The organism is Hamadaea sp. (assembly GCF_013362815.1).
Taxonomy (GTDB): Bacteria; Actinomycetota; Actinomycetes; order Mycobacteriales; family Micromonosporaceae; genus Hamadaea.
Map to the genome: position 1 here is coordinate 1 of NZ_JABFVK010000076.1, position 57,671 is coordinate 57,671.

A 57,671-nucleotide genomic window follows, 5' to 3' on the forward strand; every position below is an offset into this window, starting at 1 on the left:
AGTTTGTCGCCGAACTTGGCGAACCACTCGGTGATCTGCGGAATCTCGGCCTTCCACTCCTCGGGGTCCACCGCCAGGGCGGCGGCCAGATCAGCCGGGTCGAGGTCGAGGCCCGAGACGTCGAGCGCCTCCGGCGTCGGGACGTACCCGACCGGCGTCTCGACGGCGTCCGCCCGGCCTTCCAGCCGCTCGACGACCCACTTCAGCACGCGGGAGTTCTCGCCGTATCCCGGCCAGAGGAACTGACCCTCGTCCCCCCGGCGGAACCAGTTGACGTAGAAGATCTTCGGGAGCTTGGCCGCGTCCGGCGTCTCGCCGCCGCCCTTGCCCATCGCGATCCAGTGCCGGAAGTAGTCACCGGCGTTGTAGCCGATGAAGGGCAGCATCGCCATCGGGTCACGGCGGACGACGCCGACCTGGCCGACCGCGGCCGCGGTCGTCTCGGACGACAGCGTCGCGCCCTGGAACACGCCGTGCACCCAGTCACGGGCCTCGCTGACCAGCGGAATCGTGGTCTTCCGGCGGCCACCGAACAGGATGGCGTCGATCGGCACGCCCATCGGGTCCTCATAGGAGTCTGCCAGGATGGGGCACTGCTTGATCGGGGTGCAGAACCGCGAGTTCGGGTGGCTCGACAGCTCGCCGGACTCCGGCGTCCAGTCGTTGCCGTGCCAGTCGATCAGGTGCGCGGGCGGCTCGCCCATGCCCTCCCACCAGATGTCACCGTCGTCGGTCAGGGCGACGTTGGTGAACAGCGAATTGCCCTTGGCGATGGTACGCATCGCGTTCGGGTTGGTCTTGTAATCCGTTCCCGGCGCGACTCCGAACAGGCCGTACTCGGGGTTGACGGCGTACAGCCGGCCGTCGGCGCCGAACCGCATCCAGGCGATGTCGTCGCCGAGCGTCTCGACCTTCCAGCCCGGGATGGTCGGCTCCAGCATCGCGAGATTGGTCTTGCCACAGGCACTCGGGAACGCCCCGGTGACGTGGTAGACCTTCCCCTCCGGGCTGGTCAGCCGCATGATCAGCATGTGCTCGGCGAGCCAGCCCTCGTCCCGGCCCATGACCGAGCCGATCCGCAGCGAGTAGCACTTCTTGCCCAGCAAGGAGTTGCCGCCGTAGCCGGAGCCGTAGCTCCAGATCAGCCGCTCCTCGGGGAACTGGGTGATGTACTTCGTCTGGCTGCACGGCCACGGGACGTCTTCCTGGCCGGGCTGCAGCGGAGCGCCGACGGAGTGCAGCGCGTGCACGAACTCGGCGTCGTCGCCCATCGCCTCCAGCACGTGCGCACCCATCCGGGTCATCACGCGCATCGAGGCCACCACGTACGCCGAGTCGGTCAGCTCGACGCCGAACATCGGCTTCTCCGCCGTCAGCGGGCCCATGCAGAACGGGATGACGTAGAGCGTGCGGCCGGTCATGCAGCCCCGGTAGAGCTCGGTCATGATCTGCTTCATCTCAGCCGGCGCCATCCAGTTGTTGGTGGGGCCGGCGTCCGCCTCGTCGACGGAGCAGATGAAGGTGCGCTCCTCGACCCGGGCGACGTCCGTCGGGTCGGTGCGGGTCCAGAACGAGTTGGGCTTGATCTCCGGGTTGAGCCGGACCATGGTGCCCGCCTCGACGAGCTCGTCGGTCAGCCGCGTCCACTCCGCGTCCGAACCGTCGCACCAGACGATCCGGTCGGGGGTGGTCAACTCGGCGACCTCGCGTACCCAGGCGAGCAGCTTCGGATGGGCGGTCGGGGCGTTCTCCAGCCCCAAGCTGACGGTCGCAGCGGTCATGGCTCTCTCCTATGTGGTCGACTCTGACCGGGAAGGAAGTCGTGGGGACGGCGCCGAAACCCGGCGGGTGCGACGGGATGGCGCGTTCACCTGAACGTGCCCTCAGCGTAAGCCCTGCTACGCCGGTTGAGCCCTTGCCGTCTTGTGAAGAACTGCACAAGCTGCGGCGTTTGTGCGCACGGACGCTCGTTTCTCCATCCCCGCGCGCGTCCGTGCGCAAACCTTGTCGTCGCGCACTGTTGATCATGAGGTTGAGGGGTGCGACGCGCCGTCAGTTGGGACCTTGGGTTCATGATCAACGCGAGAGGTTACGGGGAAATTGGGGGGTTCCCCTGGACGGGGGACGAAGGTTAGGGTTCTGGGGCATATCGGACAACCTGCACTAAGGCTCCCCCCGGAGGCAGCGGTGACCGTTCAGATCGACTGTGCCCTGAATTCGGACGCGGAGCTGCTGACCCGCGTTCGCGGCGGCGACTCCGACGCGTACGGCGAGCTCTATCGCCGTCATGCGGACGCGGCGAAGCGCCTCGCCGTCGTCCTCGCCCGGGATCGCGGCGAAGCGGAAGATCTCGCGGCCGAGGCGTTCGCCCGCGTACTCGGCACACTTCGCGCCGGTGGCGGGCCACAGACTTCGTTTCGGCCCTATTTGCTGACCGTCGTACGCAACGCGTTCTACGACCGCGTACGGCGGAATCAGAAGGTCGAGCCGACGGATGTGATCGAGGAGTACGAACGGCCCGAGCCGTACGAGGATCCCTCGATCGCCGCCCTCGAGCGTTCCTACGCCGCCCGTGCGTTCGCCCGGTTGCCCGAACGATGGCGGGCGGTGCTGTGGCATACGGAGGTCGAAGGCGAGTCGCCGACACAGATCGCGCCGCTGTTCGGGCTCACCGCGAACGCCGTCGCCGTGCTCGCCTTCCGGGCGCGGGAACGGCTTCGGCAGGGGTACCTCGCCGAGCACATCACGCTGACCGGTTCTCCGCGCTGCCACTGGACCGGTGAGCACCTGCCCGGCTACGTCCGCGCCGGGCTGGCCGGCCGGGAGCGCACCAAGGTCGAGGACCACCTCGCCGAGTGCGCCGAGTGCCGCCGCCTGCACCGCGAGCTGACCGAGGCGAACGTGAGCTTACGGGTGGCGCTCGCGCCGCTGCTCCTAGGCGCGGCGGCGCCTGGCTACCTCGCCTCGCTGGCCGCCAAGGGCGGGCTCGCCGGGGCGTGGGCGTCGCTGACGGCCGTCGTGGCGGCCTGGTGGCACGGGCTGATCGGCGGCCTCGCCCGGATCGCCGGCGACGCCTGGTGGTGGCTGACGACCCTGCCGAAACGGCTGGCCCGGCGGTACGGCGGTCCCAACGTCGCGGCGGCGGGCGGGCTCCTCCTCGCGGCCGTCCTCGGCGTGGCCGTCTTCGTCGTCAGCGTCGTCGCCCACCCGGGACTGCCGCAGTCCAACGGTTCGACCGCCGCCGAGCTGCCCGTCCCGGCTCCGGCCGAGCCGCCGTTGCTGGCGACGACCGCGCCCCAGCCGACGCTGAACACGAGCCCGTCGCCGCTTCCGGCGCTCTCCCCGACGACGAGTCCGACGGCGAAGCCGCACGCGTCACCCGTCGGCGCGCCGGAGGACGTCTCGATCACACCGGATCCGGCCGGCTCCTCGTACGTCGCGGGGGCGAAGACGAAACTGCCGCTGGTGTTCAGCCGCACGGAATCCGGTACGCGCACCGAGGCCTTGACGCTGGCCGACCGCTCCTTTACGCGTACCACCGAGAAGAGCTGGACGTTCGAGCTGGCCTTGCCCACCGGCGTGACCCTCGCGGGCAGTGACGCGGGCGACGGCTGGCGCTGTCGCGGCGGCTCGGCCGTGACCTGTACGCGAGCCGAGCCGGGCGCGCGGACGGTGGCGAAAGTGCCGATCCAGATCGGGCCGCAGGTGACCGGATTCCAGTCGGTCGTGCTGCGCTTCGGCGGCCGGTCGATGCTGTTCCGGCTGCCCATCGCGCCGAAGGACATGTTGACCGCGTTCGCGGGCACCGGGCGGCTGCGCACCGCGCTCGGCGGCAACGCGCTGCTCAGCTGCCTGCCCCGGCCGGCCTGCCTGAGCTCGGACAACAACGCGCTGACGATGGTGCCGCTGCTGCCCTCGGCGACCGAACCCGGCCCGCCGTACGGCCTTTTCGCACCCGGCGGGCCGACCACCCCGGACGGGCAGCTGGCCGAACTGGCCGGTGACAAGGTGGCGAGCGGGGCGCTCGTGGCGGTGCCCCGAGGCGCTCGCGTGCGCTGGGCGGGGCTGATCGTCGGCGGCTCGAAGGCGGTGCCCGACCTGGTGGTCCTGCACGGACCGGACAGCGGCTGGCACCCCGTCCGGCTGGTGCGGTTCGACGGTCAGGCGTACGCGGACGTGACCCGGCTGCTCCAGGGCGACGACGGCGGCGCGTGGTGGGTGGCCGCAGCCGCCGCCGCACTGCCCGGCGGGGTGGGGGCGTACGCGGGCTGGAGCATCTCGGTCGTCTACGAGCAGGCCGGTGCGCCCCTGAGCGAAGTGGCGGTCCAGCTCGGCCCGACCGCGCTGAACCGGCCGGACTCCGAGGTGACCGTACGCGTCCGCGACCGCGCCCGCGTCGAGGTGGGCCTCGCGCTGTGGGAAGGCGATCGGGGGCTGACCGGAGACCGCCTCCTCATCGGCAAACACGTGGTCGCCGACAACCTCGCGCGCGGCGAAAGCGCTAGCGCTCGTGCGGTGGCCTGCGCCTCCGGCGGTTCCTGCGACTGGCGTACGCCGGGCGTCGACGTGCTGCACTTCGAGGGCCGGGCCGACGGGGGAGGCATCTCGTTGCGCTCCGGCGGCGATCCGCTCGTGCTCGGCCTCCTCGCGTACTCGCAAGAAGTCGACTCCCGGTAGTCTGGGCCTCGTGTTCCGATCGCTCTACAACCGCTTCCAGCATCTGATCCACGAACTGGGCAAGTTCGGGGTGGTCGGCGGGTTGGCGTTCGTCATCGACACGGCGGTCTACAGCGGGCTGCTGGCGATGGACGTCGAGACCACGGTCGCGAAGATCATCGCCACCGTGATCGCGGCGACCTGCGCCTTCATCGGCAACCGCTTCTGGACCTGGCGGGACCGCCCGCGATCGGCCCTGCACCGGGAGTACGTCCTCTACTTCACGTTCAACCTGATCGGGCTGGGCATCACGCTGGCCGTCCTCGGCTTCAGCCACTACGTGCTGGGCTCGGTGTGGCCGGCCTTCCAGACCGACCTGGCCGACCTGATCTCCGCTCAGATCGTCGGGAACGCTGTCGCCACCGTTTTCCGGTTCTGGACCTACCGGCGGTTCGTCTTCGCCTGAGCCCGCCGCTTCGCCTGAGCCCGCCGCGCGGGCGGCCGCCGCGCTTGCGGGGCGCGGGCGCTGCGGACCGTGCACACCACGCTACAAATCGATGATGTTGGCTGTGTTTCCGCTGTGTGTTGTGTAACGATCCCGGTGATTTGCCCCGCACCCGGGGCCGATCGGTCGGCGGTTCGGGCAGCCATCCCCTAAGGTAGGTGGGGTGCGTCTTGTCCGCTTCCTGCCTGAGCGATTCCACCAGCTAGCCCACGAGGCCCTCAAGTTCGGCCTGGTCGGCGTACTCAACACGCTGATCAACCTGGCCGTCTTCAACGCCCTTCTGGTCGGCATCCACGACGTCGGGCGCGTCAAGGCCAACGTCGTCGCCACCGTCGTCGCGACGGTGTTCGCGTACATGATGAGCCGCTACTGGACGTTTCGGGACCGGCCCAGCGACCACTCGACGTCGCGCGAGTTCGTCCTATTCGTGATCTTCAACCTGATCGGGCTCGGCATCGAGTCGGCGCTCATCGGCACGACCGTGTACATCCTCGGCACCAACAGCATCCTCGCGGTCAACATCGCCAAGGTACTGGGTCTGGGGATCGGCACCGTCTTCCGGTTCTGGGCATACCGGACGTTCGTCTTCCGGGGCACCCCGGCGACCTCCGAGTCCGAGGCGCTGGCCGCCGCGGCGGCCACCACCGGCACTCTCGGCGTGGAGGCCACGCTGGAGGAGATCGAGGCGGCGTACTCCGACGGGCTGCTCACCGAGGAGCAGTTCACCGAGCTCACCGCAGCACAACGCTGAACGCTTCCGACGGCTTTCAACAAGATCGGCTTTCAACAAGATCAGCGGAGTTTTCGTGGGGTCATGACCCCGCAAAAACTCCGCTGATCTTCGTCTGGATCGGTTTACTTGGTGGGGGCGGCGGGGCGCTCGTCATCGTCGTACGTGTGCGAGTCCCGGTCCGCCTCGACGATCTCGTACAGCGCGGTCTGAACCCGCTCGACGTGCGGGATGTCCGACAGAACCGACTGGCCGCGTTCACCGGCCGACTCGATGGTCAGCGTCCCGCAGCCGAGCAGCCGCTCGATGAAGGTCTGGCCCATGGAGTGGTCGTTGATCCGGTTGACCGGGATGTCGCGCCGGTTGCGCGAGAAGACGCCGGTCTGCAGGAGCACGCGCTCGTTGGTGAAGACGTAGTGCGTCGTCTTCCAGACGAGGTACGGCCACAGGGCCAGCCACACGATGGCGACCAGCGCCAGCGCGCCGACCACGATGAGCCCGATCTGGTTGATGAAGACCCCGGCCAGGATGGTCGCGGCGATGGCCACGAGGGTGACGAAGACCGGCCGGATCAGCGCTTTCCAGTGCGGGTGCAAATGCATGACGACGCGCTCGTCTCCGCTGAGCACGTCCTCGGGGAATGCCACGACTAACCTCCTGATGCTGCTGCTCTCGCAGTCGACGCGCTGAGGTTAGCCTCCGCCGTCCAGTCGCGCTATCGGCCGGTTCGTGGCATTGCCTGGGTATCCGCCCGAAGGTGGACGATGTCGCCGGCCGCCACCGCCTGCCCGGCCACTACCAGTCGCCCCTCGCTGTCCACTGTGGTGGCACGACCGCGTACCTCTGCGCCGCCGGGCAGGATCGCGCGCACGTCCAGGCCGATCGTCGCGCAGATCTGCTGGTACGCCGAACGCAGCCCGCACGCCTCGGCGTCGCCGCCGGCCGCCCGCCAAACGGCGTACGCGTCGTCGAGGCGGTCGAGCAGCCCGTGGAGCAGCGCATTGTTGTCCACAGTGGAACCACCGGACAACGTCAGGGACGTCGGCGGCAGACCGGACGGCGGCGGAGGCGGCAACTGTTCCTCCGTAAGACGAGTGTTGAGCCCGATGCCGAGCGCGATCGCGCCGGTGCCGGTCGCCTCGGCGAGGATTCCGGCACACTTCTTCCCGCCGACGAGGAGGTCGTTGGGCCACTTGAGCTCGGTCGGCACCCCGGCGACCTCGCGTACGGTGTGCGCCAAGGCAACTCCGGCGAGCAGCGGCAGCCACCCGAGCCGGGCGGGCGGGACGTCGGCCGGGCGCAGGAGAACGCTGAACCACAGTCCCCCACCGGGCGGCGATTGCCACGTACGCCCCAGCCGCCCCCGCCCGGCTGTCTGCGTACCGGCCGACACCACGAGCCCTTCGGGTTCGCCCGCCTGGGCGGCCGCCAAGACGTCGGCGTTGGTCGACCCGGTCTCGCGCACTTCGCGTACGAGGAACTTCATCTGACTAAGTTATCCACAGGCGGCGCGGACGTGGTTGCGGCCGTCCCGATCGCTTCCGTAGCGTCATCTGCGCACCGCGGTCCTGGGGAGGCGCTTGCGGTGCGACGGGGGAGGATCGCAAGTGACCAATCCGCTGGTGGCGCAGACGCAATCCTCGACCACCTGGTACACCGGCCTCGGCCTGATCGAAGATGTCGCGCAGATCTCCGACGGCATCTCCAACGACAGCTGGGTCGACGGCACGCTCGGCACCGTCGGTGGTGCGCTCGACGTCGTCGGGCTGGTCGTCGACCCGCTGGGGTCGCTGGTCGCGTGGGGCGTCTCGTGGCTTATGGAGCACGTCAAGCCGCTGAAGGAGGCGCTCGACTGGCTCGCCGGCAACCCCGACGAGATCTCGGCGCACGCCCAGACCTGGGAAAACGTCGCCAAGCACGTCCTGGACGCGCAGAAGTACTACGCCGACGCGGTGCGGATCGAGACAGCGGGATGGGTCGGCCCTTCCGGGGACGCGTACCGGCAGCACGCAGGCACGCAGCTGACCGTGCTGGAGGGCATCAGCAAAGGGGCTCACGGCATCCACTACGCCGTCATGGGCGCCGGCCTGATCGTCGGTCTGGTCCGGGGCATCGTCCGCGACCTGATCGCCCAGTTCGTCGGTACGCTCGCCGCCCGCCTGCCGCAATGGCTGGCCGAAGCGGGGCTGACCCTGGGCCTGGCGACGCCGGTGGTCATCGGCCAGGTCGTGAGCCTGGTGACGACCTGGGTCAACAAGATCCAGAAGTTCGTCCGGGCACTGTTGTCGAGCCTCAAGAAGCTCATCCCGATGGTCAAGAAGCTCGGCGAGATCCTCGATCAGCTGAAGGCGCTGCTGAGCAAGCTCTCCCGGAGCAACCCGCTGACCCGCAACGCCGACGACCTACCCGGTGGCCGACCGGCCCGGCTCGCCAACGAGGACTTCGACCCGGCCACCTGGGAGCCGACCGTCCAGCACCGGCCGGGCGCCACCGCGATCGGCAACGACCCGAACACGCTCAACGCGTACTCCTACATCCAGACCGAGGACGGCGTGCACCAGGTGGTCATCCACGGCCGCCCGTCGGGCTTCCCGCACGACATGACGCCGGCCGAGGTGGCCGCGATCATCAAGTCCAACCCGGACTACGTCCCGGGCACCCCCGTACGCATGGTGACCTGCTACGGCGGCAACATGAACATGGCGATGGCGGCCGAGTTGAAGACGACCGTGCACGGCTACAATCAGACGCTCATCGTGAATCCTGACGGCAGTTTCGTCTCAGGCGGCCAATGGCAGACGTTCGACTGGGAGAAGGACTCGTGGATGCTCGACTGAAGTTCTTCGGGTTCTACGCGGATCTGCCCTACGTCGCCGGCGCCGCCGTCTCCGCCGACGAACTCCTCGCCGAACCGCACCCGGCCGATGACAAGTCCCGGGTCGTGGCGTACCTCCAGGGCGGCGCGCCGATCACCGTCGTGCCGGGATTCCAGCGTGATCCGCGGAGCGACCGGGAACTGCCGGGTGGGGCGAGCGTCTACACCGACGGCGAGTGGGCCTGGCCGCACATCGCGGCGTACCTCGTCGAGCGCTATGACCTGGCGGTCCCCGCGGAGTTCGCCGAGCACATGCGCGCCCGGGGATTCGAGCCCGCCACGCCCGATCGCCGGCAGGTGATCGACCTGTTCCACGAGCATCAGGGAATGCTGTCGCCCCGCCCGGAGCCGCCGTTGCCGGAAGGCGCCGTGCGCTTGTCCGTCCTACTGGTCAAGCAGGTCGAGGACACGGGTAAGCAAGCCGTGGTCACCATCGCGGCGGATCTGCTGACCGGCGCGTTGCCGGTGGGTGCCCAGCTCACCGCCCCCGGCTCCACGGAGCCGCTGACGGTCGCCGGGATCCGGCTCCAGGACGGCCCGGCCGAGGCGCTCGCCGAGGGTCAGAAGGGCATCGTGCGGCTGCGGGGTGCGGCCGCGAGCGCGCTCCGGGGCGGCGACGTCCTCACGGCCTGAGCCGCTTGCTTCGATGATCAACGGAGAAAACGCGGTGCGATGACACCTGTGCGATGACACCGCGAAACTTCCGCTGATCATGGCCCTCCGATGGCGATGGCCCGCATCACAGCGACCGGCAGCCGAACGATCGTTAGGATCTCGGCATGACCGAGGCTCCGGATCCGCATACGACCGCCGGCAAGCTGGCCGAGCTCACCGCCCGGATCGACGAGGCGGTGCACGCCGGGTCGGCCCGCGCGGTGGAGAAACAGCACTCGCGGGGCAAGAAGACGGCGCGGGAGCGGATCGCGATGCTCCTCGACGAGGGCTCCTTCGTCGAGCTGGACGAGCTCGCCCGGCATCGGTCGATCGCCTTCGGGCTGGAGAAGACCCGGCCCTACGGCGACGGCGTGGTGACCGGCTACGGCACCGTCGACGGCCGCCAGGTCTGCGTGTTCGCCCAGGACTTCACGGTCTTCGGCGGCTCCCTCGGCGAGGTGTTCGGCGAGAAGATCGTCAAGGTCATGGACCTCGCGATGAAGATCGGCTGCCCGGTGGTCGGGATCAACGACTCCGGCGGCGCGCGGATCCAGGAGGGCGTCGTCTCGCTGGGTCTCTACGGCGAGATCTTCTTCCGCAACGTCCGGGCGTCCGGGGTCATCCCGCAGATCTCCCTCGTCATGGGCCCCTGCGCCGGTGGGGCCGTCTACTCCCCCGCCGTCACCGACTTCACCGTGATGGTCGACCAGACCTCGCACATGTTCATCACCGGCCCGGACGTCATCAAGACGGTCACCGGCGAGGACGTCGGCATGGAGGAGCTGGGCGGGGCGCGTACGCACAACACCAAGTCCGGCAACGCGCACTATCTGGCCTCCGACGAAGACGACGCCGTCGAGTACGTCAAGGCGCTGCTGGCGTACCTGCCCGCCAACAACCTGGACGAGCCGCCGTCCTTCCCAGCCGAAGCATCGCTCGAGGCGAGTCCGGAGGACGAGGCGCTCGACGTACTCATTCCCGACTCGGCCAACCAGCCCTACGACATGCACAAGGTCGTCGAGACGATCCTCGACGACGGCGAGTTCCTCGAAGTGCAGCCGTTGTACGCGCAGAACATCGTCGTCGGCTTCGGCCGGATCGAGGGCCGGTCGGTCGGCGTCGTCGCCAACCAGCCGATGCACTTCGCCGGGTGCCTCGACATCGCCGCCAGTGAGAAGGCCGCTCGCTTCGTGCGTACCTGCGACGCCTTCAACATTCCCGTGCTCACCTTCGTCGACGTCCCCGGCTTCTTGCCCGGCACCGGCCAGGAGTGGGAGGGGATCATCCGGCGGGGCGCGAAGCTGATCTACGCGTACGCCGAGGCCACGGTTCCGAAGATCACCGTGATCACCCGCAAGGCGTACGGCGGCGCGTACGACGTGATGGGCTCCAAGCACCTCGGCGCGGACCTGAACTTCGCCTGGCCGACCGCCCAGATCGCGGTCATGGGCGCGCAGGGCGCGGTGAACATCCTCTACCGCCAGGAACTGGGACAGGCCGCCGATCCGGTGACCGAACGCGCGAAGCTGATCACGGAGTACGAGGACACCCTCGCCAACCCCTATGTCGCCGCCGAGCGGGGCTACGTCGACGCGGTCATCCAGCCCTCGGCCACGCGCGCGCAGGTGACCCGGGCGCTGCGGACGTTGCGGACCAAGCGGGAGACGTTGCCGCCGAAGAAGCACGGCAACATCCCGCTCTGACGCTCAGAGCCGGTCCACCTGAGCTGCGGCGATGCGGCGTACCTCGGTCTCGGTGAGCTGTGTGCCGGTGACCGTCGCGACCGTGGCGCCGCGGCGTACGACCGCGGTCCACCACTGGCGGGCCGATTCGGTGCCCTGCACGTGGTCGCTGCGCACCATCAGCGAATCGTCCCCGGCGAACCCTTCGGCCTCGACGGTATGGCTGGCCAGCACCGTGCCGTCGTCGTAGCGCGGGCACACCGCGATCACCCTGCGTACGTCGGCCAGGGCCTGCTCGGCCCAGCTGTCCGCGTACACCTCGAGGATCAGCCGCACCTCGCGACCGTGACCTTGGGTGAAGGCCGCGGCGCGGGCGGCGACCCGGTGGCGTTGCGCGGGGTAGTCGGCGGCGACGTAGCCCGGGCACCCACTCACCGCGAAGGACCAGCCCAGTTCATGCTCAGCTGGTACGCTGACCGGCCGCCACCCGGCGCCGGGGATGTCGCGGCGAGCGAGCAGATCCGCCGCGTGCGTGGAGCCGGCGCTGACGGTCGGCGCGGCCGTCCCCGTCGTACGCGGTTCGCACCCGGCCGTCGCGGCGAGCACGAGAACGGCCAGGACCAGCGTGCGTAATGCCACGTAGGGCTAACGCGCATCGCCGTTACCAGCAACGCTCAATAGTTATCCACAGGTGTCCCACTGGGTAGCACCTCGTTGCCTTGGCAAAGTATCCTCAGCATCGATCGCTCGAACATTGGGGAGGGTCTGGCGATGCTTGACGCGGGTGGCGGTGGCGGTGGCGGTGGTACCAACTGGTGGAGCATGGACACGCCCACCATGTGGGCGCACATCAGTGATATCGACACCGAACCGATGTGGAAGCAGGCCAGTGGCTGGCAGAAGGCCATCGACCTCGCGTCCACGAACCTTTATCGATTGAAGGATTTCCGGGAGCAGCTAGTCACGGCGTGGCCGCCGGAGAAGAGCGAAGCCTCCCAGGCATACGTCACCAAGCTCGACGAGCTGATCAAGAGCGTCCAGGACGTGTACGACGGGGCGGTCACCAACAAGACCAGCGCCACCAACCTGGCCTCCGCGATCGGCGAGGCGAAGTACAAGGTCAAGCCGCTGTACGACGAGTGGCTGAAGAACCTTGGCACGCAGTCGACCTACGACCAGAATCTCGCTGCCAAGAAGTCGCAGCTCGCCGACACGTACGGCGCTGACTCCGGTAGCTACAAGAGCGCCCTGTCGGCGTGGCAGCGGTCCAATCCGGACCCGAGTGTCGCGTCCAAACAGGAGGCTCTCGACAACCAGGCGCGGACCGCGATGTCGAACCTGAGCACCGATCTGGTGGTCAGCAAGGGCAACATGGTGGAGCCGCAGCCCTACACGCCGCCGACGCTCGCGGGCAAGCCGCGTGACGACGGCGGCGGCGACAGCGGCAGCACCGGATCGACCGGCTCCACCGGCTCCTCGAACTCCTTCAGCAGCAGCTCGAGCTCGATGCCGCCGGTGGTTCCGATGCCGTCCTACATCCCGCCGTCGCAGCCGTCGCTGACGGGTAGCACCTACGTGCCGACCCCGACCGCGCCGACGCCCATGCCGACGGCGCCGACCCTGCCAGGCGCGCCGCCGACCGGTCCGATCGGCATGCCGCCCGCGGTTCCGCCCGTGGGCCCGCAGGGCGTCATCAAGCCGAACCTGCCGCCGACGACGACGGGCCGCCCCGGTCCGCTCGGCCCCAATGTGCTGGGCCAGGGCAAGGTTCCGAACGGTCTGCCGGGCGGCGGGCGTCCGCTCGTCGGCCCGCAGGGCATCATCGGTGGTCAGCCGGGCGGTCGTCCGGGCGCCGGTGGTCTGACCAGTCGCGGAGTCAACCCGGCCGGCGGTGTCATCGGCGGCCGTGGTGGCGCAGCCGGTGGCCCCGGTGCGGCCGGACGCGGCGGTGCAGGCGTGGCCGGTGGCCGTGGCGCGGGCATGGTCGGCGCCGGTGCCGGCGGCCGTGGCCGCAAGGGCGAGGACGAGCACGGCAACGAGTGGGATCCGGACAACCCGTGGGAGGTCGCGGAGGGCGTCAACCCGGTCGTCGATGCTCCAGGCGACACGGGCCCCATCGACCCCGGTCCCGCGATCGGCGGCCGCTGGTGAGGTTGCTGCACCGGTCGGCGCTGGTGGCGCTGGCGGCTACGGCCGTCCTCGCGCCGTCCGCGCCGGCCGCGGCACACGGTCCCAACATCCGGGCCCAGCAGTGGCATCTCGGCTTTCTGAAGATCGCCGAAGCGCAGCAGATCTCGCAAGGCGAGGGGATCACCGTCGCGGTGATCGACACCGGCGTGGCCGATCATCCGGACCTGTCCGGCAACGTCCTGACCGGCGTCGACGTGATCGCCGGCGGCACCGGCAACGGCCGGGCCGACGATGACGGGCACGGCACCGGCATGGCTGGGATCATCGCCGCGCACGGCCACGGCACCGGCAACCGCGACGGCGCGCTGGGGATCGCCCCCAAGGCGAAGATCCTCCCCATCCGCATGAGCGTCGGAACGGGCTCGAAAGCGGTCGAAGGCGGCGACAAGCCGGTCGCCGAGGGCATCCGGTGGGCGATCAAGAACGGCGCGAAGATCATCAACATCTCGCAGTCCGTGGGCGATCTCGAGACGCTGCGCGCGGTCAACGAGGCGCAGGCGGCCGGGGTGCTGATCTTCGCCGCGGCCGGGAACACCGACGCGCACGACACGGGCGTACAGGTGCCGGCTCGGTATCCCTGGGCGGTCGCGGTGGGTGGTCTCGACAAGTCGGGCAACCATCTCTCGACGTCGATCACCGGAGCCGAGGTGGAGCTCACCGCGCCCGCGGAGAAGATCTACAGCGACAACAAGGGCGGCATCTGGCGCTACGGCACCGGGACGAGCGACTCGACCGCGATCGTCTCCGGCGTCGCGGCCTTGGTCTGGTCGAAGTTCCCGCAGCTGTCGGCGGCCGAAGTGCTCCACCGGCTGGAGGCCACCGCGACGGACAAGGGCGATCCCGGCCGCGACCCGGTCTACGGGTTCGGCGCGATCGACCCCGTCAAGGCGTTGACCGCCGAGGTCGCCCCGTCGGCCGAGCCGAGCAAGTCGGCCAGCCCGCTGCCCACCTACAGCCCTCGGTCGCCCGAGCCGCTGGCGGAACCTTCCTCCAGCAACGTCGGACTGCTGGTGGCGTTGGCCATCGGCGGTCTCGTCCTCTTGGCGATCATCGCGTTGGTGCTGTTCCTGGCGCTGCGCCCCCGGCGATCGACCGGCCCGCCGGCCGGTCCACCGCCACCCACGTGGCCGAACGGCCCGAGACCATGACTGCTATCCGAGCGACGGAGGTGTGACCATGACGGATCCGAACGACAAGCTGCTGTACGACCCGAGGCTCTACCACAACCTGCCCCCGGAGGACCGCCCGTCGCAGTTCATCAGCGACTACAAGGACATCCAGATCAACGTCAAGGATCTGGACTCGTTCGCCAAGTCGTTGCAGACCGAACTGGAGCAGAACTACCTGCCCCACCGCGACAAGGTGGCCGAAGAACTGTCCGTCGGCGACGTGTACACCAACGAGAGCTTCACCGAGTTCATCGAGGCTCTGCAGCGGCATACCGAGATTCGCCAGGTGACCCTGAACCGGCTGTTCGACCACGGCACCGGGACCGGCACGTTGTCCGAGGCGGCCACGATCATCAGCTCCAACTACGGCGCTGCCGACGCGTACTCGGCGGCCACGGCGAAGAGCGTCGACAACGTCATGACCCAGGGACCGACGACGACCGAGACTCCGGTCAACACGAACACCCAGGTGCGTACCGACCCGCAGGTCTACGTTCCGGGCACGGACACGACCGTCACGGTTCCGCAGGACACCAGCAATACGCAGAGTGGCTCGCAGGACGACGGCACCTCCGTCACCGGCTGACCGCGTACGCCGCGCGAAGGGCGCGTTCCCCACTGGGGAGCGCGCCCTTTCTGTGATCGGGATCGCAGCCCCCGGGCCGGACGCGGGCGGCAGAATGAGGGCATGACGAGCGCTTCCGCCGAATCGCCGGTGATCACCGTGGTCCACGGCAATCCCACGGCCGAGCAGGTCGCGGCCCTGGTCGGGGCCCTCGTCAGCCTCGCTCCGGCAGCGGCCCCCGTCGTCGAGCCGCAGCGCAGCGCGTGGTGGGCCAGCGGTCTTCCAGCCGGTCCCCGTGGTTGGCGCGAGTCCGGCCTGCCCCGCTGAACGGCGGACGCCCGGCGGTTAGCCTGAGCCCATGAACCTCGTCCTCGCCTCGGCCAGTCCGGCCCGCCTGACCTTGCTCACCTCCGCCGGAATGGACCCGTACGTCGTGGTCAGCGGGGTCGACGAGGACGCCGTGGAAGCAACCAGCGCGGAGACTTTGTGCGCGACGCTCGCCCGGCTCAAGGCCAACGCCGTCGCGACTCGCATCCGCTCCGGTGAGCTCGGCGACGGCCTGCCCGCCGGGAACACCATCGTTCTCGGCTGCGACTCGCTGCTCGCCTTCGACGGCGAGATCCTGGGCAAGCCGGACGGTCCCGAGGAGGCCCGTAAGCGCTGGCAGGCGATGCGGGGGCGAAGCGGCGTACTGCACACCGGGCACTGCCTGATCGATCTCGGCAACGACCACGCGGTCGAAGAGGTCGCCTCGACCGTCGTGCACTTCGCCGACATCACCGACGAGGAGCTCGACGCGTACGTGGCCAGCGGCGAGCCGCTCGGCGTGGCCGGAGCGTTCAAAATGGACGGTTTAGGTGGGCCGTTCGTGGAGCGGATCGACGGCGACCCCAGCACGATCATCGGACTGTCCCTGCCGGTGCTGCGACACCTGCTGGCCCGGCTGGACCTGACGGTCATGTCCCTGTGGAGGCGTTCATGAGCAAGCGATCCCTGACCCTCGATGCCGAACTGCACGAGTACCTGGTCGCCCACGGAACTCCGCCCGACGACCTGGTCGCCGAGCTGATCGAGGAGACGCAGGCCGCCCTCGGCTCGCTCTCCGGGATGCAGATCTCCCCGGAGCAGGCCTCCTTCTTCACGCTTCTCGCCCGGCTGCTCGGCGTACGCACGGCGGTGGAGGTCGGCACGTTCACCGGCCTGTCGAGCCTCGCCGTCGCCCGGGGTATGCCGCCAGGCTCCAGCCTGATCTGCTTCGACATCTCGGCCGAGTACACCGCGATCGCCCAGCGTTACTGGGAGCGGGCCGGGTTGGACGACCGGATCGAACTCCGCCTCGGGCCGGCTCAGGAGGGCCTGAACCACCTGCCCACCGAGCCGCATCTGGACTGGGCGTTCATCGACGCCGACAAGGAGGGCTACCCGGGCTATTGGGAGGCTCTGGTCCCCCGGATGCGGCCGGGCGGCCTCATCGTGGTCGACAACGTGCTGCGCGGCGGAACCGTCATCGACCCGCCGGCCGAGCAGAACTCGGCGACGGCCGCCATCGTCGCCTTCAACGACATGGTCGTCGCCGACAAGCGTGTCGAGCCGGTCATGCTGCCCGTCGGGGACGGTCTGACGCTCGCTCGGAAGCGCTGAGCGGTCCGCCCTTGGGCACCGGATCACGGTTCTGGGTCGAATCTTGGGGTGAGATTCGACCGCGAACCCTGATCCAGCACCGAGGCGGGCGCGTCAGGCGGGCGCGTCAGGCGGGCTGGGGCTCCAGCGCAAGCGCCGAGGCGGGCGCGTCAGGCGGGCTGCGGCTCCAGCGCGGCCGACGGAACGGGCTGGGTCATCGCCCGGCCCAGTCGCCAGGCGAGCGCACCCGCGACGACCAGCAGCACCGGCACGATCAGGAAGGCCAGGCGTACGCCGACGAGGTCGGCCGTCGCGCCGAGCACGAGCGGTCCCGCGCCGAAGCTGATCCCCATCGAGTAGGAGGCGACCGCCGCCGCGCGGTCGGGCTGGTCCGGGACGACCTTGAGGGCCAGCGCGATCGCGATGGGGTAATGCATGGCGTTGCCCAGTCCGAGCAGGAGCAGCCCGGCGACGGCGACGGCGGGTGACGTCGTCGTCCAGAAGACTGCGAAGCCTGCCGCGCTGGTCAGCAGGGCGACGAAGTAGAGCCGCAGCGGTGCGATTCGCAGGGAAAGCCGCGCTCCGACGAACCGGCCGAGGAACATCCCCGCGACGATCGCCGAGATCGCCTGGGCGGCCCCGCCGACGCTCATCCCGTCCCGGTCGCGCAGCAGGTCGGCGGCCCACAGCGACAGGCCCGCCTCGACCGATCCGGTGACCGCCATCATCACCCAGGCCAGCTGGTACGCCCGCCCGAGCGGCCGTCGCCCGCCCGCACCCCGGGCGGCCACGACTTCGCCGGCTGGAAGGCGTACCCGTGAAAAGAACGCGACCAGCGCGATCGCCCCGATAACCGCGACCAGAGTGAGCATGCCGGGCCGCCACCCCGCGCCCGCACTAACCGTGAGGCCGATGACGAACGGGGCGACGAGGCCTGCGCCGGTGGCGACCGCGTTGGCCTCGGTGATCGCGGCCGGAGCCGCCGCACCGTGCCGTTCGTTGAGCGCGGCCACCACGCCGGTGATCAGCACGATGCCGAAGATCGTGATGATCCCCGCGAGCGGCAACGTGAACTCCAGGCCCCGCAGGGCGGCGAAGGCGACGACGCAGGCCACGACCCCGGCGAGCGAACCCCAGATGGCGTGACCGCGGCCGAAGCGCCGCAGGAGGAACGGGGCGACGGCTCCGCCGATCATCGAACCGGCCGCCATCGCGGTGCTGTGCAGGCCGGCGACCGCGCTCGACACGTGGTTCTCGTCCCGCAGCAACGGCACGACCGGCCCGAACCCGTAGAGGAAGTAGCCCCACGCCCCGAGCTGGGCGTAGATGAGCCAGGTGACACGGTCGCGGAGCAGGTGGGGCACGAATCCACGCTACGCAGCGGCGATCCGATCCTCAGTGGGTCGAACGGCCAGGCCCGCTATGAGCTTGACCACCTCGGGCGGCCGATCAGCGGCCGTCCTCCCGCCGTTCCACCGTCGGGAAGGTGGCCGTGTCGTAGATGCTCGGCTGGCCTTCTTCCGTCGTGTCCCCGGGGAACGCGAACCGCGGCTGGGGAATCGACATCGTGGGCTGGTTGAGCGCCTGCGCGTCGACCGGCGCCCGGTGTGCCATCGGCTGCGCCGCCTGTGCCTGCGCCGCCGGTGCCTGAGCCGTCTGTGCTTGGGCCGGCGGCTGGTACGCCTGCTGTGCGGGCTGCTGTGGGCGGTGCACCGGCAGCTGCTGGGTCTGATCGGCCGCTCGCTGGTACTGCGCGGGTGCCGCTTGCTGGTACTGCTCCGCCGCGGGCTGTTGCGGCTGCGCCGTCGCGGGCTGGTACTGCGCGGGCGCTGGGATCTGGTAGTGCGTCGGCTGGGTCGCTACCGGGGTCGGCTGGACGGTCGGCTGCGCCGCCACCGGCGCCGGGAGCTGGACCTGCTGCGGAGCCCACGGCGAGGTCGGCGGCGCCGGTCCGGCCATCGCCGGGGAACCGCCCCGGCCACGCCGCATGATCAGCACCACGCCGGTGGCGAGGAGGAGCAGGAAGACGAGACCGCCACCGATGCCGAGGGCCGGCATCATCGATCCACCGGTGTCCTTGGTGTCCGCCACCGGCTCGGCGATCGCCGACTCGGTCGCCGCAGCCTCCTCGGTCGGAGTCAGGCTCGGGCTCGCCGAGGGACTGGCCGACGGGGACGGCGACGCGATCACCTGGGCCGCGGCCAGCGAGTTCGCCGCGTTCACGATGCCGTAGCCGTACTGGTTGTCCTTGCCCTTCGCGCCCTTGTCGGTCGCGCCCTTCTGCATCGCCGTCAGCACTTCGGCGAGCTTCATCTTGGGGTACTTGGCCCAGACGAGCGCCGCGACGCCGACCGTGACCGCGCTGGCGTCACCGGTCGACACCGGCGTGACGTACTTGCCCGCGACCTTGTCCAAGCTGATCATGCCGCTGCCGGGGGCGGCGAAGTCCACCTTCGCGCCCGCGACGTAGAGCGGGTCGAACTTGCCGCTCTGATCGACGCCGGTGACGGCCACGACGCCGGGCCATGAGGCGGGCGGCATGATCTGCTTGTCGTAGGTCGTGTTCCCGGTCGCGGCGACGACCATGACACCGGCCGCGACAGCCTTGGCGACCGCGTCCATCGTCGCCTGATCACCCTGGTACGCCGGGAGGTGGATGATCTTCGCGCCCTTCTTCCGGGCGTACGCGATCGCCTTGGCCACGGTGTCGTCGGTCGGCCAGTGCGAACGATCGACGGCCACCCGCAGCGGCAGGATCCGCGCGCTCGGGGAGACGCCGAGGAGACCCAGGCCGGTGCCGTGACCCCGGCCGGAGATGAGCCCGGCGATGAAGGTCCCATGGCCGTCGGTGTCGATCTGCCCGTTGCCACCGGCCGCAGTCGTGTAGTCCATGCCCGTCAGCACCCGGTCTTTCAAGTCCTCATGGACGAAGACTCCGGTGTCGATGACGGCGACGGTCACCCCGCGCCCCTGGGTGATCTTGTGCGCGGTCGCCACCTTCAAGCTGCTCAGCCACCACTGGGCGGACCGCGTCGCGTCAGCCGCCACCGCCGGCGCAGCGGGCAGCACGAGTGCGGCCACAACGGCCGTGATCAGCACGGACTTGGCCTGCCACCGCATCATGACCTCCCCAGCGCGGCCCCTCGAGCCTGTCGTCGGTGGACGCAGAAGCGCCGCAGGGCAGACTACCCCGCGGCGCAAAACGGCGGCCACGCGTGGCGCTCGCGCTCGCTGCGCTGGACGTTCGGCGCTCGCCCCGCTTGCGCGGCCGCTGCGCTCGGCGCCCTCAGCTGCGGATCACGGATATCCATGCTTCCCGAGCCCAGGAAGCATGGATATCCGTGATCCGGTCGCATCCCAACACGGCATCCCAACACGGCGGCCCGGGCGACCACTGTGGACTAACGGACGGACTTCGCGAACTCCCGGGCGGCCCAAACCACGGTGAGCACGGTCAGCAAGCCGACGATGGTCAGCCCCTGCCAGACGTGGTCGGTGCCGGGGTGCCCGTTGAACAGGTCGCGTACGCCGTCGACCGCCCACGAGAACGGGTTCCACTTGGCGACGTTCTTCAGCCATTGCGGCGCGAACGCCAGGGGCAGCAGGATGCCGGCCGTCAGCAGGATCGGCTGGCTGACCGTCTGGAGCAGCGGCGCCAATGCGTCCTCACTGCGTACCTTGAGCGCGACGGCGGCCGACACCGCCGAGCACAACATGGCTATCAGCGCCAGCATCAGGTACGCGACCAGCACGTTCTGCAGCTCGACGGAGAGACCGAACGGCAGCGCGATCAGAGTGATCATGATGCCTTGGACCAGCAGCGTCACGACATCGCGAAGCGACCGCCCCAGCATCAGGGCGAGCCGGCTGACCGGAGTGACGCGGCTTCGTTCGATGACGCCCGCCCGCATCTCGGCGATGAGCCCGAAGCCGGAGAACAGCGCCCCGAAGATGGCCAGCATGACCAGCAGACCGGGCACGAAGACCTGGTACGCCTCGGCGTTGGTGCGTACGCCGAGAGCCGGTTTGAGCAGCGGCGCGAACAGCAGCAGATACAACAGCGGCTGCAGTACGCCGACGACCACCCAGACCGGATTGCGCAGCAGAAGGAGGATCTGACGGCTGAAAACCAGCCACGTGTCACGGAGGATCTTCATCGTCAGCTCTCCCGCAGGGTTCGGCCGGTCTTGGTGAGGAACACGTCGTCGAGGCTGGGCCGGTGCAACTCGATCGTCCCGATCCCGACGCCGCCGCTGTCGAGCGATCGCAGGATCAGCGGAATCGCGCTGCCCGCCTCGTCGACGTAGAGACGCAGGCCGTCGTCCATCGTCTCCAGCTTGCGGACGAACTCGGCGCTGCCGAGCACCTCCGCACCCCGGGCGACGTCGGTGAGGCCGATGTTCACCACGTCACCCGAGATCTCCTGCTTCAGGGAGTCCGGCGTGCCTTCGGCGACGACCTGACCGTGATCCATGATCGCGATGCGGTCACAGAGTGCGTCGGCTTCTTCGAGGTAATGCGTCGTGAGGAAGACCGTCATGCTCTCGTCGCGGAGGCGGCGTACCTCGTCCCACATGTGCGCGCGGCTCTGCGGGTCGAGTCCGGTCGTCGGCTCGTCGAGGAAGACGATCTTGGGCTGGTGGATGATGCCGAGCGCGATGTCCACGCGGCGGCGCTGGCCCCCTGAGTACGTCTTGCACTTGCGGTCGGCGTACTCCGAGAGCTGGAACGCGTCGAGGACCGCTGCGGCCCGGCGCTTCGCCTCGGCCTTGCTCACGCCGTACATCCGGGCGTGGAGGATGAGCTCCTCGCGCCCGCTCGACTCGTCCCACGTGCTGCCGCCCTGAGCGACGTAGCCGATGCGGCGGCGCACCTCGCCCGGATCACGTCGCAGGTCGGCGCCCGCGACGACGGCCGAACCGCCGTCCGGCGTGATCAGGGTGGCGAGCATGCGAAGGGTGGTGGTCTTGCCCGCGCCGTTGGGACCGAGGAAGCCGAAGATCTCGCCGGGCGCGACCGCGAGGTCGACCCCCCGGACGGCTTCCACCGTCTTCGTCTCGCGACCCTGGCGCGACCGGAAGGACTTCTTCAGCCCATGGGTCTCGATCATCATGGGCAGCACAGTATCGCGTTATGACGCGAGCGGTCAAGTTTGAATAAAGCCTATAACGCGACTGTCGCGTTCAGCGCTGGATCAGGTCGGCGCTGGATCAGGGTTCTGGGTCGTATTCCGGTCAAGATTCGACCCAGAACCCTGATCCAGCGCCCAAAAAGCGCCAAGCGCCCAAGAAGCGCCAAGCGCCAAAGGCGCAGCGCGAAACTAGACGTCCGCAACCTTGTCCCGGTACGCCTTCCACCCCGCCTCCTCGTCGACCTCGGCACTGGTCCCGGTCATGTAGGAGACGCCGGATTCGATGAGCTCGGCGACCCGCTCGCACCAGACGATCTCCCCTTCGGCGCGGGCGATCCACAGTTCGAACATCCACTGGACGTGCACGGGCTTGGTGATGTCCGTACGCCCGGTCGCGATCATGTCGCGTAATCCCTGCGTGGTGACGGTGAGCATGCGACCGCGGTGACGCAGGGCGGCGACCGCCTCTTTGCGGGGCAACGCGGGAAGGAAGGCGAACGCGGCGGTGAACGGATCACTGCCCGTCTGGATCTCCCACCACTGTTCGCGGAGCATGTTCTCGAAGGCGTCCTTGCCGCGTACGGTGATCTTGTAGGTGGTGCGCTCGGGGCGCGCCCCGACTTGTTCGGTGGCGACCGCTTCGAGTAGGCCTTCCTCCGTCATCTTCTTGAGCGCGTGGTAGATCGATCCGGGTTGGATCTTGGCCCACTTGTCGGCGTTCCAACTCAGCAGCTCACGGCGTACGTCGTAACCGTGGACCGGTTCCATCCAGTTGACCAGTCCGAGGATCATGAGCCGCGTCGTCGACATGTCCTAAGCGTAATACTCAAACTTGCTCAACTATCGGGTAGCTTCGGTGAGCGATTGCACAGACCGCGGAAGTGAACGGCCGTTTAGACTGCGGCCCATGAGGACAGTGCTGATCGCCAACCGGGGTGAGATCGCCGTACGCGTCATCCGCGCCTGCCGGGACGCAGGTCTGCGCAGCGTGGCGGTCTACGCGGAGTCCGACCGCGACGCGCTGCACGCCAAGCTCGCCGACGAGGCGTACGCCCTGGGTGGCGAGACGGCGGCCGAGACCTATCTGCGCATCGACAAGCTGATCGAGGTCGCCGCGAAGGCGGGCGCCGACGCCGTCCACCCCGGATACGGGTTCCTCTCCGAGAACGCCGACTTCGCCCAGGCCGTCGCCGACGCCGGGCTGACCTGGATCGGGCCGACCCCGCAGGCGATCCGCGACCTCGGTGACAAGGTGACCGCCCGGCACATCGCCCAGCGCGCGGGCGCTCCCCTCGTCCCCGGTACGCCGGAGCCGGTCAAGAACGCGGCCGAGATCATCACCTTCGCCGAGCAGTACGGGCTGCCCGTCGCGATCAAAGCGGCCTTCGGCGGCGGCGGACGCGGCCTCAAGGTGGCTCGCACACTGGAGGAGATCCCGCATCTCTTCGAGTCCGCGACCCGTGAGGCGGTCGCCGCCTTCGGCCGGGGCGAATGCTTCGTCGAGCGCTACCTCGACCGGCCCCGGCACGTCGAGGCGCAGGTCCTCGCCGACCAGCACGGCAACGTCATCGTCGTCGGCACCCGCGACTGCTCGCTGCAACGCCGTCACCAGAAGCTGGTCGAGGAGGCCCCGGCTCCGTTCCTCACCGACGAGCAGCGCCGGGCGATCCACGAGTCGGCCAAGGCGATCTGCCGCGAGGCGAACTACCACGGCGCGGGGACTGTCGAGTACCTCGTCGGGCAGGACGGCACCATCTCGTTCCTCGAGGTCAACACGCGGTTGCAGGTGGAACACCCGGTCAGCGAGGAGACCACCGGCCTCGACCTCGTCCGCGAGCAGTTCCGGATCGCTGACGGCGAACCGTTGCGCTTCACCGAGGATCCGCAGCCGCGCGGCCACAGCATCGAGTTCCGCATCAACGGCGAAGACCCCGGTCGCGGCTTCCTGCCCGCTCCCGGCACGGTCACCGCGCTGACCCTGCCCGCCGGGCCCGGCGTACGGGTCGACACCGGGATCGAGGCCGGCAGCGTCATCGGCGGCAACTTCGACTCACTGCTGGCCAAGGTGATCGTGACCGGCGCGGGCCGGTCCGAGGCGCTGGAGCGGGCGCGCCGCGTACTCGACGAAATGGTCGTCGAGGGCATGGCCACCGTGCTGCCGTTCCATCGGCTCATCGTCCGCGACCCCGCCTTCACCACGGAGCCGTTCACCGTCCACACGCGATGGATCGAGACGGAGTGGTCCAACACCGTCGAACCGTTCAGCGCCGCGGCGGGCGTCGAGACGCCCGTGGACGACCGCGCGACCGTGGTGGTCGAGGTCGATGGCAAGCGCCTACTTGTACGCCTTCCGGCCGGACTGGGCTCGGTGGCTCCGGTCGCGGGTGGGGCCAAAGCAGCGCCCCGGCGCAGCAGTGTGAAGAAGGGGCAGTCGGCGGCGGCCAGTGGCGACTCCCTGACCGCGCCGATGCAGGGCACCATCGTGAAGATCGTGGTGGCCGAGGGTGACGAGGTAGCCGAGGGCGATCCCGTCGTCGTGCTCGAAGCCATGAAGATGGAGCAGCCGTTGACCGCGCACAAGGCCGGCAAGATCTCCGGCCTCACCGCGACGGTGGGCGAGGTCGTTCAGGCCGGCGCCGTCATCTGCACCATCTCCTGACCCCCGCCGCGTCGCGTTGATCATGAACCTAGGGTTCCACTTAAGGCCTTATGTGGAACCCTAGGTTCATGATCAACGCGACGGGGGCCGGCGGAACCGGGGGGCGGTGGGAGGGGGCCAACGGGGAGGGGGCGCGGTTATCCACAGGGGGTGTCGGCGGAGGTTCGGAACCGGTTAGCCTGCCGGAGTGACGGAACCCATCACTGTCGATACGGGGCGGCTGCGGCTGGTCGGCCGCGAGCTGAGCGACCAGTCCCGGGCCGTCCTGCTACCGGTCTGGGACACACTGAGCCGGCTGGGCATCCCGGCCGATCCGAATGCTGCGGGGGCCGAGGGGTCCGATGTGGCGGCCGGAATGACCACCTGCCTGACGGCGGTCACCGAAGAACTCCGTCGGTCGGCGGTCGAGTTGCAGGAGATCGGCGACGCCCTCGTGCGCTCGGCCCAAGACTATGAGCAGACCGATCGGGAGTCCAAGCGGCTGACCCGCGACATCGTGGACGACCGCGCGGATGTGCCCGTTCCGCATACCGACCCGTCGAGGTGGAAGCTGTGATCATTCCGCGCGAGACGATGAAGCGGCTCTACGGTGTGGGCGGCGACCTGAGCCGGTTGCCGGTCGGGCCCGAGTCCATCGATCAGCTGAACCGCCTGGTGGCGGCGGCGGCCACGCTGACCAGCCGAGTCTCGGTGACCGAACTCGACGAGGCGTACGCCGCCCTGCTGCAGAGCCCGGAGACGGTCGACGAGGCGGACCAGATCGTCGACGCCACCGAACGGGAGTTGACCAAACTCTGGGCCGGCACCGCGAGCCAGCGTGCCGCAGTCGACCTGACCGGCGCGCGCGCCCGGCTGGCCCGGATCCGGGCCGCCTCCCTGGCGACGACGACGGCCCTGGAGAAGCTGGACAGCCAGGTCGCCGAGGTCGACGGGGTGATCCGCCAGGGCAGCCAGCACCTGGCCGAGGCCGGCAGACTCCTTCCCGCGGTCGCCTCGGCCGCCGGGCAGTACGGCGACCGGGTGCAGTTCGAGCAGCTCTTCGAGCAGGCCCGGACGGCGGCGGTCAACGGAGCGGCGCTGGTCTTCCAGGCGTACCGGCGGTTCGACGAGGTCTGCGCGTCGGCCAAGGGCACCCTGGAGAAGATCGCCCGCGAGGTCGGAAACCCGGACGTCGTCACCGCCTCTCCCTAGCATGAGGACATGCGGTTCCTCACGGGCGCGACGCCCGCCCACGACCTGACCTACAACGACGTCTTCATGGCGCCGAGCCGCTCCGACGTCGGCTCGCGGCTGGAGGTCGATCTGTCCACGGGCGACGGCACCGGCTGCACGATCCCGATCGTGGTGGCCAACATGACCGCGGTGGCCGGGCGGCGGATGGCCGAGACGATCGCCCGGCGGGGCGGTCTCGTCGTCATCCCGCAGGACATCCCGATCGACGTCGTGACGGAGGTGATCGGCTGGGTCAAGGACAGGCATCTCGTCCACGACACGGCGATCACGCTCGGTCCGACCGACACCGTCGGCGACGCGATCCACCTGCTGCCGAAACGGGCGCACGGCGCGGTCGTCGTCGTGGACGCCGAGCGACGCCCGGTCGGCATCGTCACCGAGACCGACACTCTCGGTGTCGATCGGTTCGCCCAGCTGCGCCACGTGATGTCCGTCGACCCCTTGACCGTCGACGTCCGCGCCGATCCGCGTATCGCCTTCGACGCATTGTCGTCCGCGCGGCGGAAGGTAGCCCCGGTGATCGACCACGACGGACGCCTCGTGGGCATCGTGACCAGGGCCGGCGCGTTGCGCGCGACGCTGTACCGGCCCGCGTTGGACGAGAAGGGGCGGTTGCGGATCGCGGCGGCGATCGGCATCAACGGCGACGTGGCGGGCAAGGCCCGCGCATTGCTGGACGCGGGCGTGGACACCCTGGTCGTGGACACCGCGCACGGTCATCAAGAGCGCATGATCACCGCGTTGCGCGCGGTGCGGAGCCTGGAGCCGGCCGTCCCGATCGTGGCGGGCAACGTCGTGACCGCAGAAGGGGTACGCGACCTGGTGGAAGCCGGTGCCGACATTCTCAAGGTGGGGGTCGGACCGGGCGCGATGTGCACCACGCGGATGATGACCGGCGTGGGGCGACCGCAGTTCTCGGCCGTCCTCGACTGTGCCGCGGCCGCTCGTGACCTGGGCAAGACCGTGTGGGCCGACGGCGGCGTACGCCATCCGCGGGACGTGGCGCTCGCTCTGGCGGCCGGCGCGGCGAACGTGATGATCGGCTCGTGGTTCGCCGGGACCTACGAATCGCCCGGTGATCTCTACACCGACGCCGAGGGGCGGCGCTACAAGGAGAGCTTCGGGATGGCGTCGGCCCGGGCGGTCAGCGCGCGAACGGCCGACGACTCGCCGTTCGACCGCGCCCGCAAGGCGGTCTTCGAGGAGGGCATCTCCACGGCGAAGATGTACCTCGATCCCCAGCGGCCCGGAGTGGAGGACCTGCTGGACGAGATCGTCGCGGGCGTACGCAGTGCCTGCACCTATGCCGGAGCTCGTACGCTGGAGGAATTCCACTCGCGCGCGATCATCGGCGTGCAGTCGTCCGCCGGGTACGCCGAGGGCATGCCGTTGCCGACGAGTTGGTAGTCGCGTTGTAGCCAGTGCCGGTTGTGCGGGCTCCGACAACTTCGTCCGCACCGGCGGCGTCCTGCAGGGCATGAAGGCAAGGGCATGGTAGCCACCGTGATCGCAACCGGCATGGTCACCCGAAACGACGTCGAGGCCGCCGCCGCGCGTACCCGTAACGTCGTCCGGCATACGCCGCTGACGCTGGTGGAATCGGGCGTCTTCCCGGCCACCGTGATGCTGAAACTCGAGCAACTCCAGCACGCGGGCGGCTATCCGGTGCGGGGCGTGTTCAACCAGGTCATCGCCGGGTTGGAACGCCGCACCTTCGACCCGGACGCCGGTCTGGTCGCGGCGTACACCCCGGCGGTGGCGGCCGCCGTCGTCCACGTCGCCCGGCGACTCGACCTGCCCGTGACGGTCTTCGCACCCGCCTCTGCGGAAGCGAACGCGTCGACCACGCTCACAGTGGACGGTACGCTCGCCGACGCCCAGCTAGAGGCGGAACGCCACGCGCTCGCGACCGGCGGTCTGCACTGCCCCGGCCTCAGTCCGGAGTGCTGGGCGCAGATGGTCGCCGGGGCGGGCACGGTGGGGCTGGAACTGTGGACGCAGACGCTCGGGCAGCTCGACACCGTCGTCGTCCCCGAACGCGCCACCGCGCTGACCGCCGGGATCACCGCCGCCCTGGCCAGCCACGTACGCGTCGTCGAAGCGGTCAGTTCGCCCGAGCTGTGCGCGGTCGCTCGCCACGATTTGTGGGAGGAACGCCGCATCGCCGTCGACGACGTGGCCGCCTGCGCGTACGCGTACCTGCGGGAGGGGTATCGCCCGTCCGTCGGCGAACGGGTCGCCGTCGTGCTGAGCAGCGCCGACACCGCTCCGTCGCTCATCGTTCGGCCGACTTCCGAGCCGACTTCGGAGGTCGGCCCGACTTCCGAGCCGATTGCTCCGACATTGTCTGTATTGTCTGCTTAGGATGGCGCCATGACGCAGGCCGATTCGCCCTCCACCCTCGGCACCACCATCGATTACGACGCCAACGGCTACGACTATCAGCAGTACTGGCAAGGCCGGGACTACGAACTCTGGGCCGAAGACCGGGCGCTGCGCCGGCTGGTGCCCCGGCTGGGTGCGTACCGGTGGTTCGTGGACCTCGGCGGCGCGTTCGGCCGCAACTCGGGCTACTACCTCCCGAACGCCGACCGCGCGGTGATCCTCGACTACTCCGCGACCAACCTCACCAACGCCGCACGCCGCCATCCCGAGGCGGTCGCCTCCGGCCGGCTCGGCCTCGTCCGGTGCGACCTCAACGCCATCCCGTTCGCCGATCTGGCCTTCGACAGTGGGATGGTCATCCGCGTACTGCACCACCTGTCCGACGTCGACGGCGCGCTCGCCGAGATGGGCCGCATCGTCCGGTCGTCGTGGCTGGTCGACGTGCCGATCAAGCACCACCTGCTCGGTCTCGTCCGGGGCGCCGCGACCGGCCGTCTCCGGCAGATCCGCTCGGCCGAGCCGCTGATCACCGGGGCGAGCGACGAGAAGTACTTCAACTTCCAGCTGGACGCCGTCCGGGACCGGCTGACCGGCATCGGCTTCCAGACCCGCCTCGGCGCCAGCGCCAACAACTTCCGCCGTTGGGAGAGCCGGGTCCCCGACCAGGTCGCCCGGTACGCCCGCCCGCTCGTCCAAGGCATGGAAGCCGCGACGCAGGGCCTCGGCAAGGGCTGGCTGGGCCCGTCCCAGCTCGTCCTCGCCACCCGGGTGCCCGCCGTCGACTCGCCGTACGCCCCGTCTGCCGACGAGTCGTTCACCGATCGCATGGCGTGCCCGTCCTGCCGCGGCGCGCTCGCCTTCTCGGCGGACAGTGCTACCTGCTCGCCCTGCTCACGGAGCTATCCGAAGTCCGGCCCGTTCTGGGACTTCGTCTAGGCGCCCGTTACCTGGAGATCACGGTTATGCAGGCTTCCTAAGAGCCCGGGAAGCCTGCATAACCGTGATCTGGTGCCTACCGGAGGCGGGTGATGGTCACCGCGACCTGCTGTCCGGTCCCGCCCGCACCGGCGAACACCCCTTTGAGGGGTGGGACGTCGCCGTAGTCGCGACCTCGGCCGACGAGGACGTGACGTTCCCCGATGGGTACGCCGTTCGTCGGGTCGAACGAGCGCCACTCGCCGGACCACCACTCGATCCAGGCATGGCTCTGCCCGACCACCCGTTCCCCCAGTGCGGCGTTCGGCGTCGGGTGCAGATACCCGGAGACGTAGCGTGCTGGTACGCCCATCGCCCGGAGCAGGGCGATCGCCAGGTGCGAGATGTCCTGGCATACGCCTTGGCGCTGGCGCCAGACCTGGACGGCGTCGGTGAGCACGCCCGTCGTTCCGGGCACGTATTCGATCTCTGTGCGGAGCATCTCGCAGACCGCTCGGGCGGCTTCGTCCGGCGTACGGTGAGAGCGGCGCAGTTCGGTCGCCGTCTCGGTGAGTTCGGCGTCCAGCGCTGTCCGGGGCGTGGACAACAGCAGTTCGGCCCATCGGTCGGTGATCGCTGGGGCGTTCACCTCCGCCCAACCTGGGCCGTCAGCGTGGACCGCAGCGGGGCTGGAGGTCTCCACCACCGATTCGGCCACGACTTCCAGGGTCGCGTGCGGAACGTGCACGTCGAACGCGGTGACCAAGGTGCCCCAGTAATCGTGGTACTGAAAGGTCCGCGCCGAGGGCCGGACGGCAACCGAGGATTGCAGGACGATCTGGCGGGCGTCGGTGCCGGGGACCATCCGGGCCTCGTTGTAGGAGGAGACCACCGGACCGGCGTATTCGAACCCGGTGTGGTGCTCGACGCGTACTCGCCAGCCCATCACGCCACCGCCTTCGCGCTCCAGGCGACTGCCGCAGTCTGCCGGAAGTATCGGCCCGAGACCGCCTCGTTCACCTGGGAGCAGCTCCGCTCCAGGCCGGCGAGGACGGCCGGGAGGTCGTCGAGCAAGTGATCCGGCGACCGGTACGCGAGATCGGTGCGGGCGCGGCCGAGGATGCGCTGTGCTTCGGTGCCGACACCGACGCGGCCCCGGCCCGGCTCCAACTCGGCCAGGCAGTTCTCGGCACTGACCAGCGCGGCCAGCACCGATCGCGGGAACAACCGGTCCAGCAGCAGGAACTCGGCTGCGTGCCGATCGCTCAGCGACCCGCGGTACGTCCGTAGATAGGTCTCCCAAGCGCCGCAACTTCGGAGCAGCATCAGCCAGCTCGGGATGCTGCCGCCGGCTCGCGTATGCGTCGACAGCAGGCGGGCGGTCATGTCGACCCGTTCCACACTCCGGCCGAGCACCAGGAACAGCCAGCCTTCGTCACGGCTCATCGTGGCGTCCGCCAACCCGGCCAGCACGCTGCATCTTTCGCGTACCCATTGGAAGAAGGCGTGCACGCCGCGGACCTCGATCCGCGCGCGGGCGTCGCCCAGACCGAGCCACGTGGTGTTGAGGCATTCCCACATCTCGGAGCTGACGGTCTCGCGGCAGCCGCGGGCGTTCTCCCGCGCGGCGGCGAGCGCGCCGAGGACCGAGCTGGGGTCGCCGCGGTCGAGGCCGAGCCGTTCGACGACGGCGGTCAGACCCACGGCCTCCTGCGCGACCTGCACGCCCATGACGGACAGCAGGGAGCGGCAGGCCCGCTCCTCGTCGGTCCACGGATCCTGCAGCATCCGGTGCAGGTGGACGTCGAGAATGCGCGCGGTGTCCTCGGCCCGCTCGACGTAGCGGCCGATCCAGTAGAGCGACTCGGCGATGCGGCTCAGCACGACGTCACCGCCTGCTGCTGTTGCTGTTGCTGCTGCGCCAGGCCGCCGATGCCCGGGCCGGGATCCGGGAGGGCCGATTCCAGCGGCGGCGGCTCGGGCGCGCGCTGCATGGGCACCGGCATCCCGGACTCCGTGACCACCCAGGTGTCCTTGGAACCGCCGCCCTGGCTGGAGTTCACCACCAGCGCACCCTCCGGCAACGCCACCCGGGTGAGCCCGCCCGGCAGGACCGATATGGTCGTGCCGTCGTTCACCGCGAACGGCCGCAGATCGACGTGCCGCGGCCGCAACCGGTCGCCGATCAGCGTCGGCACGGTCGACAGGCGTACCTCGCGTTGTGCGATCCAGCCGCGCGGGTCGACCTCGATCCGCTGGGCGACCGCCGCCAACTGCTCCTCGGTCGCGGCCGAGCCGATCACGATGCCCGCGCCGCCCGACCCGTCGACCGGCTTGAGCACGAGCTGATCCAACCGGCTCAGCACGTCGGCGCGAACCTCCGGGTCGTCCAGCCGATAAGTCTCCACATTGGGCAGAATCGGCTCTTCGTTGAGGTAGTAGCGGATGAGGTCCGGCACGTACGTGTAGAGCAGCTTGTCGTCGGCGACGCCGTTGCCCACGGCGTTCGCGAGCGTCACCTTGCCCGCGCGCGCCGCGTTGAGCAGCCCGGCACAGCCCAGCACCGAATCCGCGCGGAACTGCACCGGATCGAGGAACTCGTCGTCGACCCGCCGGTAGATCACGTCCACCCGCCGCTCACCCGCCGTCGTGCGCATGGCCACCTCATTGCCCACGCAGATCAGGTCCCGGCCCTCGACCAGCTCGACGCCCATCTCCCGGGCCAGCAACGCGTGCTCGAAATAAGCAGAGTTGTGTACGCCGGGAGTCAGCACCACGACCGTCGGTTCGTCCATCCCCGACGCCGCCCGCAATGCTCGCAGCAACAGCGCCGGGTACGCCTCGACCGGCTGAATGCGGGTGGCCGCGAATACCTCGGGCAGTACGTGGGCCATCGCACGACGGTTCTCCATCACGTAGGAGACCCCGGACGGGATGCGTACGTTGTCCTCCAGGACTCGGAAGTCGCCTTGTTCGTCGCGGATCAAGTCCACGCCCGCCACGTGGACGCGTACGCCGTTGGCGGGGACGACTCCGGCCGCCTCTCGGTGAAAGTGGGCACTCGTCACCACGAGACGGCGCGGCACCACCCCGTCGGCGAGCACCTGACCCGGTCCGTAGACGTCGGCCAGAAACGCCTCCAGCGCGCGTACGCGTTGGACCACACCGGATTCGACGTGCCGCCACTGAGCGGCGGCGATGATCCGGGGGATGATGTCGAGCGGGAACGGCCGCTCGACGCCGCCGAGAGCGAACGTGATGCCCTGGTCGAGGAAGGCCCGGGCCAGCACGTCGGCCCGGACCCGCAGATCGCTGCCGGCGAGCGGCCGCAAGGTGGCGTGCAACGCGTCGTAGTCGGCGCGGGGAAGACCGGGGGCGTCGAACATCTCGTCCCAGACGGTCCCGGGCGCGCCGAGCGGGTAGTCCTCGAAAAGGTCCGCCATGCCCAGACGCTACGCGCAGTGCGTTGCAAATAGGTAAATCCGCTCACGTCGTGGACGCGTTTTGCGTTCGCTCCGGCGCTAGTCGGTCTGGTGCTGCATGAGCTGCCGAGCGGCCTCGGCGATGGAGCCGGACAGCGACGGGTAGATCGTGATGGTGTGCGCGACCTGATCCACCGTGAGGTGGTTCTCCACCGCCAAGGCGATCGGCATGATCAGCTCGCTGGCCTTGGGCGACACCACGACGCCGCCGACGACCTGCCCGGAGGCGGGCCGGCAGAAGAGCTTGATGAAGCCGTCCTCGATGCCGGCCATCTTCGCCCGGGCGTTGCCGCTCAGCGGCAGCATGACCTCCCGGGCCGGTACCTTTCCGCTGATCACCGCCTCCTGGCTCACGCCGACGGTGGCCAGCTCGGGATCGGTGAAAACGTTGGCCGCGACCGTCTTGAGGCGCAGCGGCGCGACGGCCTCACCCAGCGCGTGCCACATGGCGATCCGGCCCTGCATCGCCGCCACACTGGCGAGCGGCAGTACGCCGGTGCAGTCGCCGGCGGCGTAGATGCCGGGCACGTTCGTCCGGGAGACGCGGTCCACCGAGACGTAGCCGCCCGGTGCGACGGCGACGCCGTACTCGACCAGCCCCAGGTCGGCGGTGTTCGGCACCGACCCCACTGCCATCAGGCAGTGCGAACCGGTCACGGTGCGGCCGTCGGCCAACGCCACCTCGACCGTGTCGCCGACACGGCGTACGGCCGAGGCTCTGGAATTGTTCATGATCTGCATGCCGCGGGCCCGGAAGACCCGCTCGATGGCCATGGCCGCGTCAGCGTCTTCGTGCGGCATGACGCGGTCGCGGCTGGAGACCAGGGTGACCTGCACCCCCATGGCCAGGTACGCCGACGCGAACTCGGCGCCGGTGACGCCGGAGCCCACCACGATCAGATGCTCGGGCAGGGCGGGCAGGTCGTAGACCTGACGCCAGGTCAGGATGCGCTCGCCGTCCGGCTCGGCGTCGGCGAGGATGCGCGGCGTCGCCCCGGTCGCGATGAGCACCGTCCCGGCATCGATCGAATACTCTGCGTGATCGCCGGAGGGCTTGATGTGGATCTTGTGCCGATGGCCGAGGGAGTCCTCACCGAGCCGCGCGCGTCCGTGAACGACGCTTACGCCCGCCTTTATCAACTTGGTATGAATGTCCGTCGACTGCGCGGCGGCGAGACGCTTCACCCGTTCGTGCACGGCCGGCGCGTCGACGGTGATGGCTTCCAGCCCGTCCGAGTGGATGCCGAACCCTTCGGTGTCGCGATAGCCGGTGACCACGTCTGAGCTGGCGATGAAGGTCTTCGACGGTACGCAGTCGTGCAGGACGCAGGCACCGCCTGCGCCGTCCGCCTCGACCACGGTGACATCCGCGTCGAGTTGCGCGGCGACGAGCGCCGCCTCATAGCCGGCCGGTCCCCCACCGATGATCACAATCCGGTTCACGGCGATTTTCCCCTGTTTGTCCACACGGTCGTCTGAGCGTCTTTCGAGCCCGCGCGACATGCGACACGCCACGCCATATTCTCTCGTACGCCCCAGGCGGACTATCGTCATCGCCGTGCGTCATTACGCTGCGTACGGCTCCAACCTCGACCCCGCCCGAATGCGAGCCTACTGCCCGCACTCGCCGATGGTCGGCGTGGGCTGGCTGGAAGGTTGGCGAATCACCTTCGCCGGCGAAGAGGTCATCGGGTGGGAGGGCGCCGTCACGACGATCGTCGAGTCGCCGGGCGACCGTGTCTTCGTGTCGCTCTACGACGTGCATCCCTGGGACGAGTCGCAACTCGACGAGGTCGAGGGCGTCGTCGCGGGGACCTACCGCAAGCTGCACGTGCGCGTGCACGCGCTGGACGGGGACGTCACCGCCTGGGTCTACGTCTTCAACGGGTACGAGGGCGGCCTGCCGACGGTCTGGTATCTGAACGAGATCGCGAACGCCGCCGCCAAGGCCGGCGCCCCCGACGATTACGTCGCGGACCTCCGGGCGCGGCCGACGCGCAACAACTCGATCTGACCCGCCCGCCGGTCAGAAGCGGGCGGAGAGGCCGAGCTGGGCGGGCTGGACCACCCGAGCCAGCCCGACCAGCAGTTCCAGCCATTCGTCGCGTTCCAGGCCCGTGAGGGCGGTCAGCGCACCGGCCACGATCCGGTCGGCGACCGCGTTTGCCCAGGCGCGCCGCCGGGCCAGGTGCCCGACGGCCGGAAAGGGCGGCTGCCACCCGTACGCCACGGCTCCGGCTTCGCCTTCGGGTCCGGAGAGCAGCGCCTGAACCGGGGACAGTCCGGCGGCTGCCTGTGCCACCAGGGCGGCCCCGGCCCGCAGTTCGGTGAGCAGGTACAGGCATACGCCGGCGAGTTCGGCCGGGGCGTCGTCGGGGACGGGCATCCGCCGCCAGGCCGCGTACAGGGGCAGGGCCGACGCGTCGGCATCCCGGAGGACCCGGCCGGTCAGCACCACGAACCTCGGCAGCCCGGGGAGGCCGGTCAACTCGTCCCGGCCCCAGCGGCAGCATTGCGCCATCCGCTCGGCGGCGATCGCGGGGACCGGCATGACCGCCCGGGCCGACTCGTACGCGTCGCGTACGGCATCGGGGTGGATCAAGCCCATCGCCGCCGCCGCGACGTGGGAGTCGACGTCGCCGAGCGCGCCCGCCCGGCCGGCGACGGTGAACACCCAGGCCGACAGCCCCAGTTCCCGGGCATGCCGCAGGGTACGCGGGCACCGCGTCCACGCGCTCCCCAACGCCTCGATGCTTGGACGGCTGGCGGCCGCGGTCTGCTCCGGCGTCACGCCAGAGAAGACTACGCGGTAACCGTCGTGCCCGGCTCGAGGCGGGAATAGGGGGCGAGGGCGAGCTTGGTGAGGCTGCCGTCCACCACCATGTGCCCGAACTCGTTGAGCAGTCCATCGTGGAGGGCGTACACCTGCCGCGGCGAAATGGCCCGGATGAAGTCGACCGACTCCGACGCCTTCAGCCACGGCCCGCTCACCGGCACGAACAACGTCTCGACGTTCGCGCCCTCGGGCACGTCGAACGAATCGCCCGGGTGGTACACGGAGTCCTCGACGAGGAAGCCGAGGTTGGGCACCGGCGTCACCTCCGGATGCAGCAACGCGTGCAGCCCGCCGTAGGCCTTCACCCCGAAGCCGGCGGCGGAGAAGGCGTCGCCCGAGGACACCGTATGGGTGACGCCTTCCAGCTCGGCGAGCTTGGCGATGACGGCTTCGTGGGCGTACACCGCGACCGACGGGCGCTTCGCCAGCGCGTCGGCCAGCTTGCCGACGTCCAGGTGGTCGAAGTGCTCGTGGGTGATCAGGATCGCGTCGACGCCGTCCAGCGCCGCCGGATCCGCCCACGGCCCGGGGTCGATCACCAGGACCGCGCCGTCGCGCTCGATCCGGACACAGGAATGCTCGAACTTGGTCACTCTCACGCCGATCAGCTTAGGAACCGGCGGCTCCAGGCGCGCGTCATAGGCCCATGTTGGTACGCCGAAAGACCGTAGCGCTCGCGTTGGCGGGCCTGGCGCTGGTGTTCGTCGCAGGTTGTGGCGCCAGCGATAAGAACTCGTCCGACAGTGGTGGAGCCGCTCCGGCGGTCAACCCGGAGGGCGTTGGGGACCTCGGGGCGAAAACCGCCAACGGGGCCGATCAGAGCACCACAAGCGGGCAGGGCAGCGGGCAGGTTCCCGAGGTGGGCCGGGCGATCGTCTACAACGGGCAGATCACCGTACGCGTCGACGACGTCGAGCTGGCCGCGCAACGGGTCCGGTCGGCCGCCACCGGTGTCGGCGGTTTCGTGGGCTCGGAGAAGAGCACCAGCGGGGGTTCCCGGGCGCAGTCCTCGATCACGATCCGGGTGCCGGCCGACAAGTTCGACTCGGTCCTGGCCGACGCCGCCAAGCTCGGCAAGGAACTGGACCGCTCGGTGAACGCCGAGGACGTGACGGCGACAGTCGTGGACTTGGAAGCCCGGATCAAGGCGCAACAGGCCAGTGTGGACAGCGTACGCCGGATGTTCGCGCAGGCCACGAAGCTCACGGAGATCGTGCAGCTCGAGCAGGAGCTGTCTCGCCGGCAGGCCGAGCTGGACGCCTTGCTGGCCAAGCAACGCCGCCTCGACGACCTCGTGAAGCTGTCCACCATCACGGTGACGCTGGTCGGCCCGGATACGCCCTACGTGGAGCCCAAGACCGAGGATCCGTCGTTCTTCGGCGGGCTGAAGGCCGGCTGGAACACCTTCGTCGTCATCCTGAAGGTGGCGTCGGCCGTCCTCGGCTTCCTGCTGCCGTTCCTGATCGTCGCGGCCGTCGTCCTGGTGCCGCTCTGGTGGCTGCTCCGGCGTCGCCGGACCGCCCGACCGGTCGCCGTTGATCAAGGAGTCAAGGACGTCGACACGCCGACAGACGGAACCTTGGGTTCATGATCAACGCTTAGGCAGGGGGCTGACCCGCCCCCTGCCTAGAAGAAGCTGGACAGAGCCGCGAGCGCCGTGTGGACCATGGTGCGGACGCCGTAGCCGATGCACCGTTCGTCCACGTCGAAGCCGGACTGGTGGATGTCCAGCTTGACGTCGCTGCCCGGGGTGCTGGTGCCGAGGCGGATCATCGCGCCCGGCACCTGTTCGAGGTAGAAGGCGAAGTCCTCACCCCCCATGCTGATCTCGGCCTCGACCACCCGGTCGGCGCCGAGCGCAGCGCCGGCGGCGGCCGCGATGACGGCGGTGGCCATGCGGTCGTTGATGACCGGTGGCACGCCGCGGGTGTACCGGACGTCGACGCCCGCGCCGGTGGCCGAGACCACGTCCTTGATCAGGTTGGTGATCAGGTCGGGCGCGGCCTGCCAGGCTTCCTTGTTGAGAATGCGGACGGTCGCCTTGGCCTGTCCCTCGATCGGGATGGCGTTGGCCGCCTCGCCGGCGTGCACCGCGCCGAAGACCATCGAGACCCCGGCGCGCGGGTCTACCCGGCGGTCCAACAGAGCCGGCGCGTCGACGATCACCCGGGCGAGCGCGTGCACCAGATCGGCGGTGAGGTGCGGCCGGGCCGTGTGCCCGCCCTTGCCGGTCAGCCGCACCTCGACGGTGTCGGCGGCGGCGGTGAACGGGCCCGAGCGGACTCCGATCAGACCGGCCGGCAGCTGCGGCGCGCAGTGCAGCGCGTAGATCGCCGCGACGTCCTTCAACGCCCCGGCTGAGATCATCTCCGGCGCGCCCGAGGGGAACTTCTCCTCGGACGGCTGGAACACCAGCCGCACCCGACCGGGCAGCTCACCGCGCTGGTCGAGCTGGGCCAGCGCGAGGCCGACACCCAGCAGAACCGTGGTGTGGACGTCGTGGCCGCAGGCGTGCGCGGCGCCCGGAACTTGGCTGCGGTAGGGCACGTCCTTGGTGTCCGGCAGCGGCAACGCATCGAGATCGGCCCGCAACGCGATGACCCGGTCACCGGTGCCGATGTCGCACAGGAGCCCATTGCCGCGCGGCAGGAACTTGGGCTGCAGGCCGGCGACGGCCAGCTCCCGGGCGACCAGGGCTGCGGTCTCGAACTCGTGACCGGACAGTTCCGGGTGCGCGTGAATGTGACGGCGTACGGCGACGAGCTCCGCGCCTCGGGCGGCAAGCCAGCGGTCGAGTTGACCGGGTAGCGGATCGGCCCCAGGCAAAGTCTCGGGCCAAGTCGACGTAAGCGTGCTGCTCTCCGGCAGCGTTAGCGCACTCGTCACGGCAAGATCTCGATCTCGATTGACAGTGGGACAAACCTCGACAAGCCTAGCCCCAGACCCGTAACTCTGCGCAACGTCATTGCGGTAGCGGTTGCGTCGCTGAGTGTCACGTCCTCCCAGGTAGAGAGACTCCGTGGCAGTTTTCGTCGTCGGCATAGACCCTTACACCTCTCACAACGCGTGACGGCTGTGGATGTGACGCACACCCGGTCGACCGGTTACGCGGTTCCCCCGCAATGTCACCTGACGTGGGTATTCCGTCGGGTTCCCCAGGCACGATCACTCTTTCCCCGGTACGCGCGTCGCACACCTGGTGCGAGTAGTCGACTGAGTGGAGGTTCAGGGAAGCCGTCCGAGCGACCGCCGACGACGAATCGTCCGACCGGACGCCTCGATCAGAACCGATCGGCCGGGCGGTATGTCCCCCACACGTCGCGGAGAGCGTGACAGACCTCGCCGACGGTCGCCCGGGCAGCCAGCGCCTCTTTCATCGGATAGAGGATGTTCTCGGTGCCCTCGGCGGCCTTCTTCAGCTGAGCGAGCGCGCTGGAAACCGTGCTGTTGTCCCGATCCCGGCGCACTGCGGCGAGCCGGTCGGCCTGCGCCTGCTCGATCGTCGGATCGACTCGGAGCGGCTCATAGGGCTCCTCTTCGTCCAGCGTGAACCGGTTCACGCCGACGACGGTGCGCTCGCCGGAGTCGATCTCCTGAGCCACCCGGTACGCCGAAGCCTCGATCTCCCGCTTCTGGAAGCCGGCCTCGATGGCGTCCACGGAGGAGCCGTACTCGAAGACGCGCTGGATCAACTCGTCGGCGGCCTGCTCGATCTCGTCGGTGAGCGCCTCGACGACGTAGGAACCGGCGAACGGGTCGACCGTGGCGGTCAGATCCGTTTCATAGGCCAGGATCTGCTGCGTACGCAGGGCCAGGCGAGCCGCCTTCGCCGTGGGCAGCGCGATCGCCTCGTCGTACGAATTCGTGTGCAGGGACTGCGTACCACCGAGGACCGCGCCCAAACCCTGCACCGCGACCCGGACGAGGTTGACCTCGGGCTGCTGCGCGGTGAGCTGCACGCCCGCGGTCTGCGTGTGGAACCGCAGCATCCAGGACTTCGGGTCCTTCGCGCCGAACTCCTCGCGCATGATCCGGGCCCAGATCCGGCGGGCCGCCCGGAACTTGGCGACCTCCTCCAGCAGGGTCGTACGCGCGACGAAGAAGAACGACAACCGGGGCGCGAAGTCGTCGACGGCGAGCCCGGCCGCGATCGCCGCCCGCACGTACTCGATGCCGTTGGCCAGCGTGAACGCGATCTCCTGCACGGGCGTCGCGCCCGCCTCGGCCATGTGGTAGCCGCTGATCGAGATCGTGTTCCACTTCGGGACCTCGGCCCGGCAGTACGCGAACGTGTCCGCCACCAGCCGCAGCGACGGCTTCGGCGGGAAGATGTAGGTACCTCGGGCGATGTACTCCTTCAGGATGTCGTTCTGGATCGTCCCGTTGAGCGCCTTGCCCGGTACGCCCGACTTCTCCGCCACCAGCTGGTAGAGCAACAGGAGAACGCTGCCGGGGGCATTGATCGTCATACTCGTCGACACCTTGTCGAGCGGTATGCCGTCGAACAGCACGCCCATGTCCTCGACCGAGTCGATCGCGACGCCCACCTTGCCGACCTCGCCGTGCGCGATCGGCTCGTCGGAGTCGTAGCCCATCTGCGTAGGCAGGTCGAAGGCGACCGAGAGGCCCATCGTCCCCGCCGCAAGCAGCTGGTGATAGCGGGCGTTGGACTCCGCCGCGGTGCCGAACCCGGCGTACTGCCGCATCGTCCACGGTCGCGTCGTGTACATCGTCGGATAGACGCCCCGGGTGAACGGATACTCGCCCGGCTGCTCCTCTACGCGTTCCGGCACGTCAGAGGACCCGTAGACGGGCTTGAGCGGGAAGCCGGACTCGCTTAGCCGACGTTCAGTCATACCGCTGATCGTAGGATGCGCCGCCCGGACGGCGGATGAGGTCTTTCCCACAGGCTGTTCTACAACTCCTTTCGGGCGCTGGATCAGGGTTCCGGGAACTCCTTCGGGCGCTGGATCAGGGTTCCGGGCCGAAATCTTGGGTCAAGATTCGACCGCGAACCCTGATCCAGCGCGAAAGCGGGCCGAGCACGGCGGAGCGCGGCCGAGCGGGCGGCCGGTGACGGAGAGTGGTCACTCGGCTCGGCTTTCATTTGCCACATTTCTCACGCAGAATGGGGCGGTTGGCCGATCCCCACCCCGGGTACCCAGGCCCGTCCGACCGGCCACTGCACACAGTTCCCCACGAGACGGCGGCAAAGTGACTACCCCCATGCCCACCACCTGGAACAGCTCCCCCGGCGACGGACGAGCGGCGCCGGGCACCGTGATCGGCGGGCGCTACTCCCTGCGTACCTCGATCGGCACCGGCGGCATGGGCACGGTCTGGCGTGCCTCCGACACCCTGCTGCGGCGGGATGTCGCCGTGAAGGAGGTCGTCTGCCCGCCCGGGATGGCGGCGACCGACCGGGACGCGATGTACGAGCGGACGATGCGGGAGGCGCGCGCCGCCGCCGCGCTGGCGCACCCGAGCGTCGTCCAGGTCTACGACGTCGTCACCGAGGGCGGCCGGCCGTGGATCGTGATGGAACTGCTCGACGCTCGCAGCCTGGCCGACATGGTCATCGAGGGCGGTCCGCTGGCTCCGCGTACGGTGGCCAAGATCGGCGTGGCCCTGCTCGGCGCGCTCGAGGTGGCTCACGCGGCCGGCGTGCTGCATCGCGATGTGAAGCCCGCCAATGTGCTGATCTGCCAGGACGGCCGCTGCGTGCTCACCGACTTCGGCGTTGCCCGGATGCCCAGCGACGTGCAGCTCACGACGCCGGGGATGGTGCTGGGCTCGCCGCACTTCATCTCGCCGGAGCGGGCCATGGGGCACGCCTTCGGGCCGCCCAGCGACCTGTTCTCGCTCGGCGTCACGCTGTTCACCGCGGTCGAGGGGCGTCCGCCGTTCGACAAGGGCGATCCGCTGGCCACCATGCACGCAGTCGTCGAGGAGCCGCCCGCGCCGATGCAGCTGGCCGGGCCGCTCACGGAGGTCCTCGGCGGGCTGCTGATCAAGGACCCGGGCCGCCGCTGGGACGTCGCGCGGGCCCGGGTGACCCTTCGTGAGCTGCTCGCCAACGACCTGGCCCAGCAGCCCAGCACGCCCAGCTACACCGACCCGTGGTCGGTCATGCCGACGCCGCAGGGCCAGTGGACCGACCCGACCGCGGTCGCGCCGACCAGCCCGCCCGTCGCGACCAAGCCGCCCAAGCAGGTCGGCGGCCGGGCGCTGCTGGCCACCGGTGACATGCCGCAGTTCCCCGGGGGCGGCAACCTGCCGCCGGGTCCGCCGATGGGCGGGACGATGCAGGCCACCGGTGCGATGCCGCAGTTGCCGACCGGCGCGATGCCGCCCGTTCAGCGCTCTGCCGGCTCGGTCGCCGACAAGGTCCGCGGGCTGCCCAAGGGCGCTCGGATCGGGCTGGCCGCCGGGGTCGCCGCCGTGGTCCTGATCGGCGCGATCGTCATCGCGAGCAATCTGTTCGGCGGCTCGGGCACGCCCGAGGCGAACGGCACCTCGCCGGGGCCACAGCCGAGCGCCAGCGCGCCGGCGAGCCCGCAGGCCCAGCCGGTGGTCTACACCGGCAAGGGCTACAAGATCACCTTCCCCATCGGCTGGAAGAAGGGCAGCGGCGTCGCCAACGGCATCGAGTATCGCGATCCGAAGGTGTCCAACCGCTACGTGCGCGTCCAGGTCTACAGCGGGAAGAACGTCGAGAGCGCGGTCAACTCGAAGGTCACCGATCTGCAGAAGACGAGCACCTGCGAGACCTACGAGCAGGTCGGCATCACGCCGACGACGCTCGCCGCGCAGGAAGGCAGCCAGCTGGAGTACCTGTGCACGCCGAAGGGCATGGACCAGCGCCACGGCACGTACACGGTGATCACTTCGGGCGGCAAGACCTACCGCATCCAGACCTCGACCGAGGCCAGCGACTGGGACGAGGCGAAGACGGTCTTCGAGGAGATCGCGCAGAGTTTCGCGCTCATCTAGGACACCACCACCGGCGCTGTGCTAAAAATCGCCCATGACCGACCACACCGCGCCAGACTCCTCGCTGCCCGAGTCGCTGGCGGCCACCGTCCGCGCCTGGATCGCCGACGATCCGGAACCGGCCGACCGCGACGAACTGTCCGCGCTGCTCGAGGCCGGTGACACCGCCGAGCTCGCCGACCGGTTCGCCGGGCCGTTGACCTTCGGGACGGCTGGTCTCCGCGGCCCCCTGCGGGCCGGTCCCAACGGCATGAATCTCGCAGTCGTACGCCAGGCGGCGGCGGGCTTGGTCAGTTGGTTGCGGACCAACGACACGACGGCGGAGGAGCCGCTCGTCATCGGCTACGACGCTCGGCGGGGCTCGAAGCAGTTCGCGGAGGAGACCGCGCGGGTGGCCACCGGCGCGGGACTGCGCGCCCTGGTGATGCCGCGGAACCTGCCGACGCCGCTGCTCGCCTTCGCCGTACGCCATCTCGGCGGGTGCGCCGGAGTCATGGTGACCGCGTCGCACAACCCGCCGCAGGACAACGGCTACAAGGTCTATCTGGGCGCTCGCCTCGGCGGCGACCTGGGCGCCGGAGCGCAGATCGTCCCGCCCGTCGACGGGGAGATCTCCGAGCGGATCGCCGCCGTGACGAAGCTCGCCGACGTGCCCCTCGGCGACACCGGGGAACTGCTCGACGAGTCCATCGTCACGGCGTACCTGGATCGGGCGGCCGCCGTCGTCGACCCGGACGGGCCCCGTGACCTCGTCGTGGCGTACACCCCGATGCACGGAGTCGGCGGGCAGGTGGCGGCCGACGCGTTCGTCCGGGCCGGCTTCGCCGAGCCGCACCATGTGGACGCGCAGTGGACCCCGGACGGCACCTTCCCGACGGTCAGCTTCCCGAACCCGGAGGAGCCCGGCGCGATGGACCGGGTGATCGCGCTGGCCAAGCAGGTGAACGCCGACATCGCGATCGCCAGCGACCCCGACGCCGACCGGTGCGCCGTCGCGATCCCCGCTCCTACCGCCCCCGGCGGCTGGCGGATGCTGCGCGGTGACGAGGTCGGCGTACTGCTCGCCGATCACCTCATGCGACGGGGCCGCCGTGGCACGTACGCCACCACGATCGTCTCGTCGTCGCTGCTCAAGACGCTGACGGCGGAACGCGGGCTCGGCTACGCCGAGACCCTGACCGGGTTCAAGTGGATCTCCCGATCCGCCGCCGATCTGTGCTTCGGCTACGAGGAAGCCCTGGGCTACTGCGTGGACCCCGACGGCGTACGCGACAAGGACGGGATCACGGCCGCCCTGGTGGTGGCCGAGTTGGCCGCCGGATTGAAGGCCGAACTGCGTACGCTCGCCGACCGGCTCGACGAGATCGCCGGACAGCACGGCGTCTACGCCACCGATCAGCTCTCCGTACGCGTCGACGACCTCACCGAGATCTCCGACGCCATGGCGCGGCTGCGATCGAAGACCCCGACGACGTTGCTGGACGAACCGGTCAGCTCCGCCGAGGACCTGCTCCCCGAGGCCGACGTCGTGATCCTGCGTACTTCCGAATGCCGGGTGGTGGTGCGGCCCTCCGGAACGGAGCCGAAGCTCAAGGCGTACCTGGAGGTGCGAGAACCGGTCGCGGAAGGCGACCTGGCCGCGGCCCGGGAACGCGCGAGCGCCGCCCTGACCGCCCTGCGCACCGAAACCGCCGCGGCTCTGGGCATCTGGTCGGTCGCACCATGACAGTGAACGGTAGGTTGTGAAGCCGTGGACGTACTCGTAGTTGATCATCCGCTCGCCCAGTCCCGGCTGACCGCCATGCGGGACGCCCGCACCGACTCCGCGACCTTCCGGGCCGCCCTGCACGAGCTCAGCACGATGCTCGCGTACGAGGCCGCCCGCTCCTTCGCGGCGCAGAAGTACCCGGTGCAGACTCCGGTCGCGACCGCCCAGGGCACCAAGCTCGCCAGCCCGCCGCTCATCGTGCCGGTGCTGCGCGCCGGGCTCGGCATGGCCGACGCCGTACTGAACCTGCTCCCGGAGTCGTCGATGGGCTTCGTCGGGCTCGCCCGCGACGAGCACACCTACGAACCGCGGGCGTACATGGAGTCGCTTCCGGCCGACCTACGCGGCCTGCCGGTGCTGGTCCTCGACCCGATGCTGGCCACCGGCGGCTCGCTGGAGCACTGCTGCCGGCTGCTGGTCGACCGGGGCTGCACCGACATCACCGTGCTGAGCGTCATCTGCGCGCCCGAGGGCATCGCCCGGCTGGAGCGCTCGGGGCTGCCGATCCGCCTGGTCACCGCCAGCGTCGACGAGCGGCTCAACGAGCAGATGTTCATCGTCCCGGGTCTGGGCGACGCCGGGGACCGCCAATTCGGCGGCATGCCCCGCTTCTAACCCCACCCCGCCCTTTCCGCTCGCCCTCTCCGCCCGCACCCTTCCCCGCCGCACCCTTCCCCACCGCACCCTTCCCCACCGCACCCTTCCCCGCCGCACCCTTCCCCACCGCACCCTTCCCCGCCGATCATGAACTATCGGCCATGATCGGCCGACGTGTCGTGTTCCAAGCTCCCTGATCAACTCCGCATCACCATGATCGACATCCACCTCGTCTAGCCGAAGTCGATCAGGCACTCGGGGGAGTGATCATGCCGGCGGGGACACGACACGCCGGTCGATCATGGCGACAAGTTCATGATCGCGCGGAAAGGACCGGGGCTGATCGCGCGGACAGGACGGGGGCAGATCGCGCGGAAAGGAGGGGGGAGATCGCGCGGAAAGGACGGGGGCAGATCGCGCGGACAGGACGGGGGCAGATCGCGCGGAAAGCAGCTGAGGGTGAGCGGCGGCGGAGCCGAGGCGGGCGGAGATAGGCTTTCGGGCATGACAGTCACCGCACCCGCCACCGACCAGGTGACCGGGTCGAACGCGACCTTGCGGGCGTTCCTGCACGGGCTGCCCGGCGTGGACAAGGTGGGAGCCGACGCCCGCGCCGCCGCGCTCGGCACCCGTTCGATCAAGACGTCGTCGAAGGTGTTCGCGATCGACCTCGCGATCAGCATGGTCGACCTGACGACGCTGGAGGGCGCGGACACTCCGGGCAAGGTCCGGGCGCTGGCGACCAAGGCGCTGCGGCCGGATCCGCTCGACCCGAGTTGCCCGGCCGCGGCCGCCGTCTGCGTCTACCCGTCGATGGTCGCCGACGTGCGGGAGATCGTGGCGGGGTCCACGGTCAAGATCGCCAGCGTGGCCACGGCGTTCCCGGCGGGGCAGGCGTCGCTGAGGGTCAAGATCGACGACGTACGCGACGCGGTGGCCGCCGGCGCGGACGAGATCGACATGGTGATCAACCGGGGTTCTTTCCTGGCCGGCCGCTACCTCGAGGTGTTCGAGGAGATCGTGGCGGTCAAGGAGGCCTGCGGCGACGCCCGGCTCAAGGTGATCATGGAGACCGGCGAGCTGGTGACCTACGACAACGTACGCCGGGCGTCGTGGCTGTCCATGCTCGCCGGGGCGGACTTCATCAAGACGTCGACGGGCAAGATCTCGCCGGCCGCCACACCGCCGGTGACCCTGATCATGCTGGAGGCCGTTCGGGACTTCCTGGCGACGACCGGCCGGAAGGTCGGCGTGAAGCCCGCCGGAGGCATCCGGACGTCGAAGGACGCGATCAAGTACCTCGTGCTCGTCAACGAGACGGCCGGCGACGGCTGGCTGGACCCGCACTGGTTCCGGTTCGGCGCCTCGTCGCTGCTCAACGACCTGCTGCTGCAGCGCAACAAGATGAAGACCGGGCATTACTCCGGTCCCGACTACGTCACTCTGGACTGAGCGTCATGGCTGTTTTCGAGTACGCGCCCGCGCCCGAGTCGCGTGCGATCGTCAACCTGAAGCCCTCGTACGGGCTGTTCATCGACGGTGAGTTCGTCGAGGGCACGGAGACGTTCAAGTCGATCTCCCCCGCGTCGGAGGAGGTGCTCGCCGAGGTCGCGAACGCGACCGAGGCCGACGTCGACCGAGCGGTCGCGGCGGCGCGGCGGGCGTACGAGAAGGTCTGGGGGCCGATGTCGGGGGCGGAGCGGGCCAAGTACCTGTTCCGGATCGCCCGGCTGATCCAGGAGCGCAGCCGCGAGCTGGCCGTGCTGGAGTCGCTGGACAACGGCAAGCCGATCCGCGAGTCCCGGGACGTCGACCTGCCGCTGGTGGCCGCGCACTTCTTCTACTACGCGGGCTGGGCGGACAAGCTCGACCATGCCGGCTACGGCCCGAACCCGAAGCCGCACGGCGTCGCCGGGCAGATCATCCCGTGGAACTTCCCGCTGCTCATGCTCGCGTGGAAGATCGCGCCCGCGCTCGCTGCCGGGAACACCGTGGTGCTCAAGCCGGCTGAGACGACTCCGCTGACGGCGTTGCTGTTCGCCGAGATCTGCCAGCAGGCCGACCTGCCGCCGGGCGTGGTCAACATCGTCACGGGCGCGGGTGCGACCGGGGCGGCGCTGGTCAACCACCCGGACGTCGACAAGGTCGCGTTCACCGGGTCGACCGAGGTCGGCCGGATCATCGCCAAGGCGGTGGCCGGGACGAAGAAGAAGGTCACCCTGGAACTGGGCGGCAAGGCGGCCAACATCGTCTTCGAGGACGCGGCGATCGACCAGGCGGTCGAGGGCATCGTCAACGGGATCTTCTTCAACCAGGGGCACGTCTGCTGCGCCGGGTCGCGGCTGCTCGTCCAGGAGTCGGTGGCCGACGAGGTGCTGGAGTCGCTCAAGCGCCGGATGGCGACCTTGCGGCTCGGCGACCCGCTCGACAAGAACACCGACATCGGCGCGATCAACTCGGCCGAGCAGCTGGCCCGGATCAAGGAGCTGACGGCGGCCGGTTCGCAGGAGGGCGCCGAGGTCTGGTCGCCGCCGTGTGAGCTGCCCGCGCGCGGATTCTGGTTCGCGCCGACGATCTTCACCGGCGTGTCGCAGGCTCATCGGATCGCCCGCGAGGAGATCTTCGGCCCGGTCCTGTCGGTGCTGACCTTCCGAACCCCGGCCGAGGCCATCGAGAAGGCCAACAACACGCCGTACGGACTGTCCGCCGGGATCTGGACCGAGAAGGGCTCCCGCATCCTCGCCGTCGCCGACCAGCTGCGCGCCGGGGTGGTCTGGGCCAACACCTTCAACAAGTTCGACCCGACGTCGCCGTTCGGCGGTTACAAGGAGTCCGGTTACGGTCGCGAAGGCGGCCGCCACGGCCTGGAGGCGTACCTTGCCCACTAAGGACAGCGCTACCAAGGACAGCGCTCGGCTCGCGGTCCGGAAGACCTACAAGCTCTTCATCGGGGGCGCGTTCCCGCGCAGCGAGTCCGGCCGCAGCTACGTCGTCACCGATGCGAAGGGTCAGTTCGTGGCCAACGCCTCCCAAGCCTCCCGCAAGGACGCACGCGACGCCGTACTGGCGGCTCGGGGCGCTGTCGCCAAGTGGTCCGGCGCGACGGCGTACAACCGGGGTCAGATCTTGTATCGCGTGGCCGAAATGCTCGAGGGTCGCCGCGAGCAGTTCGTCGCGGAACTGCGGGCTTTCGGGGTGAGCGCGACCGCGGCCACGCTCGAGGTCGACGCGGCGATCGATCGATGGGTTTGGTACGCGGGCTGGAGCGACAAGGTCGCGCAGGTCGTGGGCGGGGCGAACCCGGTGGCCGGGCCGTTCTTCAACATCTCCGCGCCCGAGCCGACGGGCGTCGTCGCGCTGGTGGCCCCGCGTGAGCCCGCGCTGTTGGGGCTGGTCAGCGTGGTGGCACCCGCAATCGTCACCGGCAACACAGTGGTGGTGATCGCGAGCGAGCCGCGGCCGACGCCGGCGATCACGCTGGCCGAGGTACTGGCCACATCGGACCTGCCGGGCGGCGTGGTGAACATCCTGACCGGCTCGCCGGCCGAGATCGCGCCCTGGCTGGCCTCGCACTCCGACGTGAACGGCCTGGACCTGGCCGGGATCGAAGACGCCCAGCTCGCGACGGATCTGGAGATCGCGGCGGCCGACACGCTCAAGCGCCTGGTACGCCCGGCTGCGGTGGACTGGACCGCCGACCCCGGCTTGAGCCGGATGACGCCGTTCCTGGAGACCAAGACGGTCTGGCACCCGAAGAGCTTCGAGGGCGCGAAGGGCACGGCCTACTAGCCGTCTCCACCTAGGGGATGTGATTTGGGGGACTCGTCGGGGGGATTCCCGATCCGTGGGAGAAGGCTGGTAAGTAGCTTGATCCCGTGAGTGTCCTGGAGATCGCGCGGTTGCAGTTCGCGACCACCACCATCATCCATTTCCTGTTCGTCCTGCTGACGCTGGGACTGGTGACGCTGCTGGTCGTGTTGCAGACGACCTGGGCGATCACGAAGAAGCCGATCTACGAGCGGCATACCCGATTCTGGGGTCGCCTCTACGTGATCAACTACTTCCTCGGCATCGCCACCGGGGTGGTCCTGGAGTTGCAGTTCGGCACGAACTGGAGCGGGTTGTCGCACTATCTCGGCAACGTCTTCGGCGCTCCGCTCGCGATGGAGACGATCGTCGCGTTCTTCCTGGAGTCGACCTTCCTCGGACTCTGGATCTTCGGCTGGGGCCGGCTGAACCGCTGGGTGCATACCGCGCTGATCTGGCTGGTGGCGCTGACCGCGTACGCGAGTGTCTTCTGGATCATGGCGGCCAACTCGTTCCTCCAGCACCCGGTCGGCTACGCCAAGGGCGCCGACGGCGTCATCCGGCTCACCGATGTCGGCGCGCTCCTCACCAACGGCTCCTTCGTCATGGCGCTCCCCCACGTCGTGTCCGCCGGGATCGCCGTCGGCGGCTTCGTGATGGCCGGCATCAGCGCGTGGCACTTCACCCGGCGTACGCCGGAAGTGGAGTTCTTCCGCAAGTCGTTGCGGCTCGGCGTGGTGACGGCGGCCATCGGCGGATTCTTCGTGGTGGGCTTCGGCTACGCCCAGTTCGGCTTCGTCTCCGACCTCCAGCCGACGAAGTTCGGCGACGACGCGGCGAAAGCCGCGGCGGTCACGGACTTCACCGCGCGCTTCGGTGCCGGCGATTATTCGCTGCCGGTGTACGCAAGTGTCGGCCTCGGCTTCATGATCCTGATCGGCAACCTGTTGCCCTTGGTGATGTTCTTCATCCCACTGTTCTTCCGGGACTGGATCATCCGCTGGCGGTTCCCGCTTTACCTGCTGCTCCTGGCGATCCCGCTGCCGTTCCTGGCCGCCATCCTCGGCTGGCTGTTCCGGGAGGGCGGACGGCAGCCGTTCGCGGCCTACGGACTGCTCCGCTTGGAGGACGCGATCACTCCGGGCGGCTCACCCGGTGGGATGCTGACGGCGTACGTGGTCTTCACGGCGATCCTCGTCGCGCTGGCGATCACCGACTGGGTGCTGATCGCCCGCGCCGCCCATCGCGGCCCGGTGGAACCCGCCCCCGACGCCCTGAACCCGCTGGCCTAAGGAACCCGTGATGACTGTTCTGCTCGCGCTGCTTTTCGGCGGCTACTTCGTCCTGGGTGGACTCGACTACGGCGTCGCCCTGGTCTCGCGAGGGCGCGCCGACCTCGACCGGGTCGCCCCACTCTTCCTCGGCAACGAGGTGTGGCTGGTGGGCGCAGTCGGCCTCCTCTTCGGGGCGTTCCCGTTGATGGAGGGCGAACTGTTGTCGCAGCAACGCGTACCGGTCGGGGTGGCTCTGCTCGGCGTCGTGATGGTGCTCTCGGCGTACGGGATGCGGCTGTTCCGGCGCAAGCCCGGCGGGGTCGGCGTACTGGACGGGGTGGCTCGCATCGGTGGGGCGCTGGCCCTGATCGGCTGGGGCGCGGCGCTGGGCGGGATCTGGCAGGGCGGCTCCTTCCACGTCAGCCTGCTGACCGGCGCGTGCTCGCTCGGTCTGCTGGCGCTGGGCGGGCTGCACGGTTGGGCCTTCCTGAACCGGCACTGGATCGTGCTCGGTGTGACGAGCGCCGCGATCCTGGCGCTGACCGTCGCGGCGGGCAGTGTCGTGGATTGGCAGCCGGCCGACTCGGCGACCCTGGATCTGGTCCGGCCGACCGCGTACGCCCTGCTCCCGCTCGTGCTGCTGGCTCAGGCGGCGACCTGGTGGATGTTCCGTACGCGACACCCCCGCCAGGCTCCCGTGGTGAGCTGAGCCGGATCTGCTTCACTGCCAGCATGCGGCCTTTCGATCCTCGGCTGCTCCGGGCGGCTCCGGCGGCCCGGGGTGACGCGGCGCTGCTCGCGGCGTCCGGCGTCGGCGTGGCAGTGGCCGCGGTCGGTTCGGCGTACGCCTTGGCGCGGACGCTCGCGGCGGCCGCGGACGGCCGGTTGGACACGGCCGCCCTGGCCGGCTTCGTCGTCGCGCTCGGTCTACGCGCACTGCTCGCCGCGGCGAGCGGGCTGGCCGCGGCCCGCATGTCGGCCACGGTCAAGGCGCAGCTCCGCCACGATCTGCTCCAGGCGGTCGGCGACCGGGGCCCGGCCTGGCTCACCGGGCAACGCGCGGGCGAGCTGGCGACCCTCACCGGTCGGGGGCTCGACGCGCTCGACGGCTACTTCACCGGCTACCTGCCGCAGTTGATCCTCGGCGTCACCGTCCCGGCGGCGGTGCTGATCACCCTGGCGTTCAGCGATCTGACGAGCGCGATCATCGTCCTCGTAACACTGCCGCTGCTGCCGATCTTCGGCATCCTCATCGGGTGGCAGACCCAGTCCGCCACGGAGAAGCAGTGGCGGCGACTGCAGCTGCTCGGCGGCCATTTCCTGGACATGGTGGCGGGCCTGCCCACGCTGCGCGCCTTCGGCCGCGCGCAGGCTCAAGTCACCGCAGTACGCAAAATGGCCGACCAGCATCGGATCGCCACGATGCAGACGTTGCGGATCGCCTTCCTCTCGGCGCTCGTGCTGGAACTCGTCGGCACCATCTCGGTCGCCCTCGTCGCGGTGCCGGTCGGGCTCCGGCTGCTCAGCGGCGGCCTCACTCTTTCCACCGCGCTGCTCGTGCTGCTGCTCACCCCCGAGGCGTACGCCCCGCTCCGGGCGGCGGGCAGCCGGTTCCACGCCAGCATGGAAGGGCTGACCGCGCTCGACCAGGCGTTCACCCTGATCGGCTCGGCTCAAGATCAGCACCAGATCACGGATACGCAGGCTTCCGAGGCCTCAGATGGCCTGCGTAACCGTGATCTGCAGGAAAAGACAGTGGCGCGGCTCGACCGCGTGACGGTCGAGTACGAGCGGGGACCGGCGCTTAACGACGTCAGCCTCGACATCCGGCGCGGCGATCGGATCGCGCTCGTCGGCCCGAGCGGCGGCGGCAAGACCACCCTCGTCGGGCTGCTGCTCGGCTTCGTCACGCCGACGTCGGGAGCCGTGCTCCGGTCGGCGGAAGACCTCGAAGTGTGGCGACGCAAACTCGCCTGGGTACCGCAGAAGGCCCACCTCTTCGCGGCCACCCTCGCCGAGAACATCGCTCTCGGTGCACCCGACGCGACTCAGGTCGAGATCGAGGCCGCCGCGAAAGCCGCCCATCTCGACGAGGTCGTCGCCAGCCTGCCGGCCGGACTCGACACGCCCCTCGGCGAGCGCGGTCACGGCCTGTCCAGCGGGGAACGTCAGCGACTTGCCCTGGCCCGCGCCTTTCTGCGTACTCATAGTGAATTGATCTTGTTGGACGAGCCGACCTCGCGCCTGGACGCGAAGAGCGAGCAGGCGGTGATCGACGCGACCGAACGCCTGGTCGCGGGCCGGACCGCGGTGTTCGTGGCGCATCGGCCCGCGATGCTGCGGCTGGCCACGCGGATCATCCACGTCGAGGACGGACGCCTGACCGAACGCGCGGCGGTGACGGCATGAGGTGGGATCTATTTCGGCCGATGCTGTGGCGTCTGGGCGGCGCAGGGCTACTCGCGACCGTCACGGAACTGTCCGGCCTGGGGCTCATGGCCACCGCGACGTGGCTGCTCATGACCGCGGCCGGCCAGCCGCCGATCACCGCGCTCACCGTCGCCATCGTCACGGTCCGGGCGCTGGCGATCTCTCGGGGAGCTTTCCGGTACGCCGAACGCCTCGCCGGGCACGACGCCGTGCTTCGCATCGTGACCGAGGTACGCGCGCGGGTGTTCGCGAACCTCGCGAGCCGGCCTGAACTAGTCGCACGCCGGGGTGACGCACTGTCGCGCATGGTCTCCGATGTGGACGCCGTGCAGGACCTCGTCGTACGCGTAGCGCTCCCGGCCTTCGCGGCGACGCTGGCCGGTGTGGTGGCGGTGGCCGCCGCGATCGCCGTCGACCCGCTCGCCGGACTCGTCCTCGCGGTAGGTCTCCTGATCTGCGGCCTGCTCCTCCCGGGCCTGGCTGCCCGGTTGACCGCCTCCGCCAGCGCGACCTTGGCCCCGCTACGGGCGGCGTACTCGGTCGCCACCATCGACCTCGTGCACGGGGCGGCCGACCTGGCCGCGTTCGGGGCGCGCGCGTCCTTCGAACAATCCGCCGCAGCCACCGCATCCGAGCTGGCCGCAGTGGAGAAGCGCCTGGCGCGGCAGGCCCTCGGCGTCGACCTCCTCGGTTCGCTCGTGATCGCCGCTACCGCTGCCGGTGTGGTGCTCGTTGCGCTCGCGCGCGACGTCCCCGGGGTGTGGATCGGCGTGCTCGCCGTCGGCACTCTCGCCGCCGGCGAGATCGCCTTGTCGCTGGTCGCTGCCGCTCGGAAGCGCTCCGAGATCTCCGGGGCGCTCGCTCGCCTTCGGCCGCTCCTCTCCCCCGTGCCGTCCGGCGCTTCGGCCGCGTCCGCCGCTCCGGGCGCGTCCGCCGCTCCGGCCGCGCAAGATCCGCGCTGGATCAGGGATCAGGGTCGAATCTTGGTCCAAGATTCGACCGAGAACCCTGATCCAGGGCCGATGCCACCGACGCCGCCAACGCCGCAGGCGATGGAGCTGGACGCCGTAACGGTCCGCTACCGGGAAGGTGGCGCACCCGCGCTCGAACACTTCTCACTCAGCCTGCCGCCGGGGTCGAAGACCGCCCTCGTCGGCCCGAGCGGAGCCGGCAAGTCCACAGTGCTCGGTCTCCTCGCCGGTGCGATCCAACCCAGCGACGGCGTGGTTCGGTACGCCGGCGAGCCGCTGCCGGAGGAGGCGTACGAGCTGGTGGGTGGGCTTTTCGCCGATGCCGCCGTGTTCCATGCGAGCGTGCTGGAGAACGTGACCCTGGGACGTCCGTCCACGATGGAGGAACGCGCCGCCGCCGCCGAGGCCGCAGGGCTGCTCGACTGGATCGAAGCGCAGCCGGACGGCTGGGACACGCTGGTCGGCGAGGAGGGCGCGGCGATGTCGGGCGGTCAGCGGCAACGGCTGACGCTGGCGCGAGCACTGCTCCACGCGCCGCCGGTGCTGGTGCTGGACGAACCGACCGAAGGCCTCGATCCGGTGCACGCCGACGAGGTGCTGCGCCGAGTGCTCGCGTACGCGGGCGACCGGACGGTTGTCCTGGTCACGCACCGGACGGCCGAGACGAGCGCTTTCGACACGGTCGTCCGGCTCACGTGATCATCCATAGACAACCCGCGTGACCGATGCGCGCAGTAATCCGCCGGTCACATACTGAGGCATGGACAGCCCGCTCCTGACGCGGATCCGCGACTCCGTGATCGGTGACGACCAGGTCATGTGGGGCCCCTACGGCCCCCGCCGAGTCACGTACGCGGACTACACCGCGTCCGGCCGAGCGCTGAGCTTCCTCGAGGACTTCGTCCGGGACGAGGTCCTGCCCCGGTACGCGAACACGCATACGGAGTCCTCGGGCACCGGACGGCAGACGACCCGCCTGCGGGAGGACGCGCGGCGGATCATCCACGACGCGGTCGGCGGCGACGAGAACACCGTGGTGATCTTCGCCGGCTCGGGGTCGACCGGAGCGATCGACAAGATGGTCGGCATCCTCGGCATCCGCCTGCCCGCCGAACTGGACGACCGCTACGAGCTGCGCGACCGCATCCCGGCGGCCGAGCGGCCAGTGGTGTTCATCGGGCCGTTCGAGCACCACTCGAACGAGTTGGCGTGGCGGGAGTCGATCGCCGACGTCGTGGTTATCCCGGAGGACCACGACGGTCACATCGACGCCGAGGCGCTGGAGCGCGAGCTCGTCCGGTACGCCGACCGCCCCCTCAAGATCGGTTCGTTCTCGGCGGCGTCCAACGTGACCGGCATCGTCAGCGACACCCACGGCATCTCCGATCTGCTGCATCGGCACGGCGCGCTGTCGTTCTGGGACTTCGCGGCGGCCGCGCCCTATGTCGAGATCGAGATGTCCGGGCGATGTACCAAGTACCCCCAGGCCTTCAAGGACGCGATCTTCCTCTCCCCGCACAAGTTCGTCGGCGGACCGGGCAGTTCGGGCGTCCTCGTCGTGCGGCGCGAGCTGCTGCGCAATCGCGTACCGACGGTTCCCGGCGGCGGCACGGTGGACTACGTCAACGCCGTCGAGCACCACTACCTGTCCGACCCGGCGCACCGCGAGGAGGGCGGCACCCCGGCCATCGTCGGCGACATCCGCGCCGGGCTGGTCTTCCAGCTCAAGGAGGCGGTCGGCGCCGGGGTCATCCGGGCCCAGGAGGAGGACTTCCTGCGCCGGGCCATCGCGTCCTGGCGGCACGACCCGCACCTAGAGGTGCTCGGCAATCTCGAGGCCGAGCGCCTCTCGATCGTCTCCTTTGTCGTACGCGCGCCGACCCGCAAGTATCTGCACCACAACTACGTGGTGGCGCTTCTCAACGACCTGTTCGGCATCCAGTCCCGGGGCGGCTGCTCCTGTGCCGGACCATACGGTCATCGACTGCTCGGCATCGACCTCGACCGGTCGCACCGGTTCGAGCAGGAGATCCTCGCCGGGTGCGAAGGGATCAAGCCGGGCTGGGTCCGGGTCAGCTTCAACTACTTCATCTCCGAGGCGGTGTACCAATACATCGTCGAAGCGGTGCACCTCGTGGCGGCGTACGGGTGGCGGCTGCTCCCCGACTACCGGTTCGACGCGCGTACGGGGTTGTGGCGGCACTCGGACGGCATCGTCGAACCGCCGCTGCGGCTGGACCGGCTGCGCTATGACGCGACCGGGCGACTGCGGCATCCGACCCAGCACGAGCGCGCTCCCGAGAGCGCTCTGCCCGACTATCTCGCGTACGCCCGCGAGGTCTTCGACAAGCACGCCGACCGTGCGTACGCCCAGGGCACCGCCGGCGCCGGGGTCTCCCCCCGGTTCGAGGAGTTGCGCTGGTTCGAGCTCCCCGACGAATGCCTGGTCACGGCGCGCTGACCCCTGGCGGACTGCACTCCTGGCGGCTCGCGCGAACGCTCCCCGGCGCGCCTTGTGGACTTCTCGCCGATCCGGGCGCACGGACCGTGCGCCCAACGACTAGGGTTGTGCGTTGAGTCACCGACGGGACAGTCCAGGAGGCCGCTGTGGCGGAGGAACCCACCGAGTTCTGGGGCGAATTGGCCATCGACCCGGTCGAGATCGCCCTGCCGCGGGGGAGCGGTTTCACGCTGCGGGCCTATCGGTCGTCGACCGCTTTCGCCCCGACCGACGTCTCCGAGCGGCCGGAGGACGACGATCCCTTCGCCCGTAAGCCGGACGCCGTACTCGAGGACGACGAGGAAGAGCTTCCCGACTTCGACGAGGAGGAGCTGACCCGGCAGGCGCTCGGTCAGTCCGACGAGTCCGACGATGAAGACTCGGAGTCCGACGACGAGGACGGCAAGGGCGGCAAGTCCCTCAAGGCCTCCGACACGAGCGTCGACCTCGAGCCCGTCGACGACGAGTCCGCCGAGTCTTCCGAGAGCGAAGAGGAAGACGACGAAGAAGCGGACGAGGAGGCGGAGGACGTCGAAGAGGTCCCGCTGTTCCTCACGCACAAGGGCAGACTGCTGCTCTTCAAGAGCGCGGAAGGCCTCGTCGAGTTCGTGAAGTCCGGCGCTCCGAACGACATGACGCAGCTGCCCGAGTGGGAGCGGCTCACCGAGGAGCTCGACGTCGACCAGGTCGAGCCGGCCGAGGACGACACCTACGAGCTCGACCTCGTCGTGGAGAACCTGCGCGGCGGGCACGACGCGTGGGACTCGGCTCTGATCCTCAGTGCCGGCGAGGTCTCCCGGGACCTCGCCTACTCCCTGCGCCTCAACGACGTGCTGGGCATGCTGTCCCCCGGTTCACCGCTGGACGACCTCGACGAGGCGCTCCGGTCGGCGAGTTCGGGTGGCGTCGGCGGGTTCCTGGCCAAGCGGCGGGTCCGCAAAATCGGGGCACAACAGGCAAGTCTCGGCTGGCGTACGGTGATCGGCAAGATCTCCGGCATCGTGGACTGGCGCGACTGACAGTTCCAAGGCAGCATCAAACCTTGGCACGCGACAGTCCCGGGAGGAGGACAACGCCGTGGCGCTCGTTCGGGTGTATTGCGGTTTGGCTTCGGCCGACACAGGTGTGGCCGGCGACGAAGGCTGGCTGACCGCTGCCGTCGTCGACGATTCAGGCCGGTTGCTCGAGGTCTGCGAGATCGGTGACGACGCGAACGGGTATGCGACGCTGAGCAGCCTGCTCGCGGAACGCTCCAGTGCGCCGTCCGGCGTGGCGGTCGCCGCCGACAGCGACGACCACCTCGTCACGATGCTGCTGACGACGGCCGGCCGGCCGTTGTCGGTCGTCGACGACGACGCGGCCGACGACTACGCCGAGCGGTTCGCCGACGACGAGTCTCAGGAGGAGATCGAGTCGGAGCCGGCCGAGCGCCGGGCCGTCGGTCTCGCTCGGGCACTCCAGGCTGGTGCGCTGTCGGCCCAGGCCGGTCCGGCGCCGCGGGACCTGGCGGGGCTCAAGCCCGTGCTCTCCGCCCATTCCGCGCTGACGCACGGCCGCCACGGCGCGGCCGGAGCCCTCCGCGAGGTTCTTCGCGAGCTCTATCCGGCGGCGCTTCGGGCGTACCCGGATCCGGCCGAGCCGGTGGCGCTGACCATTCTGGACCTCCTCCCCGAACCCGGGCTGCTGGCCGCCCCGGCCACCGGCCGTAACCGCGAGACCGCGCTCGCCGTCGACTCCGTGGCCGCCCAGGTGGCCGCGTCCGGCGTCACCGACCACGCCACCGCCCTCGAAGCGGTGACCGCGTTGCGGGTCGCGATCGCGGAGACGCCGCGTCGTGGCGGCGTCACCAAGCACCTGACCAGCGCGATCGCCGAAACCGTACGCCAGGCCGTGGCCGCCGTCCGGGCCTGCGACGCCGCCTGCGCCGCCCTGATCGAGTCGGTCGCAGCCCGCGTCGCGACTCCGGCTCCGGCCAAGGGCCGCCGGGTCACGACGCCGATCACGCCGTTGCGGGCCGTCCGGGAGGCCCCGGAGCCGGCCACCC

At 69.6% G+C, this 57,671-nt stretch carries 50 protein-coding genes (1 of these 50 running past the window's edge); 33 read left to right on the forward strand and 17 right to left on the reverse strand.

What is annotated here, in order from left to right:
- Positions 1 to 1,781: phosphoenolpyruvate carboxykinase (GTP) (locus tag HOV77_RS28980; RefSeq protein ID WP_290867671.1), on the reverse strand; the 1,781-nt coding region annotated here is incomplete at its 3' end.
- Between the two features lie 406 nt (positions 1,782 to 2,187).
- Between HOV77_RS28980 and HOV77_RS28985 the strand changes: the two genes are divergently transcribed.
- The 3 genes from HOV77_RS28985 (at position 2,188) to HOV77_RS28995 (ending at position 5,912) form a co-directional block, all read left to right on the forward strand.
- The gene (locus HOV77_RS28985) at positions 2,188 to 4,677 is read left to right on the forward strand and encodes a sigma-70 family RNA polymerase sigma factor (protein ID WP_290867673.1); all 2,490 of its coding nucleotides are present in this window, start codon (positions 2,188 to 2,190) and stop codon (positions 4,675 to 4,677) included.
- A gap of 10 nt (positions 4,678 to 4,687) precedes the next feature.
- On the forward strand, positions 4,688 to 5,122 hold the full coding sequence (locus HOV77_RS28990) for a GtrA family protein (protein WP_290867675.1): 435 nt from the start codon (positions 4,688 to 4,690) through the stop codon (positions 5,120 to 5,122).
- Positions 5,123 to 5,324: 202 nt separating this feature from the next.
- A complete protein-coding gene (locus HOV77_RS28995; protein WP_290867677.1) occupies positions 5,325 to 5,912 on the forward strand; it encodes a GtrA family protein in 588 nt (195 codons plus the stop codon).
- Positions 5,913 to 6,016: 104 nt separating this feature from the next.
- On the opposite strand, the gene HOV77_RS29000 is transcribed toward HOV77_RS28995, so the two are convergent.
- Positions 6,017 to 6,538, reverse strand: a complete 522-nt coding sequence (locus HOV77_RS29000; protein WP_290867679.1) for a PH domain-containing protein — start codon at positions 6,536 to 6,538, stop codon at positions 6,017 to 6,019.
- Between the two features lie 68 nt (positions 6,539 to 6,606).
- Positions 6,607 to 7,377 (reverse strand): biotin--[acetyl-CoA-carboxylase] ligase, encoded by a 771-nt coding sequence (locus tag HOV77_RS29005; RefSeq protein ID WP_290867681.1) that lies wholly within the window; start codon positions 7,375 to 7,377, stop codon positions 6,607 to 6,609.
- 121 nt (positions 7,378 to 7,498) lie between these two features.
- On the opposite strand from HOV77_RS29005, the gene HOV77_RS29010 reads away from it, so the two are divergent.
- From HOV77_RS29010 to HOV77_RS29020, 3 genes are all read left to right on the forward strand, one after another.
- A complete protein-coding gene (locus tag HOV77_RS29010; protein ID WP_290867684.1) occupies positions 7,499 to 8,728 on the forward strand; it encodes a hypothetical protein in 1,230 nt (409 codons plus the stop codon).
- A complete protein-coding gene (locus HOV77_RS29015) occupies positions 8,713 to 9,399 on the forward strand; it encodes a hypothetical protein (protein ID WP_290867687.1) in 687 nt (228 codons plus the stop codon). The genes HOV77_RS29010 and HOV77_RS29015 overlap by 16 nt, the downstream gene beginning before the upstream one ends.
- 146 nt (positions 9,400 to 9,545) lie before the next feature.
- The gene (locus tag HOV77_RS29020) at positions 9,546 to 11,123 is read left to right on the forward strand and encodes an acyl-CoA carboxylase subunit beta (RefSeq protein ID WP_290867690.1); all 1,578 of its coding nucleotides are present in this window, start codon (positions 9,546 to 9,548) and stop codon (positions 11,121 to 11,123) included.
- Between the two features lie 3 nt (positions 11,124 to 11,126).
- Here the strand turns inward: HOV77_RS29020 and HOV77_RS29025 are convergent, their stop codons facing one another.
- Positions 11,127 to 11,741: a hypothetical protein gene (locus HOV77_RS29025; RefSeq protein ID WP_290867693.1), complete on the reverse strand. Its 615-nt coding sequence runs from the start codon at positions 11,739 to 11,741 to the stop codon at positions 11,127 to 11,129.
- A gap of 132 nt (positions 11,742 to 11,873) precedes the next feature.
- On the opposite strand from HOV77_RS29025, the gene HOV77_RS29030 reads away from it, so the two are divergent.
- From HOV77_RS29030 to HOV77_RS29055, 6 genes are all read left to right on the forward strand, one after another.
- Positions 11,874 to 13,253, forward strand: a complete 1,380-nt coding sequence (locus HOV77_RS29030; protein WP_290867695.1) for a hypothetical protein — start codon at positions 11,874 to 11,876, stop codon at positions 13,251 to 13,253.
- Complete coding sequence (mycP, locus tag HOV77_RS29035) at positions 13,250 to 14,440, forward strand: type VII secretion-associated serine protease mycosin (protein ID WP_290867697.1); 1,191 nt, start codon at positions 13,250 to 13,252, stop codon at positions 14,438 to 14,440. Before HOV77_RS29030 ends, mycP begins: the two co-directional genes overlap by 4 nt.
- A gap of 28 nt (positions 14,441 to 14,468) precedes the next feature.
- Positions 14,469 to 15,047 (forward strand): hypothetical protein, encoded by a 579-nt coding sequence (locus tag HOV77_RS29040; protein ID WP_290867700.1) that lies wholly within the window; start codon positions 14,469 to 14,471, stop codon positions 15,045 to 15,047.
- A 102-nt stretch (positions 15,048 to 15,149) separates the two neighbouring features.
- The gene (locus HOV77_RS29045; protein WP_290867703.1) at positions 15,150 to 15,353 is read left to right on the forward strand and encodes an acyl-CoA carboxylase subunit epsilon; all 204 of its coding nucleotides are present in this window, start codon (positions 15,150 to 15,152) and stop codon (positions 15,351 to 15,353) included.
- A 31-nt stretch (positions 15,354 to 15,384) separates the two neighbouring features.
- The gene (locus HOV77_RS29050) at positions 15,385 to 16,008 is read left to right on the forward strand and encodes a nucleoside triphosphate pyrophosphatase (protein WP_290867705.1); all 624 of its coding nucleotides are present in this window, start codon (positions 15,385 to 15,387) and stop codon (positions 16,006 to 16,008) included.
- Entirely contained in the window at positions 16,005 to 16,667 is a 663-nt protein-coding gene (locus HOV77_RS29055) for an O-methyltransferase (RefSeq protein ID WP_290867707.1), read from the forward strand. Before HOV77_RS29050 ends, HOV77_RS29055 begins: the two co-directional genes overlap by 4 nt.
- A 149-nt stretch (positions 16,668 to 16,816) precedes the next feature.
- On the opposite strand, the gene HOV77_RS29060 is transcribed toward HOV77_RS29055, so the two are convergent.
- The 5 genes from HOV77_RS29060 to HOV77_RS29080 all read right to left on the reverse strand — a co-directional run bounded on the left by HOV77_RS29060 (position 16,817) and on the right by HOV77_RS29080 (position 22,587).
- The gene (locus HOV77_RS29060) at positions 16,817 to 18,010 is read right to left on the reverse strand and encodes an MFS transporter (RefSeq protein ID WP_290867709.1); all 1,194 of its coding nucleotides are present in this window, start codon (positions 18,008 to 18,010) and stop codon (positions 16,817 to 16,819) included.
- Between the two features lie 85 nt (positions 18,011 to 18,095).
- Complete coding sequence (locus HOV77_RS29065; RefSeq protein ID WP_290867712.1) at positions 18,096 to 19,769, reverse strand: S8 family serine peptidase; 1,674 nt, start codon at positions 19,767 to 19,769, stop codon at positions 18,096 to 18,098.
- A 278-nt stretch (positions 19,770 to 20,047) separates the two neighbouring features.
- Positions 20,048 to 20,803, reverse strand: coding sequence for an ABC transporter permease (locus tag HOV77_RS29070; protein WP_290867714.1), 756 nt, complete (start codon positions 20,801 to 20,803; stop codon positions 20,048 to 20,050).
- 2 nt (positions 20,804 to 20,805) lie between these two features.
- Positions 20,806 to 21,756, reverse strand: coding sequence for an ATP-binding cassette domain-containing protein (locus HOV77_RS29075; RefSeq protein ID WP_290867820.1), 951 nt, complete (start codon positions 21,754 to 21,756; stop codon positions 20,806 to 20,808).
- Positions 21,757 to 21,966: 210 nt separating this feature from the next.
- Positions 21,967 to 22,587, reverse strand: a complete 621-nt coding sequence (locus tag HOV77_RS29080; RefSeq protein ID WP_290867715.1) for a PadR family transcriptional regulator — start codon at positions 22,585 to 22,587, stop codon at positions 21,967 to 21,969.
- A 97-nt stretch (positions 22,588 to 22,684) separates the two neighbouring features.
- Here HOV77_RS29080 and HOV77_RS29085 point away from each other — a divergent pair, with 97 nt between their 5' ends.
- From HOV77_RS29085 to HOV77_RS29110, 6 genes are all read left to right on the forward strand, one after another.
- Positions 22,685 to 24,436, forward strand: coding sequence for a biotin carboxylase N-terminal domain-containing protein (locus tag HOV77_RS29085; protein ID WP_290867717.1), 1,752 nt, complete (start codon positions 22,685 to 22,687; stop codon positions 24,434 to 24,436).
- Positions 24,437 to 24,623: 187 nt separating this feature from the next.
- Positions 24,624 to 24,992, forward strand: a complete 369-nt coding sequence (locus tag HOV77_RS29090; protein WP_290867720.1) for a hypothetical protein — start codon at positions 24,624 to 24,626, stop codon at positions 24,990 to 24,992.
- Positions 24,989 to 25,627 (forward strand): hypothetical protein, encoded by a 639-nt coding sequence (locus HOV77_RS29095; RefSeq protein ID WP_290867722.1) that lies wholly within the window; start codon positions 24,989 to 24,991, stop codon positions 25,625 to 25,627. Before HOV77_RS29090 ends, HOV77_RS29095 begins: the two co-directional genes overlap by 4 nt.
- Before the next feature lie 9 nt (positions 25,628 to 25,636).
- Entirely contained in the window at positions 25,637 to 27,076 is a 1,440-nt protein-coding gene (locus HOV77_RS29100) for a GuaB1 family IMP dehydrogenase-related protein (RefSeq protein WP_290867725.1), read from the forward strand.
- An 84-nt stretch (positions 27,077 to 27,160) separates the two neighbouring features.
- A complete protein-coding gene (locus tag HOV77_RS29105; RefSeq protein ID WP_290867727.1) occupies positions 27,161 to 28,033 on the forward strand; it encodes a pyridoxal-phosphate dependent enzyme in 873 nt (290 codons plus the stop codon).
- A gap of 9 nt (positions 28,034 to 28,042) precedes the next feature.
- Complete coding sequence (locus tag HOV77_RS29110; protein WP_290867730.1) at positions 28,043 to 28,990, forward strand: class I SAM-dependent methyltransferase; 948 nt, start codon at positions 28,043 to 28,045, stop codon at positions 28,988 to 28,990.
- A gap of 76 nt (positions 28,991 to 29,066) precedes the next feature.
- On the opposite strand, the gene HOV77_RS29115 is transcribed toward HOV77_RS29110, so the two are convergent.
- The 4 genes from HOV77_RS29115 to HOV77_RS29130 form a co-directional block, all read right to left on the reverse strand.
- Positions 29,067 to 29,915, reverse strand: a complete 849-nt coding sequence (locus HOV77_RS29115) for a transglutaminase family protein (RefSeq protein ID WP_290867822.1) — start codon at positions 29,913 to 29,915, stop codon at positions 29,067 to 29,069.
- Positions 29,915 to 30,853 carry an alpha-E domain-containing protein gene (locus HOV77_RS29120; RefSeq protein ID WP_290867733.1) on the reverse strand — a complete coding sequence of 313 codons (939 nt, stop codon included), beginning with the start codon at positions 30,851 to 30,853 and terminating at the stop codon, positions 29,915 to 29,917. Before HOV77_RS29120 ends, HOV77_RS29115 begins: the two co-directional genes overlap by 1 nt.
- On the reverse strand, positions 30,847 to 32,412 hold the full coding sequence (locus HOV77_RS29125; RefSeq protein WP_290867735.1) for a circularly permuted type 2 ATP-grasp protein: 1,566 nt from the start codon (positions 32,410 to 32,412) through the stop codon (positions 30,847 to 30,849). The genes HOV77_RS29120 and HOV77_RS29125 overlap by 7 nt, the downstream gene beginning before the upstream one ends.
- 78 nt (positions 32,413 to 32,490) lie before the next feature.
- Positions 32,491 to 33,894, reverse strand: a complete 1,404-nt coding sequence (locus HOV77_RS29130; protein WP_290867738.1) for an NAD(P)H-quinone dehydrogenase — start codon at positions 33,892 to 33,894, stop codon at positions 32,491 to 32,493.
- A gap of 115 nt (positions 33,895 to 34,009) precedes the next feature.
- Here HOV77_RS29130 and HOV77_RS29135 point away from each other — a divergent pair, with 115 nt between their 5' ends.
- Complete coding sequence (locus HOV77_RS29135; RefSeq protein WP_290867741.1) at positions 34,010 to 34,465, forward strand: gamma-glutamylcyclotransferase family protein; 456 nt, start codon at positions 34,010 to 34,012, stop codon at positions 34,463 to 34,465.
- 12 nt (positions 34,466 to 34,477) lie between these two features.
- On the opposite strand, the gene HOV77_RS29140 is transcribed toward HOV77_RS29135, so the two are convergent.
- Positions 34,478 to 35,242, reverse strand: a complete 765-nt coding sequence (locus tag HOV77_RS29140; protein WP_290867744.1) for a hypothetical protein — start codon at positions 35,240 to 35,242, stop codon at positions 34,478 to 34,480.
- Between the two features lie 11 nt (positions 35,243 to 35,253).
- Positions 35,254 to 35,886, reverse strand: a complete 633-nt coding sequence (locus tag HOV77_RS29145) for an MBL fold metallo-hydrolase (RefSeq protein WP_290867747.1) — start codon at positions 35,884 to 35,886, stop codon at positions 35,254 to 35,256.
- A 47-nt stretch (positions 35,887 to 35,933) separates the two neighbouring features.
- Here HOV77_RS29145 and HOV77_RS29150 point away from each other — a divergent pair, with 47 nt between their 5' ends.
- Entirely contained in the window at positions 35,934 to 36,878 is a 945-nt protein-coding gene (locus HOV77_RS29150; RefSeq protein ID WP_290867750.1) for a DUF4349 domain-containing protein, read from the forward strand.
- 35 nt (positions 36,879 to 36,913) lie between these two features.
- Here the strand turns inward: HOV77_RS29150 and HOV77_RS29155 are convergent, their stop codons facing one another.
- Positions 36,914 to 38,173 (reverse strand): amidohydrolase, encoded by a 1,260-nt coding sequence (locus HOV77_RS29155; protein WP_290867752.1) that lies wholly within the window; start codon positions 38,171 to 38,173, stop codon positions 36,914 to 36,916.
- Positions 38,174 to 38,568: 395 nt separating this feature from the next.
- Complete coding sequence (locus HOV77_RS29160) at positions 38,569 to 40,143, reverse strand: acyl-CoA mutase large subunit family protein (RefSeq protein ID WP_290867755.1); 1,575 nt, start codon at positions 40,141 to 40,143, stop codon at positions 38,569 to 38,571.
- A gap of 370 nt (positions 40,144 to 40,513) precedes the next feature.
- Between HOV77_RS29160 and HOV77_RS29165 the strand changes: the two genes are divergently transcribed.
- The 13 genes from HOV77_RS29165 to HOV77_RS29225 all read left to right on the forward strand — a co-directional run.
- Positions 40,514 to 42,280 carry a serine/threonine-protein kinase gene (locus HOV77_RS29165; protein WP_290867758.1) on the forward strand — a complete coding sequence of 589 codons (1,767 nt, stop codon included), beginning with the start codon at positions 40,514 to 40,516 and terminating at the stop codon, positions 42,278 to 42,280.
- Between the two features lie 34 nt (positions 42,281 to 42,314).
- Entirely contained in the window at positions 42,315 to 44,006 is a 1,692-nt protein-coding gene (locus HOV77_RS29170) for a phospho-sugar mutase (protein ID WP_290867761.1), read from the forward strand.
- 24 nt (positions 44,007 to 44,030) lie between these two features.
- Complete coding sequence (gene upp, locus HOV77_RS29175; protein WP_290867764.1) at positions 44,031 to 44,663, forward strand: uracil phosphoribosyltransferase; 633 nt, start codon at positions 44,031 to 44,033, stop codon at positions 44,661 to 44,663.
- 486 nt (positions 44,664 to 45,149) lie between these two features.
- Positions 45,150 to 46,097 carry a deoxyribose-phosphate aldolase gene (deoC, locus tag HOV77_RS29180; protein ID WP_290867767.1) on the forward strand — a complete coding sequence of 316 codons (948 nt, stop codon included), beginning with the start codon at positions 45,150 to 45,152 and terminating at the stop codon, positions 46,095 to 46,097.
- A 5-nt stretch (positions 46,098 to 46,102) separates the two neighbouring features.
- Positions 46,103 to 47,533, forward strand: a complete 1,431-nt coding sequence (locus tag HOV77_RS29185) for an aldehyde dehydrogenase family protein (RefSeq protein WP_290867770.1) — start codon at positions 46,103 to 46,105, stop codon at positions 47,531 to 47,533.
- Positions 47,523 to 48,434: an aldehyde dehydrogenase family protein gene (locus tag HOV77_RS29190; RefSeq protein ID WP_290867773.1), complete on the forward strand. Its 912-nt coding sequence runs from the start codon at positions 47,523 to 47,525 to the stop codon at positions 48,432 to 48,434. Before HOV77_RS29185 ends, HOV77_RS29190 begins: the two co-directional genes overlap by 11 nt.
- 86 nt (positions 48,435 to 48,520) lie before the next feature.
- On the forward strand, positions 48,521 to 49,744 hold the full coding sequence (locus HOV77_RS29195; protein ID WP_290867776.1) for a cytochrome ubiquinol oxidase subunit I: 1,224 nt from the start codon (positions 48,521 to 48,523) through the stop codon (positions 49,742 to 49,744).
- 10 nt (positions 49,745 to 49,754) lie between these two features.
- Entirely contained in the window at positions 49,755 to 50,435 is a 681-nt protein-coding gene (locus tag HOV77_RS29200) for a cytochrome d ubiquinol oxidase subunit II (RefSeq protein ID WP_290867779.1), read from the forward strand.
- A gap of 23 nt (positions 50,436 to 50,458) precedes the next feature.
- The gene (cydD, locus tag HOV77_RS29205; RefSeq protein ID WP_290867782.1) at positions 50,459 to 52,135 is read left to right on the forward strand and encodes a thiol reductant ABC exporter subunit CydD; all 1,677 of its coding nucleotides are present in this window, start codon (positions 50,459 to 50,461) and stop codon (positions 52,133 to 52,135) included.
- 20 nt (positions 52,136 to 52,155) lie between these two features.
- Complete coding sequence (gene cydC, locus HOV77_RS29210) at positions 52,156 to 53,826, forward strand: thiol reductant ABC exporter subunit CydC (protein WP_290867785.1); 1,671 nt, start codon at positions 52,156 to 52,158, stop codon at positions 53,824 to 53,826.
- Positions 53,827 to 53,887: 61 nt separating this feature from the next.
- The gene (locus tag HOV77_RS29215) at positions 53,888 to 55,588 is read left to right on the forward strand and encodes an aminotransferase class V-fold PLP-dependent enzyme (RefSeq protein WP_290867787.1); all 1,701 of its coding nucleotides are present in this window, start codon (positions 53,888 to 53,890) and stop codon (positions 55,586 to 55,588) included.
- 146 nt (positions 55,589 to 55,734) lie between these two features.
- On the forward strand, positions 55,735 to 56,646 hold the full coding sequence (locus HOV77_RS29220) for a DNA primase (protein WP_290867789.1): 912 nt from the start codon (positions 55,735 to 55,737) through the stop codon (positions 56,644 to 56,646).
- A gap of 58 nt (positions 56,647 to 56,704) precedes the next feature.
- A protein-coding gene (locus tag HOV77_RS29225) for a transposase (RefSeq protein ID WP_290867792.1) crosses the window boundary here: on the forward strand, positions 56,705 to 57,671 show its start. Its footprint extends 1,391 nt past the window's final position; only the first 967 of its 2,358 coding nucleotides appear in the window; its start codon is at positions 56,705 to 56,707; its stop codon lies off the right edge, out of view.

Coding starts and splice junctions, on each gene's coding strand:
- HOV77_RS29160 (WP_290867755.1), bottom strand. CDS start 40,143: ATGACTGAACGTCGGCTAAGCGAGTCCGGCTTCCCGCTCAAGCCCGTC.
- HOV77_RS29125 (WP_290867735.1), bottom strand. CDS start 32,412: ATGGCGGACCTTTTCGAGGACTACCCGCTCGGCGCGCCCGGGACCGTC.
- HOV77_RS29110 (WP_290867730.1), top strand. CDS start 28,043: ATGACGCAGGCCGATTCGCCCTCCACCCTCGGCACCACCATCGATTAC.
- HOV77_RS29055 (WP_290867707.1), top strand. CDS start 16,005: ATGAGCAAGCGATCCCTGACCCTCGATGCCGAACTGCACGAGTACCTG.
- HOV77_RS29200 (WP_290867779.1), top strand. CDS start 49,755: ATGACTGTTCTGCTCGCGCTGCTTTTCGGCGGCTACTTCGTCCTGGGT.
- HOV77_RS29100 (WP_290867725.1), top strand. CDS start 25,637: ATGCGGTTCCTCACGGGCGCGACGCCCGCCCACGACCTGACCTACAAC.
- HOV77_RS29085 (WP_290867717.1), top strand. CDS start 22,685: ATGAGGACAGTGCTGATCGCCAACCGGGGTGAGATCGCCGTACGCGTC.
- HOV77_RS29050 (WP_290867705.1), top strand. CDS start 15,385: ATGAACCTCGTCCTCGCCTCGGCCAGTCCGGCCCGCCTGACCTTGCTC.
- HOV77_RS29150 (WP_290867750.1), top strand. CDS start 35,934: ATGTTGGTACGCCGAAAGACCGTAGCGCTCGCGTTGGCGGGCCTGGCG.
- HOV77_RS29115 (WP_290867822.1), bottom strand. CDS start 29,915: ATGGGCTGGCGAGTACGCGTCGAGCACCACACCGGGTTCGAATACGCC.
- HOV77_RS29215 (WP_290867787.1), top strand. CDS start 53,888: ATGGACAGCCCGCTCCTGACGCGGATCCGCGACTCCGTGATCGGTGAC.
- cydC (WP_290867785.1), top strand. CDS start 52,156: ATGCTGTGGCGTCTGGGCGGCGCAGGGCTACTCGCGACCGTCACGGAA.
- HOV77_RS29075 (WP_290867820.1), bottom strand. CDS start 21,756: ATGATCGAGACCCATGGGCTGAAGAAGTCCTTCCGGTCGCGCCAGGGT.
- cydD (WP_290867782.1), top strand. CDS start 50,459: ATGCGGCCTTTCGATCCTCGGCTGCTCCGGGCGGCTCCGGCGGCCCGG.
- HOV77_RS29105 (WP_290867727.1), top strand. CDS start 27,161: ATGGTAGCCACCGTGATCGCAACCGGCATGGTCACCCGAAACGACGTC.
- HOV77_RS29170 (WP_290867761.1), top strand. CDS start 42,315: ATGACCGACCACACCGCGCCAGACTCCTCGCTGCCCGAGTCGCTGGCG.
- HOV77_RS29005 (WP_290867681.1), bottom strand. CDS start 7,377: ATGAAGTTCCTCGTACGCGAAGTGCGCGAGACCGGGTCGACCAACGCC.
- HOV77_RS29045 (WP_290867703.1), top strand. CDS start 15,150: ATGACGAGCGCTTCCGCCGAATCGCCGGTGATCACCGTGGTCCACGGC.
- HOV77_RS29030 (WP_290867695.1), top strand. CDS start 11,874: ATGCTTGACGCGGGTGGCGGTGGCGGTGGCGGTGGTACCAACTGGTGG.
- HOV77_RS29020 (WP_290867690.1), top strand. CDS start 9,546: ATGACCGAGGCTCCGGATCCGCATACGACCGCCGGCAAGCTGGCCGAG.
- HOV77_RS29185 (WP_290867770.1), top strand. CDS start 46,103: ATGGCTGTTTTCGAGTACGCGCCCGCGCCCGAGTCGCGTGCGATCGTC.
- HOV77_RS29070 (WP_290867714.1), bottom strand. CDS start 20,803: ATGAAGATCCTCCGTGACACGTGGCTGGTTTTCAGCCGTCAGATCCTC.
- deoC (WP_290867767.1), top strand. CDS start 45,150: ATGACAGTCACCGCACCCGCCACCGACCAGGTGACCGGGTCGAACGCG.
- HOV77_RS29165 (WP_290867758.1), top strand. CDS start 40,514: ATGCCCACCACCTGGAACAGCTCCCCCGGCGACGGACGAGCGGCGCCG.
- HOV77_RS29080 (WP_290867715.1), bottom strand. CDS start 22,587: ATGTCGACGACGCGGCTCATGATCCTCGGACTGGTCAACTGGATGGAA.
- HOV77_RS29065 (WP_290867712.1), bottom strand. CDS start 19,769: ATGATGCGGTGGCAGGCCAAGTCCGTGCTGATCACGGCCGTTGTGGCC.
- HOV77_RS29040 (WP_290867700.1), top strand. CDS start 14,469: ATGACGGATCCGAACGACAAGCTGCTGTACGACCCGAGGCTCTACCAC.